36 protein-coding genes, 2 tRNA genes and 1 pseudogene are annotated in these 41707 nt (G+C 65.7%); 16 read left to right on the top strand and 23 right to left on the bottom strand.

Going from position 1 to position 41707, the window contains the following annotated elements; all coding sequences use genetic code 11:
- Positions 1 to 246, top strand: a pseudogene (locus BKH20_RS14735) (integrase core domain-containing protein); the annotation flags it as partial.
- Between the two features lie 440 nt (positions 247 to 686).
- Here BKH20_RS14735 and BKH20_RS10130 read toward each other — a convergent pair.
- Together BKH20_RS10130 and BKH20_RS10125 are read right to left on the bottom strand one after the other, a co-directional pair.
- The gene (locus BKH20_RS10130; RefSeq protein WP_075390959.1) at positions 687 to 1541 is read right to left on the bottom strand and encodes a rhomboid family intramembrane serine protease; all 855 of its coding nucleotides are present in this window, start codon (positions 1539 to 1541) and stop codon (positions 687 to 689) included.
- Between the two features lie 185 nt (positions 1542 to 1726).
- Entirely contained in the window at positions 1727 to 2248 is a 522-nt protein-coding gene (locus BKH20_RS10125) for a peptidylprolyl isomerase (RefSeq protein ID WP_070658920.1), read from the bottom strand.
- Positions 2249 to 2425: 177 nt separating this feature from the next.
- Here BKH20_RS10125 and BKH20_RS10120 point away from each other — a divergent pair, with 177 nt between their 5' ends.
- Positions 2426 to 2971: a hypothetical protein gene (locus tag BKH20_RS10120; protein WP_070658909.1), complete on the top strand. Its 546-nt coding sequence runs from the start codon at positions 2426 to 2428 to the stop codon at positions 2969 to 2971.
- A gap of 135 nt (positions 2972 to 3106) precedes the next feature.
- On the opposite strand, the gene BKH20_RS10115 is transcribed toward BKH20_RS10120, so the two are convergent.
- A complete protein-coding gene (locus BKH20_RS10115) occupies positions 3107 to 3868 on the bottom strand; it encodes a Rossmann-like domain-containing protein (protein WP_075390958.1) in 762 nt (253 codons plus the stop codon).
- A gap of 550 nt (positions 3869 to 4418) precedes the next feature.
- On the opposite strand from BKH20_RS10115, the gene BKH20_RS10110 reads away from it, so the two are divergent.
- The 5 genes from BKH20_RS10110 (at position 4419) to BKH20_RS10090 (ending at position 9707) form a co-directional block, all read left to right on the top strand.
- Positions 4419 to 7055, top strand: a complete 2637-nt coding sequence (locus BKH20_RS10110; protein WP_075390957.1) for a CshA/CshB family fibrillar adhesin-related protein — start codon at positions 4419 to 4421, stop codon at positions 7053 to 7055.
- Between the two features lie 136 nt (positions 7056 to 7191).
- Complete coding sequence (locus BKH20_RS10105; protein WP_075390956.1) at positions 7192 to 7734, top strand: helix-turn-helix domain-containing protein; 543 nt, start codon at positions 7192 to 7194, stop codon at positions 7732 to 7734.
- Positions 7735 to 7783: 49 nt separating this feature from the next.
- Complete coding sequence (locus tag BKH20_RS10100; protein WP_075390955.1) at positions 7784 to 8005, top strand: PLD nuclease N-terminal domain-containing protein; 222 nt, start codon at positions 7784 to 7786, stop codon at positions 8003 to 8005.
- Complete coding sequence (locus tag BKH20_RS10095; protein ID WP_075390954.1) at positions 8005 to 8919, top strand: ATP-binding cassette domain-containing protein; 915 nt, start codon at positions 8005 to 8007, stop codon at positions 8917 to 8919. Before BKH20_RS10100 ends, BKH20_RS10095 begins: the two co-directional genes overlap by 1 nt.
- Positions 8919 to 9707, top strand: coding sequence for an ABC transporter (locus BKH20_RS10090; protein ID WP_075390953.1), 789 nt, complete (start codon positions 8919 to 8921; stop codon positions 9705 to 9707). Before BKH20_RS10095 ends, BKH20_RS10090 begins: the two co-directional genes overlap by 1 nt.
- A 51-nt stretch (positions 9708 to 9758) precedes the next feature.
- Here the strand turns inward: BKH20_RS10090 and BKH20_RS10085 are convergent, their stop codons facing one another.
- The 7 genes from BKH20_RS10085 to BKH20_RS10055 form a co-directional block, all read right to left on the bottom strand.
- The gene (locus BKH20_RS10085) at positions 9759 to 10607 is read right to left on the bottom strand and encodes an AraC family transcriptional regulator (RefSeq protein ID WP_075390952.1); all 849 of its coding nucleotides are present in this window, start codon (positions 10605 to 10607) and stop codon (positions 9759 to 9761) included.
- Positions 10604 to 11053: a GyrI-like domain-containing protein gene (locus BKH20_RS10080; RefSeq protein ID WP_075390962.1), complete on the bottom strand. Its 450-nt coding sequence runs from the start codon at positions 11051 to 11053 to the stop codon at positions 10604 to 10606. The genes BKH20_RS10085 and BKH20_RS10080 overlap by 4 nt, the downstream gene beginning before the upstream one ends.
- A gap of 65 nt (positions 11054 to 11118) precedes the next feature.
- A complete protein-coding gene (locus BKH20_RS10075) occupies positions 11119 to 12090 on the bottom strand; it encodes a quinone oxidoreductase family protein (protein ID WP_075390951.1) in 972 nt (323 codons plus the stop codon).
- 395 nt (positions 12091 to 12485) lie between these two features.
- The gene (locus tag BKH20_RS10070) at positions 12486 to 12986 is read right to left on the bottom strand and encodes a MarR family winged helix-turn-helix transcriptional regulator (protein ID WP_075390950.1); all 501 of its coding nucleotides are present in this window, start codon (positions 12984 to 12986) and stop codon (positions 12486 to 12488) included.
- Position 12987: 1 nt separating this feature from the next.
- The gene (locus tag BKH20_RS10065; protein WP_075390961.1) at positions 12988 to 13191 is read right to left on the bottom strand and encodes a helix-turn-helix transcriptional regulator; all 204 of its coding nucleotides are present in this window, start codon (positions 13189 to 13191) and stop codon (positions 12988 to 12990) included.
- Entirely contained in the window at positions 13188 to 13577 is a 390-nt protein-coding gene (locus BKH20_RS10060) for a hypothetical protein (RefSeq protein WP_075390949.1), read from the bottom strand. Before BKH20_RS10060 ends, BKH20_RS10065 begins: the two co-directional genes overlap by 4 nt.
- Positions 13578 to 13698: 121 nt before the next feature.
- Complete coding sequence (locus tag BKH20_RS10055; protein ID WP_075390948.1) at positions 13699 to 14205, bottom strand: HXXEE domain-containing protein; 507 nt, start codon at positions 14203 to 14205, stop codon at positions 13699 to 13701.
- A gap of 94 nt (positions 14206 to 14299) precedes the next feature.
- Between BKH20_RS10055 and BKH20_RS10050 the strand changes: the two genes are divergently transcribed.
- Positions 14300 to 14929 (top strand): TetR/AcrR family transcriptional regulator, encoded by a 630-nt coding sequence (locus tag BKH20_RS10050; protein WP_075390947.1) that lies wholly within the window; start codon positions 14300 to 14302, stop codon positions 14927 to 14929.
- A 67-nt stretch (positions 14930 to 14996) separates the two neighbouring features.
- Here the strand turns inward: BKH20_RS10050 and BKH20_RS10045 are convergent.
- From BKH20_RS10045 to dnaA, 10 genes are all read right to left on the bottom strand, one after another.
- Positions 14997 to 15072 (bottom strand) — tRNA-Ala (locus BKH20_RS10045).
- A gap of 32 nt (positions 15073 to 15104) precedes the next feature.
- On the bottom strand, positions 15105 to 15239 hold the full coding sequence (locus tag BKH20_RS14370) for a DLW-39 family protein (protein WP_218638161.1): 135 nt from the start codon (positions 15237 to 15239) through the stop codon (positions 15105 to 15107).
- Between the two features lie 30 nt (positions 15240 to 15269).
- A tRNA-Ile gene (locus tag BKH20_RS10040) sits at positions 15270 to 15343 on the bottom strand.
- 49 nt (positions 15344 to 15392) lie between these two features.
- Entirely contained in the window at positions 15393 to 15890 is a 498-nt protein-coding gene (locus tag BKH20_RS10035) for a DUF3566 domain-containing protein (RefSeq protein WP_075390946.1), read from the bottom strand.
- The gene (gyrA, locus tag BKH20_RS10030; RefSeq protein ID WP_070658901.1) at positions 15887 to 18568 is read right to left on the bottom strand and encodes a DNA gyrase subunit A; all 2682 of its coding nucleotides are present in this window, start codon (positions 18566 to 18568) and stop codon (positions 15887 to 15889) included. The genes BKH20_RS10035 and gyrA overlap by 4 nt, the downstream gene beginning before the upstream one ends.
- Positions 18569 to 18636: 68 nt before the next feature.
- Positions 18637 to 20664, bottom strand: coding sequence for a DNA topoisomerase (ATP-hydrolyzing) subunit B (gene gyrB, locus BKH20_RS10025; RefSeq protein ID WP_075390945.1), 2028 nt, complete (start codon positions 20662 to 20664; stop codon positions 18637 to 18639).
- 326 nt (positions 20665 to 20990) lie between these two features.
- Complete coding sequence (locus BKH20_RS10020) at positions 20991 to 21668, bottom strand: DciA family protein (RefSeq protein WP_178388586.1); 678 nt, start codon at positions 21666 to 21668, stop codon at positions 20991 to 20993.
- Complete coding sequence (gene recF, locus BKH20_RS10015; protein WP_075390944.1) at positions 21661 to 22878, bottom strand: DNA replication/repair protein RecF; 1218 nt, start codon at positions 22876 to 22878, stop codon at positions 21661 to 21663. Before recF ends, BKH20_RS10020 begins: the two co-directional genes overlap by 8 nt.
- Positions 22879 to 22891: 13 nt before the next feature.
- Positions 22892 to 24022 (bottom strand): DNA polymerase III subunit beta, encoded by a 1131-nt coding sequence (gene dnaN, locus BKH20_RS10010; RefSeq protein ID WP_075390943.1) that lies wholly within the window; start codon positions 24020 to 24022, stop codon positions 22892 to 22894.
- Between the two features lie 655 nt (positions 24023 to 24677).
- On the bottom strand, positions 24678 to 26366 hold the full coding sequence (dnaA, locus tag BKH20_RS10005; protein WP_075390942.1) for a chromosomal replication initiator protein DnaA: 1689 nt from the start codon (positions 26364 to 26366) through the stop codon (positions 24678 to 24680).
- Positions 26367 to 26964: 598 nt separating this feature from the next.
- On the opposite strand from dnaA, the gene rpmH reads away from it, so the two are divergent.
- From rpmH to BKH20_RS09965, 8 genes are all read left to right on the top strand, one after another.
- Positions 26965 to 27102 carry a 50S ribosomal protein L34 gene (gene rpmH / locus BKH20_RS10000; protein WP_026426261.1) on the top strand — a complete coding sequence of 46 codons (138 nt, stop codon included), beginning with the start codon at positions 26965 to 26967 and terminating at the stop codon, positions 27100 to 27102.
- 1 nt (position 27103) lies between these two features.
- The gene (gene rnpA, locus BKH20_RS09995; protein ID WP_075371194.1) at positions 27104 to 27472 is read left to right on the top strand and encodes a ribonuclease P protein component; all 369 of its coding nucleotides are present in this window, start codon (positions 27104 to 27106) and stop codon (positions 27470 to 27472) included.
- A gap of 22 nt (positions 27473 to 27494) precedes the next feature.
- Positions 27495 to 27779: a membrane protein insertion efficiency factor YidD gene (gene yidD / locus BKH20_RS09990; protein WP_075373034.1), complete on the top strand. Its 285-nt coding sequence runs from the start codon at positions 27495 to 27497 to the stop codon at positions 27777 to 27779.
- Between the two features lie 93 nt (positions 27780 to 27872).
- Complete coding sequence (gene yidC / locus BKH20_RS09985; protein WP_075390941.1) at positions 27873 to 29057, top strand: membrane protein insertase YidC; 1185 nt, start codon at positions 27873 to 27875, stop codon at positions 29055 to 29057.
- 50 nt (positions 29058 to 29107) lie between these two features.
- A complete protein-coding gene (locus tag BKH20_RS09980; protein WP_075390940.1) occupies positions 29108 to 29719 on the top strand; it encodes a protein jag in 612 nt (203 codons plus the stop codon).
- Between the two features lie 2 nt (positions 29720 to 29721).
- The gene (gene rsmG, locus BKH20_RS09975; protein WP_070658894.1) at positions 29722 to 30366 is read left to right on the top strand and encodes a 16S rRNA (guanine(527)-N(7))-methyltransferase RsmG; all 645 of its coding nucleotides are present in this window, start codon (positions 29722 to 29724) and stop codon (positions 30364 to 30366) included.
- Between the two features lie 107 nt (positions 30367 to 30473).
- Positions 30474 to 31376 carry a ParA family protein gene (locus BKH20_RS09970; RefSeq protein ID WP_070658893.1) on the top strand — a complete coding sequence of 301 codons (903 nt, stop codon included), beginning with the start codon at positions 30474 to 30476 and terminating at the stop codon, positions 31374 to 31376.
- Positions 31376 to 32968 carry a ParB/RepB/Spo0J family partition protein gene (locus BKH20_RS09965; protein ID WP_075390939.1) on the top strand — a complete coding sequence of 531 codons (1593 nt, stop codon included), beginning with the start codon at positions 31376 to 31378 and terminating at the stop codon, positions 32966 to 32968. Before BKH20_RS09970 ends, BKH20_RS09965 begins: the two co-directional genes overlap by 1 nt.
- A gap of 4619 nt (positions 32969 to 37587) precedes the next feature.
- On the opposite strand, the gene BKH20_RS09955 is transcribed toward BKH20_RS09965, so the two are convergent.
- From BKH20_RS09955 to thrC, 3 genes are all read right to left on the bottom strand, one after another.
- On the bottom strand, positions 37588 to 38535 hold the full coding sequence (locus BKH20_RS09955) for a D-alanine--D-alanine ligase family protein (protein WP_075390937.1): 948 nt from the start codon (positions 38533 to 38535) through the stop codon (positions 37588 to 37590).
- Between the two features lie 8 nt (positions 38536 to 38543).
- Positions 38544 to 39857 carry a PLP-dependent aminotransferase family protein gene (locus BKH20_RS09950; protein WP_075390936.1) on the bottom strand — a complete coding sequence of 438 codons (1314 nt, stop codon included), beginning with the start codon at positions 39855 to 39857 and terminating at the stop codon, positions 38544 to 38546.
- A gap of 228 nt (positions 39858 to 40085) precedes the next feature.
- Positions 40086 to 41522 carry a threonine synthase gene (gene thrC / locus BKH20_RS09945; RefSeq protein ID WP_075390935.1) on the bottom strand — a complete coding sequence of 479 codons (1437 nt, stop codon included), beginning with the start codon at positions 41520 to 41522 and terminating at the stop codon, positions 40086 to 40088.
- Positions 41523 to 41707 lie beyond the last annotated feature (185 nt).

Raw genomic sequence — 41707 nt, 5'->3', positions numbered from 1 at the left:
GACCTGACGGGCCTGGTGCACCACTCCGACCGTGGGGTGCAGTACCGGTCCATTCGCTATGGGCAGGCCCTGTCCGACTGCGAGGCAGTCGCCTCTGTAGGCTCTAAGGGGGATTCCTACGACAATGCTCTGGCCGAGGCGCTCAACTCGCTGTACAAGGCCGAGCTGATCCGCAACCAGGGCCCTTGGGAGGACATCGACGCCGTCGAGGTCGCCACCGCCGAGTGGGTCCACTGGTACGGGCACCACCCGGCCACACTCCGCCATCGGGATGCGAACCACCGCCGAGCACGAAGCCACCTGGGCACCCGACACCCACCGCCAGGAACAATCACAACCGGCAACCACCGGCACCAGATAAACCAGCCTCCACAAAACCCGGGGCTTGACACCGAGCCGGCCCAAGTCGGCCTACTCCACGAGGGTCGGGATCTACTGGCCAATGGTTGTGCGTACTGCACGAAGGCCCCACCTACCCGAAGTACCCCCAACCCTCCTCCAGTAGCACCCCACCCTCGTGCAGTACATCCAGACTACACCGGCAGCCACCACAGTCACCGGGCCGGCCCTCTCCGACAAGGCGAGCAACAACTCTCACGCCTCGGAAACCCGCCCCACCGGCGTCTTGAGAAGTCATGACATCCGAAAATCCCAGAAGACATGAGACAACACGGGGGCGGTGCGTCTCAGGCGAGAAAGGCCCGAAGCAGATCGAGCCCCACCAGGGCCACCGCGACCGCGATGGTCCCGGCGATCCCCACAGCCTGCCGCTTCCCCCGAGGAGCCCAGGCGTAGATCGCCGAGAGGATCCCTCCGACGAGAAGCCCACCGAGGTGCCCCTGCCAGGAGATGTTGGCCCCCAGGAAGGAGATAACGGCGTTGATCGCCACCAGCGCCACGATCCCCGAGGTGTCTCGCCCGAAGCGCCGCTGCACGATGAACATGGCGGAGAACAGGCCGAAGACCGCTCCCGAGGCACCCACTGTCAGCGTGAGCCAGGAGTCCGAGCCCGGCCAGGAGAGCCAGTAGATCATCGTCGAGCCGCCCAGGGCGCTGAGCAGGTACACGCTGGTGAAGCGCCATCGCCCGAGCACCGGCTCAAGAACGCCGCCCAGCACCCACAGGGCCCACATGTTGAAGCCGAGGTGCATGTAGTTCGCATGGAGGAAGGCGGTGGTCAGGAACCGCCAGGGCTCGTAGACGGCCAGTGCCGGCACGAAGCCCAGGCGGAGCTCCATCGACTGCGCGTTCACCTCGGGGACGAAGACCTGAAGCGCGTAGACGACGACGCACAGGCCGACGAGGATCTTGGTGACCAGGGCACCGGAGACCACGTTCCCGCCCAGCGGCGTGCGCGCCTGACGTCGACCGGCCTGAGCCTGACGAGCACAGTCCACACAGTGCACCCCCACGGAGCTGGGTACCTGGCAGGCGGGACAGGTGGGTCGGTCGCAGCGCTGGCAGCGCACGTAGGTCACCGTGTCCGGGTGGCGCGGGCACACCGGCGGTGCCTGTTGCGCGAATGAGTTCATCGAGGTCATCGGATACTCCTGTGCGGATGATCGGGGCTGGCGTGTTGGGACAGGTGGACCGGATACGATGACGCCGCCGGGACGCAGGTCCCAGCGGCGTCACAGAGGCGAATCACACCAGATTCCAGTGGTTCGGTAGCGGTGCGGTGGCAGGCTCCTCGTTGCCGAGCAGCCGCCTCGTCCCCTCCTGGGAACTACTCGGTGATGTCCACCGAGGTGATGATGACGTCCTGCACCGGGCGGTCGCGCGGGTCGGTCTCCACAGCGGAGATCGCGTCGACGACGGCGCGGGAGGCCTCGTCGGTGACAGCACCGAAGATCGTGTGCTTGCCCTGGAGCCACTCCGTGGGGGCGGTGGTGATGAAGAACTGCGAGCCGTTGGTGCCCTTGCCCAGGCGGCGGCCGGCGTTGGCCATGGCCAGGACGTAGGGGGCGGCGAAGGTCAGGGAGGCGTCGATCTCGTCGTCGAAGACGTAGCCGGGTCCTCCGGTGCCGTCACCGAGCGGGTCACCGCCCTGGATCATGAAACCCGGGATGACGCGGTGGAAGATGACGTTGTCATACAGCGGGGAGTGGGACTCCGTGCCGGTGCGTGGATCCGTCCACGCCTTCTGGCCGGTGGCCAGCCCCACGAAGTTGGAGACGGTCTCAGGAGCCTGCTCGGGGTAGAGCTCCAGGCGGATATCACCGAGGTTGGTGTGAAGAGTCGCTTCCATGAGTGCCATGGTGGCACGGTCCCGACTCCATCGGCATGAACCCCTAAGCGGCGTGCGGTGCTGTTCACCCCAGGCAAAACGTCTGGACATCGTGTGGGCCAGGCCGCGCAGGGGTGCGACCATTGGTGCACGTTGCACAACGACCGTCTGTATCCGTTTCCAACCTGGGAGGCAACCATGCCCTGCCTGATGAAGACATGCTGCGACAAGAAACTCGACACCGCTCATCTGCGCAAGGAGGCAGCATCCCTTGCCGGATCCGTCGTTGATCAGGCTGAGAAGGCTGCCCTGTGGGCTGCTCCGCACGTCAGCAAGGCCGCCGAGGGCGTGGCCCGCGCCGCCAAGGACGCACAGGAGCGTCTGGAGCCGGTGGTCCACGAGGCCCGTCACCGGGTTGTCGAGGACTACATCCCGCGTGCGCAGCGCGCCGCCGTGGCTGCCCAGGCTGCCGCGGGTACTGACGGTACTCTGACAGAGCGCGCCCAGCGCGTGGCTGTTGCCGCAAAGTCCGCCGCATTGGAGGTTCCCGTGAAGAAGCAGAAGAAGCACCGCGTGCTCAAGACCCTGGGTTGGCTCGCCGTCGCCGGCGCGGCCGCTGCCGGCGCCTACGTCGTGTGGCGTCGTAGCCAGCCGGTTGAGGACCCGTGGGCCGAGGAGTACTGGGCCGACTCCACCGAGGATGAGGCCGGCTACGGCATCAGCCCCGAGGACGCTCAGGCCTGACGGCCCCCTCTGAATTCACGACGGCGCCGCACTGGATATGACCCAGTGCGGCGTCGTCGTCATTCCAGTTGTCATTCCCTGCCGCTGGGCGCGACCGGCCTCCACCGGCCGGCCCCGGTGGCGGCGGCAACCGGTTCAGGCCCGATGACGGTGCACCCGGAAGCCGGGGCCGATGTCGCCGGCCGGGACCATCTCGGCCAGGGAGACGGGGTCGCTCAGTGACCTCGCCGCGACGAAACCGGTGATGGTGTCCACGCCGTAGTCGAGGAGTACCGGGTTGAGCGGCGTCGACGGCCCCACCAGGACGGTGTGCGCCTGGCGGGAGAGCTCGATGAGGCGCGGCGCGGTCTTGTTGACGAAGCTCGATGAGGAGATGAAGACGACGTCGCACTCGGGCAGGATGTACTCGCAGGCGCTGTCCGGCCAGTCACCGGGCTGAAGGTTGCGCTCAAGACAGATGTACTCACCGGCGCCGGCCAGGGCGGCCTCGGCGAAGGGGAAGTGCCCGATGACCGCGACCCTCTTGCCGGCGATCATCTCCTGGTAGGGGTCGAAGACCTGGCGCCAGGTCAGTCCCTCCCCGGTGGGCTCGAATCCGTTGGCTGCAGCCGTCTGCTCGCGCGAGTACCAGGAGTTGATGGCGGCCTGGCCGATGCTGGCCTCAGCCAGGTTCCAGGACTTGGCCAGGGCGCCGACGTCGCGCAGTGGCCGTCCGTCGAGCGGCCCGTCCCCGCTGAGGGCCGGGCGGCTGCGCACATCCATGGTCCAGGCCGTACCGACGCCGCCGGCGGAGTTGAGGACGCGGCTCCAGCGGGGTCCCTGGCCCGCCGTGCGCACGACGACGTCGTCAGGCAGTCCGTCAAGAAGCGCGTCGTAGATCTCCCATGGCTGTGACATGACTTCATCCTTCCGCGACCGAGTGGTAACTGAGCCTGGCCTATCCTAAGCAGTCCCGTCCGACGGCGCAGCCCTTCACCCCAGCGCCTCAACGACTCCTCACGGCATCACGTCAGTGCAGACAGAACCGAGCACCGCTGCCCACACGATGAACCTGCACCCATGATCGCCCCAGAAGAATACCGATACGTCACTTTCCAACCGAGGACATCATTCATTGATGACACTCAATCGTGATATTGATTGCTGTTGAGTTACAGGAATCTTACTGTGTCTCTCTGTGGAATTCCGTAATGCTACCGTGTCAAGGCCCATTCCCCTAAGACTGAGGTAGCGTTTCATGCTTCGCCGATTCTTCGTCCGCTCACGCCGGCGGGAACTGACGTCATCATGTCAACCCTCATGCCAGCCTTACCAGAGACTGAGGAGCGGCGCCGCGATCTCGGTGTTCGCGCTGATCGCTGCCACACTGGGCCCTGCAACGCTCCTGGTTCCCCCGGCCGAGGCCATTCACGGAAATCCTGCCGGAGGATCGGGAAAATATACTCAGGTGATCGACTGGATCGACTGGACCGAGATGACCAATACCTTGCCTGGAAAAGGCACGATGGTCCTTCCCGATGGAAGCACCGGCGTGGTCTGGTCGACTCCCTCACGGATCTCCGGTGATATGTGGCGCACCAGCCGCTGCACCATCTCCAATGTGCGTACCACTGCCGTAGGAAAGGATGAGCCGGGCCTGCCCACGGATCGGGGCCTGAGTGTCGGATACAAACCGGGTAACTGGCGGGGCGACGGCCTGTCTCACCTGTACAACGACGGCACCAACTACACCGCCGGGGTCGCCAAGAAGCCCCAGATGACCTCGTCGAACCTGCCTGTGGGTATCGCCAACCTGAGGGACTCCTCCACGCAGCAGTTCCAGGTCGAGTGCAGCGCCTACCTCGTCACCTCCGCCTCCCAGCCCGCGAAGAGCCAGCTGGAACGTCTCCCCAATAAGGTGGAAGTGCCCATGGAGGGCATGGTCTTCGCCGATGCTGAGGCCTCGAGCTGGCACATACCGAACGGCCAGAAGGAGTACATCTCCGTTTCCCCGATCCCCTACGTCGCCTCTGAAAGCGTCACCTACCGCCTGTTGGAGAGTGCTCGGACACAGGGGTGCATCACGAACTCCGTCGTGGGCAAGGTCTCCGTGTCCACACCTGTTGGCGATAGGCCCGGCCTGAAGTTCCGCCCGGACGACGCCGAGTGCAGTGCCAAAGTCCCCAACGGCTACGGTCCCTCCTCGGTCATGCTGCTGAGCAACATGCGCAGTGGCTATGTCGAGATCCACGGAGGCGGTCGGGGCGCCGTCGCCCTCGGCGTCGTCTCCTACATGGACTACGGCGACGCCCCGGAGAGCTACGGCGTCGCCGGCAGCGTGTTCCAGCCGGCCTGGAGCGGCGGGGAGCTGTCTGACAACGGAGAGCGCAACATCGCCCGCGGCAAGACACCGTATGAGGGCGACGCCGGAGACTGGTACAACCTCAGTGAGGCGGCGGACCGGAGGAACGTGGCCACCACGAACTCCGCCGTCGTGCGCCTGGGTGCCCTGACGGACAACGATGACAGCGTCGCTCACAGCGCTGACGCCTCGAGGGACGACACCACGGATATTGACGATGAGGACGCCCTGCCCGCCGGCTGGGACCGCGTCATCTGGACCGACATCGGCAAGAAGTGGAGCCAGGAGATCACCTGCTCGGGCAGTAACACCAAGATCGCCGGCTGGGTGGACTGGAACCGGGACGGCGTCTTCTCAGCCGGTGAGCGCTCCGCGGTGACCTCCTGCTCCAGCGCCGGTAAGGCCACCGTGACCTGGACCGTCCCCCAGGACGCCAAGCGGAGCACCATCAATGGCAACGGTGCCGCCACCTTCATGCGTCTGCGCATCACCGGCCGCCCGCCCAACGGTCAAGCAGCCGAGGACCCTCAGCCCACCGGCATCACGGTCAACGGTGAGGTCGAGGACCACCAGGTGCAGGTCCAGCTGCCCAACCTGACCATGGTCAAGCAGGTGGACAACACCGCGGCCGGTTCCCTGGGCCTGTCCGCCAAGGACTGGACGCTCACCGCCACTCCCAAGAGCGGTAAGACCGCCTCAGGCGCCGGCGGCTTCGACGCCGCTTACCTGCCCCAGGGCCAGACGGTGCTGTCGGAGTCCTCGTCGTCTCCCAAGTCCGCCGGGTACAAGGCCACCGTCTCCTGCGTGCCGCACCCGAACTCGGATATCAGGACTCCGTCATCGACGGTCAACTCCGCCTCCAAGACCCTGGATCTGGCCACCGGTGAGTGGATACAGTGCACGATGGTCAACACGGCTGTGCCCGGTCAGGTCATCTGGAGCAAGGTCGACGACGCCGGCAACCCCCTGGCGGGGACCGTCTTCACTCTGTCCTCGCCGGCGCTCAACGGCGGTCAGAAAGAGGTGACCGACTGCGTCGCCGCCGGCGGCAAGGCCACGTGCCCCAACGGCTCGGTGGACCAAGATCCTCGGGCCGGGTTCTTCAAGGTCTCCGGGCTCACCTGGGGCGAGTACTCCATCACCGAGACCCAGGCGCCGGCCGGCTACCACCTGTCCAGCACCACCGTGACCAAGACCCTGGACGGATCAGCGCCCGCCGCCAGCAGGGGCGACAACACCCCCACCCTCGACCTGGGGCAGGTCACCAACACCCGGATCAAGGGATCGGCCACCTGGACCAAGACCGATGAGCGCGGCAACCCCATCAAGGGCGCCCAGTGGTCGCTGATCCCCGTGGACTCCAACGGTCGGCCCCAGCCGGATCAGGCCCGCACCATCACCGACTGCGTGGGCACCTGCGCCCAGGGCGGCCTGGACACCGATGCGAACCCCGGCGCCTTCACGCTGGCGGAGCTGGGCTACGGCTCCTACCGGCTCGTCGAGACCAAGCCGCCGGTCGGCTACGTCCTGGACGCCACCCCCCGCACCATCACCATCTCCACCCAGGGGCAGGTCGTGGCGCTGGGTAACATCTCCAACCGCAAGTCGGCGGTTCCCGCCATCCCCTTCACCGGAGGGAGCGCAGCCGACACCTTCCTCATCGCCGGAGGGGCGGTGCTGGGGATCACGGTACCGACCATGATGATCCAGGCCTACCGACGCCGGCGGGCCGGTATGGACTGACGAAAGCCCCGCTAGGGAGCGATCCTCCCAACGGATGAGCACGGCTGATGGGCTGCAGATGCTTCGGCATCGGCAGCCCATCAGCCGTTTCCGCTCCCACCTTTGCTTTCAGTATCGATACTGATACTGTTCGGGCATGGCCTCTTCCGCACTGCTGCACCCGGTTCGTCTGCGCATCATCCAGACACTGCTCGCCGACGGCGACCTCACCCCTCATCAGCTACATGCGCACCTTGTCGACGTCCCCATCGCGACGCTCTACCGGCACGTCAACCACCTCGCCTCGCACGGGCTCATCGAGGTGGCTCAGGAGCGGCAGGTCCGGGGGACCAGTGAGAAGACCTATCGAGTCACCCCCGGAATGGCCAACCCGACCCCACAGGACCTCAGCTCCTTGAGCCGCGAGGAACTCATGACGGTGTTCACGGTCTTCACCACCGGACTCATCGGCGACTTCTCCGCGTACATCCGCGACGGCGATCGTCCTGATCTCACCGAGGACCGGGTGAACTTCACCCAGGCCAGCTTCTGGGCGACCCAGGCCGAGGTCGACACCTTCCTGGACACCGTGTCCCAGGCCCTGCAGAACCTGCTGGGGAATCAGCCCGGAAGCGACCGGCGTCGTCGGACGCTGACCACGGTCCTCATCCCACGGCCCGACGGCGAGCAGAGCAACTGACCACCACCCCCTTCCCATTCATCCCTCACCGAGAAAGCGAGCCGTCACCGTGAACACTCCTGGCCATCCGGCCATCTGGATCCCCGTCATCGTCCTGGTCACCATCGTGGTCGTGGCATGTCTGATCGATATCGTCAGACGCTCCCGCGTCAAGCACCTGCCCAAGGCGGTCTGGGCTCTCATCGTGGTACTCGTCGTCCCTCTCGGAGCGGTCGCCTACCTGGCCCTGGGACGGGACAGCAGAACAACGCTGAGCGACGGAGATCTGTGATGCCTCCCGGCACCGCTGTGCACGTCAGTCACCTGAGTCGGGTCTTCGCCAATGGAGCCGGGATCCATGACATCTGCCTGGAGGCCCTCGACCAGTCAGTCACGGCAGTCATCGGGCCCAATGGCGCCGGTAAGACCGTTCTGTTCAGCGTGATCGCCGGCCTGTGCCCAGCCGATGAGGGCGACGTCGAGGTCACCGACGGCCGGACGGTGGCCTACTGCCCGGATGTTCCTCAGTTCGAGTCATGGCTGACGGCCACCGAGATCGTGGAGACCTCCTTGGCCCTCTCAGGCACCTGCGGCGACATCAGTGTCCCCGAGGCACTGGATCAGTGCGGGCTGGCCCGGGTGGCCGAGCGGCGGGTCGCCGACTTCTCCCGAGGGATGCTGCAGCGCCTGGGGATCGCGGCAGCACTCGTTCTGGACCCGGGTCTGCTGATCCTGGACGAGCCCAACAGTGCCCTGGATCCCGTCGGCCGCGCCGACGTGCGCCGTCTCATCCAGGAGCAGAAGCAGCATCGGAGCATTCTCCTGTCCAGCCATCTGCTCAGCGAGGTCGAGCAGCTGGCCGATCATGTCGTCGTCATCAATGAGGGGCGCGTCATCTCCCAGGGCACGACGGCGGATCTCCTCACCTCGAATCGTCAACCCTCCTGGACCCTCAGGTTCCTGCACCCCTGTGATCCCAGCGAGCAGGCACGTCTGACGGCGAGGCTGAACGAGGTGTTCCCCAGCGGTTCCTTCACCACACCGACCACAACCACCTGTACGGTCCGGTTCCCGAGCCTCGAGATGGGCACAGCCCTGCTTCCCCAGGTCATGGAGCAGGTGGACCTCCCCATGCTCGAGGTGACTCTGACGGGCCGCGACCTCGACGCCTCCTTCGCCAGCCTCGTCACCAGACAGGAGTCCTGATGCCCACTTCACCTCGGTTGTCCTCGGCCCACTCCGCCAGAGCCCCCATCACGAGCTCTCTCGTCGTCGAGCTGCGCCGGCTCACACGCTCCGGGCTTGGTCTCGGGGTACTCGTGGCCTTCGCCTTCTTCGGGCTGTCCAGTCCGGCTCTGGCGATCTACATGCCTGAGATTCTCGGCGCCGCCGCGAGCAGCGACCAGCTCACGATCTCGGCCTCGCAGGCCACACCGGCCGATGCCGTGTCCCTGTTCAACCAGTCCGCCATGCAGCTGGGCCTCATTGTGACGGTCGCGGTGGCGATCACCTCGATCGGTTGGGACACGCGCCCGGGCTCCTCGATCTTCTACCGGACCCGGGTACGCCGGTTGAGCACCGTGCTGCTCCCGCGTCTGGCCGTCGACTGGCTCGTCGCATGGGCGACGTACTCGTGCGGCCTGCTCCTCACCGTCGTCGCGACTATCGGTGCGATCGGACGTCCACCTGCCGGAATGGTGGTCAGGACCTGGGTGGCCAGTGGCCTCTATATCGTCATGGCGATGAGCATCGGCCACCTGCTTGCGGCCGGCCTGCGTCGGACGACGACGGCCATTGCCCTGACCACACTCCTGGTCCTCGTGCTGCCGGTGATGAACCAGGTACCGGGAATGTCCCGCCGGCTTCCCACCGCGCTGCTCCTGCCGACGGGGCTGCATGTGATGCCAGTGATCGCGGCCCTGGTCGTCATCGCACTGTGCGCCGTCGGAAGCGTCCTCATCGCCAACCGGCAGACGCTCCGGCGAGACGCCTAGCGGCACTCGTGAGTCAGGACGATCTTGATAGGCCGCATCAGGCCGGATGCCTCACAGGAGCGGCAGGAGGATGTCGGTGACAGCGTCGACAGGCGGAGTGGTCGCCGGGTCGGTGAGGTACTCCTCGACGATCGGATGGTCTCGCGGCTCCTCGCCCGAGCTCGGCAGCCACTGGCCGTAGAGCCACAGGTAGGCGGCATGCATCGAGGAGTACGGGCCGACGTAATGCATGATCGCGTACCGTCCGTCCGGCACCATCCTCTCAGCAAGGTCGTGGGGAATCTTCGTACCGGGGCCGACGACGGTTCCAGCCGCCGAGCGCAGATCAGCCGGGGGAACGGCATCGGGATCGTCCTCATAGATGGCAACCATCAGACTCCCGGAGCCCACACGGTCTCTGACTCGGCTGAACGCCCGGCCGATATCCATATACGCCCCACGATGCTCGGATACGGCAAGTCGATAGCCGCGGCGAGTCTCCACACGAACCGCCCACCCCGGGTCCTGACTCACCGACGACATCGATCCCGAACCGCAACTCGTCGCCAGTGAGTCGATCGATGCCGGGCGTCCACCGATGCGGAATCGGCTGGGAGTCGTCCTATATGCGCGGAGAAAGGCTCGACTGAACACTTCGGTGCCGGTGAACCCGGCTTTCCAGGCGATCCGTTCCACCGGCCACGAGGTCTCGGTGAGCATGGCTGCCGCCCGCTCCAGACGGAGACGGCGCACGGTCTGAGCGGCCGTCTCCCCGCGCACCGCCCGGTAGATGCGGTGCCAGTGATAGCGGGAGAACCCGGAGACGTGCGCGAGGATCTCCAGGCTGAGGTCGTCGTCAAGATGCGTGTAGATGTAGTCGGTGACAACGTCGAGCTGGCGTTGGTACTGCTCAGCCCTCATGCGTCCGAAAGGACCCCAATGGAGAGGTGGATCGAGCCGTCCGGAGCGTAGTACTCGTAGTCGGCACGATAATCACGGGTCAGGTCCTTGCGGGCCCAGACATCCACCCACGCGTCATAGACACTCTCCGACCGAGCATCGGCCAGCGTGACGATGTCGCGAGTGGAGTTCGGGATCGTCACAGTCACCTGCCCGGGGGGAACCGGACCTCCAGCCTCGATGCGCCTACCGATGACGAGGGTGTAGACACCGTCGACATCGTCACCGGGAGTCTCGTAGTCGGTGTAGACCGCATAGATGCCGGGGCCGACGCTGGGCTTCTCGGGTGCGAGGAGCCCAGCGTCGGCAGCGGCCCGCCAGTGAGGAGGAATGGTTCGGGCTGCCTCTCGGTTCGAAGTCCGAAGAGGCAGGCCAACGACGTCGAAGGAGCCGATCGTTTCTCTCATGCGCTCCATGATGCCCATATGGCGCCCAGAGTTCACTGACGAATCTTGCGGACCTGGACGGGTCGTCAGTCCTGCGAGTGGGTCAAGACAATCTTGCCGGTGGTGGTTCCCGCGCGCACCGCGGAGACGGCCTGCGCGGCCTCCTGGATCGGGAGGCGGTCGGTGACGTGGACACCGAGCTCTCCGGAGGCCACGAGCTCCACCGCGCGCCTCAGGTGGCCTCCGACGAGCGCCGGATTCGCCTGGCTGAAGGCCCCGAGGTTGAAGCCGATGACGCCGATGCCCCGCAGCCACAGTGACGTGGTGCTCACCTGCTGGTCCTCCGCCTGGGAGGCGTCCCCCAGTGCCAGGAGCCGTCCGCCCGTGCGCAGCAGGTCGAGGCTGCGCAGCCTGGCCGGGCCGGCCACCGGGTCGGCCACGACGTCGAACTGGGCGGGGTCGGCCTCCGCGAGATCCTCGGTCAGCCAGGCCTCGTCATAGCCCAGGTCCAGGATCTCCTGGCGCTTGGCCTCACTGCGGGTGACGCCAACGACGCGGCCCGCACCGAGCAGCCGGGCCACCTGGCCCACCTGTGAGCCGAGACCGCCGGCGGCAGCATGGACCAGCACGCTCTCGCCGCGGCGCAGGTGGGCGATCTCCTCCAGGGCGACGAGAGCCGTCGTCGAGTTGGCCGGAACCGCCGCGGCCAGGACCGGATCGAGTCCCGCCGGGAGCGGTGCGACGAGCTCCGCGGGAGCCACAGCGACCTGCCCGTAGCCGCCACCTCCGGTGATGGTCAGGGCAACGACGGCATCCCCGACCCGATAGCCATCCACCCCGTCGCCGAGGGCGCGGACGCGGCCGCTCACCTCCAGCCCGGGAGTCCAGGGCAGGTCGATGGGCACGAGCCCCTCGGTGAACAGCGCCTCGACGTAGCCGACACCGGCATGGTCCACATCCACCGCAATCTGACCCGGTCCGGGCTCAGGAGTGGGGGCCTCCTGGTAGCGCAGCCCGGACGCCGGGCCATCGAAGCCGACGATCTGCATGGCCTTCATGGGCAACACCTTCCTGTATCAGTTATCAACACTGTATCAGATACCTGATACTCGATGCGGGATAGCCCGCTGGTCGACAGCAGCCACGTGAGCGCCATCAGGAGCCACAACAGGACCAAGAATGTCCAAATCTGTGACAAAGGCTTGGATCGTCGCCTGCAAGACGGAGTGAAACCGCATGATTCCAAGGTTCTCGTTCATACGGTTTGGAGATCTTCGGTCCTTTGTCACAGATTTGGACACCAACGAGCCGATTCCCCCAGAACCCGGTGCAGCCCACCCCGCCCGTAGCTCCGACATTGCGACATACCCAGAGGTTGAGAAGATGCGGCACCCCGTCTCACTCGCATGATCGTTACGGATCCGGGGCCGGGAATCCTCCTACCTGTCGGCCTCTACTCGGCTTTGAGGCCGTCCCGCAGGAGGGTGGTGACCCGCCCAAGCATCTCGGTGAGCTGCTGACGCTCCTTGGCGGTGAAGGCCCCAGCCATACGCTGCTCGATGCGGCGGGCGACCTCGTCGGCGCGCAGTACCAGGGCCTCGCCCTCGGGCGTGAGTGAGGCGATAAGGACCTTGGCGTGGTCGCAGGAGGGGCGGCGGGTGACGAGCTGCTTCTGCTCCAGCTTGGCAATGACCGTGGCCATCGTCTGCGGAGTGACCGCGGCAGCCCTGGCCAGCTGGGCCGAGGACTGCTCGGGCACGTAGTACAGGGAGAGCATGGCGGCGTACTGGGCCACTGTGAGGCCGAAGCTCCTCAGGGCCTCGGTCTTGGCGGCCATCATGGCCTGTTCGGCGGACTTGATGTGCAGGCCGAGCCGTACCCCGGTGTCCTCGATGAGCTCGCGACATCCTCGCCTCGGGGGCGGAATGTCCACGGTGCGGCTCACGGCACTCATCCTAGGAGGCGTCGTCATCGGGGAAGAAGATCTCCTCGATGGTCAGACCGAAGACGCGCGCAATGGCGAAGGCCAGGGGCAGGGAGGGGTCATAGCGACCGGCCTCCAGGGCATTGACCGTCTGGCGGGAGACACCCAGCTCCTCGGCGAGGCGGGCCTGAGTCCAGCTGCGCTGAGCGCGCAGCACCTTGAGATCATTTCTCACCGGTACCGCCAGGTGGACCACAGCATCCCGATACCGAAGAAGAAGGCCCATATGGCGCTGACCCATATGAGACTGACGCGAGGAGCCCCCACCTCCTCCAAGAAGCTGTAGGCGATCGACGTGATCACCGTCCCCGCTGCAGAGATGACGAGCGCTTCCATCACCTTCCGCGCCTGCATCTCATCCGCTTCCCGGGCTAATCGCATCATCGCCCACGCACAGATGACAACACCAACCATGGGAAGCAGTGCGACGGCGAATCGCCACGGATCGTCTTCCAGGGATCGCGCCCATCTCAGGCCGACCAGAACTCCGACGGAGTACAGAACCGCGCCGACAGTGAATCGAATGGAGTAGGCGATACCCGCCTTACGCTCGATAGTCATGGCTGCCTTCCGTCCATGGAGACAATGAAACGGATCAGTTGCCCGTGATCGACCAGGTCAACTCTGACCACAACCAAAATGATAAAGCAACCTTGTCATTCAGTCAAGGTCGCTTTCCTTTTCAGTGGCGTCTCCTTGACCGCCCTGTTGTCATCAGGTACGCACTGCCCAGGGCCGTGCCGACGATGACCGGGAAGGCGGGGATCACCCACCGGTGGGGGCGCACCTCGACTCCGTGGGCTCGCAGCGTCCGCTTCGCAAGGATCCAGAAGGGCAGGACGACCGGCAGCACCGTCGCCACCCCCGGGGTATAGCGCCGAGCGAGGACCGCTGTGCCCAGGTGGCTGAAGGTGTGCATGCCATAGCCGTAGAGCGCGGCCTGGTAGACGGGCGAGCGTCCACGGGTGCGGTAGCCGTCAATGGAGGCGGCAGCCATGAGGACGCCCATGAGACCGATCCCCAGATAGACGTGCTCACGCGAACAGCCATGACGCCGGATGTCCTCGGGCAGGAAAGGGATCTTATCGAAGAGCGGGTGCGTCCAGCCGGGCATCGTGGCCACCTCCTCGAGGTCGTGAGCCAGCCATGAGAAGAACAGCCCCCCGGTTACCAGTGACACGGAGTCCATGTCGTCACCTCCAGTTTCGATACCGATAGTTGCGCAACCAATAGTAGCGCTTCCTCGTCGGCTCTGCCAGACTTCCCGTCAAGGAGAAGTGCAGATGAGTAGATCTTCAGGAGACAACCGCGCAGGCGGCCGTGGTGGACGTCCTCGAGACACCACTGTCGATCAGCGGATCCTTCAGGCCACCACGTCCTTGCTCACTCAGAAGGGGTTTCGAGGCCTGCGGGTTGATGACGTCGCCCGCAGCGCCGGAGTCCCGAAGTCAACGATCTACCGGCGATGGCCCTCACTGACGGATCTCGCCGTCGCCTCCGTCGACGATGCGTTGGGAGACAGGCAAGCCGTCATCAGCGACGACCCACTCGTCGACCTGGCCCAGATCGTCGTCCATACCCACGCACTGTTCATCAGCTCACCCCTGGCCAGTGCCCTGCCGCAGCTGGCCCTCGAGCTCGTCAACCGGCCCGAGGCCGCTCGTCTCTACCGTGAACGAGTGATCAGCCCCCTGCGCGACGCTGCGATTGACGCCGTCCAGCGCGCTATCGAGCAGGCCTCCTGGAATGGGCCAGACGCGGAGACAAGCGTGGACATGATGATCGGTACAGGTCTGTACCGGCACAACTACCTGGGACACATGCCAACGCTGGAAGAGGCCTTCACGATAGCCGACGCTGTTGCGGGACGTCGTCTTCCTCGCCCCGATTCTTCTCCGGAACGACGGCACTGAACATGTTCTCCCGGGCCGACCATTATCAATGGGGAGCTCCGGGGAAGAGAGAACACGAAGAAGTAGGTGGTGGAGCCAACGGGACTCGAACCCGTAACCCCCTGCTTGCAAAGCAGGTGCGCTACCAATTGCGCCATGGCCCCTCGGGGAGGATCCTCACCGGTTCCGTCAGCTGCTAGTCAACGGGGTCGGTGACCTCGGCCCACGCGGCCCGCTCCATGCGGGCCGCCTCGAACCTGAGCCACGCGACATACCCCGCAGCGGCCAGGAACGAAAAGACCGCGGCTGATACGACTGCACGGTTCCTCATGAAACCTCCTCATCGTCTCACCGCGGACGGTGGGCCTAGCTGGACTCGAACCAGCGACCTCATCCTTATCAGGGATGCGCTCTAACCAACTGAGCTATAGGCCCTTGCGACCGGAGAAGATTAACCTGTCCGGCCATGACAGACCAAATCCGATCACTCGTCCGCAAGCGTGAGATGGATCCCACCAACGAGGGTGGCGGTGATGTTGTAGAGAAAGGCGCCCAGCGTGGTCAGCGCGGTCACCAGCACGATATCCACCACGGCCACAATCGTGGAGACGGCCAGGGCCCGCGGCAGCTCGAGGTAGGCCACGATCGCGGAGAAGGTGTTGGAGCGCTCACCGGCGACCGTCTTGACGAGATCCTCGATGGTGGAGAAGACGTGCATGGCGTCGAGCATGAACCACACGACCGCCGTGGCGACGATGAGCATGATGCCCACCGCGAAGCTGAGCAGGAAGCTCGCCTTCATCACTGACCAGGGGTCGACCCGGGTCAGGGCCAGACGCACGCGGCGCGGCCCGGCGATGGTCTTCTTGCTCTTCTTGCTCTTGCCGCCCGACGCACTGCCGGAGGCATCCGCGCCACCCACAATGGATGCGGCGCCTGCGGACTGCCCACCGTCAGGGGACATGGAAACCGGCTGGCTCATGCTTCGACCTCACTCTCGTTGTTTTCCAACGCTACCGTGTCCGCTGCTGAGTCCGCAGGAGAGTCGCCAGTGTCACCTTCCGGGGCCTGGTGAGCCTGGGCCAGATCGGTGGAGTCCGCCGACTCAGCACTCGGGGCGCTATCGGCGGCATCGACCGCCTCCTCCATGTCCCGTTCGGTGTTGCGGGCCACCGCGATGATGCGGTCTCCGGCGTCGGGCTTGGCGAAAGTCACGCCCTGCGTGGTCCGGCCGGTGCGTGAGACCTCGACGACGGCGGAGCGGACCACCTTGCCCGAGGCCATGATGCACAGGACCTCGTCGCCGGAGTCGGTCACCAGGGCGCCCACGAGGTTACCTCGGGCCTCGACGAGGTTGGCGACCTTGACGCCCAGGCCGCCGCGGCCCTTGACGGGGTAGTCGACGACGTTGGTGCGCTTGGCGTAGCCGCCCTCGGTGACGACGAACAGGTCGGCGTCCTGCCAGGTGGGGTCGACGACGTCCATGGCCAGCAGGTAGTCGCCGGGGCGGAAGCGCATGCCGGTCACCCCGCTGGTGGCCCGGCCCGTGGGGCGCAGGGTGTCGTCGTCGGCGTGGAAGCGCAGTGACTGGCCGGCGCGGGAGACCAGCAGGAGGTCCTGCCCGGTGCTCAGGAGGCGGGCGGAGACGAGCTCGTCGTAATTGCCCTCCTCGTCCTGGCGCAGGTTGATGGCGATGACGCCGCCGGAGCGGTTGGAGTTGTACTCGCTCAGGCGGGTCTTCTTCACCAGGCCGCGGCGGGTGGCCAGGACCAGGTAGTCGGCCTGGTCGTAGTCCTGAAGCTCCATGATCTGGGCGATCTCCTCGCCGGGCTGGAAGGCCAGGAGGTTGGCCACGTGCTGGCCCTTGGAGTCGCGCCCGCCCTCGGGCAGCTCGTAGGCCTTGGCGCGGTAGACGCGGCCGTAGTTGGTGAAGAACAGCAGCCAGCGGTGCGTCGTGGTGACGAAGAAGTGGTCGACGACGTCGTCCTCGCGCAGCGTGGCCCCGCGGATGCCCTTGCCGCCGCGGTGCTGGGAGCGGTAGGAGTCGGTGCGGGTGCGCTTGGCGTAACCGGAGCGGGTGATGGTGACGACCACGTCCTCCTCGGGGATGAGGTCCTCCATGCTCATCTCGCCGTCGAAGGGCACGATCCGGGTGCGGCGCTCGTCGCCGTACTTCTCGACGATCTCGGCCAGCTCGTCGGAGACGATGCCCCGCTGGCGCTCCGGGGAGGCGATGATCTCGCGCAGGTCCTTGACGCGGGCGCGCAGCTCCTCGGACTCCTGCTGGATCTTGAGGCGCTCCAGGGCGGCCAGACGGCGCAGCTGGAGGGAGAGGATGGCCTCGGCCTGGGCCTCGTCGACGTCCAGCAGACCCATGAGGCCGGTGCGGGCCTCCTCGGTGGTGGGTGAGCGCCGGATGAGGGCGATGACGGCGTCGAGGGCGTCGATCGCCTTGAGCAGGCCCTCGAGAATGTGGAGGCGCTCCTCGGCCTTGCGCAGGCGGAAGCGGGAGCGGCGCACGATGACGTCGATCTGGTGGGCGACCCAGTGGCGCACGAACCCGTCCAGGCTCAGGGTGCGTGGCACCCCGTCGACCAGGGCGAGCATGTTGGCCGGGAAGTTGTCCTGCAGCTGGGTGCGCTTGTAGAGGTTGTTGAGAACCACCTTGGCCACGGCGTCGCGCTTGAGGACGATGACCAGCCGTTGACCGGTGCGCCCGGAGGTCTCGTCACGGATGTCGGCGATGCCGGTGACCTGGCCGTCGCGCACGAGCTGGGCGATCTTGTCGGCCAGGTTGTCGGGGTTGACCTGGTAGGGCAGCTCGGTGACCACGAGGCACTGGCGGCCGTGGATCTCCTCGACGTTGACCACGGCCCGCTGAGTGATGGAACCACGGCCGGTGCGGTAGGCGTCCTCGATGCCCCGCCGGCCCAGGATGGTGGCGCCGGTGGGGAAGTCGGGTCCGGGGATCCGCTCGATGAGGGCGTCGAGCAGCTCCTCGCGCGAGGCGTCGGGGTGCTCGAGGTACCACTGGGCGCCGCGGGCGACCTCGCGCAGGTTGTGCGGCGGGATACGGGTGGCCATGCCGACGGCGATGCCCTCGGAGCCGTTGACCAGGAGGTTGGGGAACCTCGACGGCAGGATGACCGGCTCCTGGTTGCGTCCGTCGTAGTTGTCCTGGAAGTCGACGCTGTCCTCGTCGATGTCCCGGAGCATCTCCATGGCTAGGGGCGCCATCTTGCACTCGGTGTACCGGGGGGCGGCGGGCCCCAGGTTGCCGGGGGTGCCGAAGTTCCCCTGGCCGGCCACCAGCGGGTAGCGCAGCGACCACCACTGGACCAGGCGGGCCAGGGCGTCGTAGATGGCGCTGTCGCCGTGGGGGTGGTAGGTCCCCATGACGTCGCCGACGACGCGGGAGGACTTGGAGAAGGAGGCGGTGGGGCGGTAGCCGCCGTCGTACATGGCGTACAGGACGCGGCGGTGGACCGGCTTGAGCCCGTCGCGCACGTCGGGCAGGGCCCGGCCCACAATGACGCTCATCGCGTAGTCGAGGTAGGAGCGCTGCATCTCCATCTGGAGGTCGACCGGCTGGATGCGCTCGGGGGCGGCTGCGTTCGTCGCTCCCTCGTCGCCGATGATCTCTTCAACTTCGTCGCTCACAGGATTCCTTCGTGTTCAGAGGAGGTCGCCGGCAGCGGACCGGCGCTTCACGTGTGGCTCGGTGCCGCTCAGATGTCCAGGAAGCGGACGTCGGAGGCGTTGCGCTGGATGAAGGAGCGCCGCTGCTCGACGTCGTCGCCCATGAGGATCGCGAAGGTCTCGTCGGCGTCGGCGGCCTCGTCGAGCGTGACCTGCTTGAGGATGCGGGTCGTGGGGTCCATGGTCGTCTCCCACAGCTCGTGGTCGTTCATCTCGCCCAGGCCCTTGTAGCGCTGGATTCCGCCGTCCTTGGGCAGGCGGCGGCCCTTCTCCTGTCCGGCGGCCAGGAGCTTGTCTCGCTCGGCGTCGGAGTAGGCGAACTCGTGCTCGGCGTTGGACCACTTGAGCCGGTAGAGCGGCGGCATGGCGATGTAGGTGTGACCGTGCTCGATGAGGGGCCGCATGTAGCGGAACAGGAGGGTCAGCAGGAGGGTGGCGATGTGCTGGCCGTCGACGTCGGCATCGGCCATGATGACGATCTTGCCGTAGCGCAGCTTGGCGATGTCGAAGTCCTCGCCGATACCGGTGCCGAAGGCGGTGATGAGGCTGCGGATCGTGTCGGAGGACAGGGCCCGGTCCAGGCGCGCCTTCTCCACGTTGAGGATCTTGCCGCGGATCGGCATGATCGCCTGGTGCTCGGGGTCGCGGCCGCCAACGGCGGAACCACCGGCGGAGTCTCCCTCAACGATGAAGATCTCGGAGTCCGCGGCGTTCTTCGAGGAGCAGTCGCGCAGCTTGCCCGGCATGGAGGCGGACTCCAGGACGCCCTTGCGGCGGGTGGCCTCGCGGGCCTTGCGGGCGGCCAGGCGCGCGGCGGCGGCCTGGGAGGCCTTGGTGATGATGGCGCGGGCGTCGCCGGGGTGGGAGTCCAGCCAGTCGCCGAGCTGGGCGTAGACCGTCTGCTGGACGAAGGTGCGCGCCTCGGTGTTGCCGAGCTTGGTCTTGGTCTGGCCCTCGAACTGCGGCTCGGAGAGCTTGACGGAGATGACGGCCGTCAGCCCCTCACGGATGTCGTCACCGGTGAGGTTGTCGTCGCGCTCCTTGAGCAGACCCTTGTCCCGGGCGTACTTGTTGACCAGGGTGGTCAGCGCCGTGCGGAAGCCCTCCTCGTGGGTGCCGCCCTCGGTGGTGTTGATCGTGTTGGCGTAGGTGTGGACCGACTCCGAGTAGGCGCTGGTCCACTGCATGGCGATCTCCAGGCTGATGGAGTGGGTCTCGCCCAGGGACTGCTCGGCCTCGAAGTCGATGATCTCGGGGTGGACGAGCTCGGCCTTCTTGGACTTGTTGAGGAAGGCGACGTAGTCGCGCAGGCCGTGCTCGTAGCAGTAGGAGTCGGTGCGGAAGCCGACCTCGGGGGCGTCGGGGACGGAGTCGTCCCCGGCGATCTCGTCGCCGGCGTCCTGAACGCCGAGGCGCTCGTCGGTCAGGGTGATGCGCAGGCCCTTGTTGAGGAAGGCCATCTGCTGGAAGCGACGGCGCAGCGTCTCGTAGTCGAAGTCGACCGTCTCGAAGATGGTCGGGTCCGGGTAGAAGGTCTGAGTGGTGCCGGTGGACTCGGTGGCCTCGCCCTTGACGAGCTCGGTGATGGGGCGGCCGCCGTCGGCGAAGGACATGCGCCACACGAAACCCTGCCGGCGGACCTCGGTGTCCACCCGGGTGGACAGGGCGTTGACCACGGAGATGCCCACGCCGTGCAGACCGCCGGAGACGGCGTAGCCGCCGCCTCCGAACTTGCCGCCGGCGTGCAGGATCGTCATGACGACCTCGACGGTGGGCTTGTGCTCGGTGGGGTGCTCGTCAACCGGGATGCCACGACCGTTGTCGCTGACGCGCACGCCGCCGTCGGCCAGGATGGTGACCTCGATGTGGTCGCAGTAGCCGGCCAGGGCCTCGTCGACGGAGTTGTCGACGACCTCGTAGACGAGGTGGTGCAGGCCCCGCTCACCGGTGGAACCGATGTACATGCCGGGGCGCTTCCGGACCGCTTCGAGCCCTTCGAGGACGGTGATGTCCGAGGCTCCGTAATCGTGATTCACAGTGGCGTCCTGGTCAGACACGTGTCAGTTGCTCCTCAATCTGTGCGCATCGGGACCTCAGTGGTCCGATGTCTCCGTCCGGCCCCTTCACACGACGATCCTGAGGAGAATCGTGCGCACACGTAGGTGGGTACATCAGGACGGTCCTGGGCGCACCTTGGGCGGTTTCACCGCATTCTAGCGTAGACGGGCCCGTGAACCGCTGTGCCGTGAGCAGCTGGGAGCGTGCCCGTGGTCACCTCTGTCTCGCGTGGGTCACCGCGCCGCCCGACGCCGGGCGCCCGCTCCGTGTCTTTCCGACGACGACGGCTCCGACCGGGGCGTTGACAATGATACCCGCGCTGCCGCTATCCGTAGGTATCGCGCGGACCGCGGGCGCCGCGCAGGCCGACTCCGCGGCGCTTCCAGGTCGGGCCGGTAGGTCCCAGGATCCGCAGCTCCACCCCGTCGCCGGTGCTGATCCCTCCGGCCTGGCGGCCGCCGGGCCCCGAGCGCAGGGCCTCAACGATCCTGGCCTCGATGGTGGGTTGGAGGAGCCGGAGCTGCTGGGCCCAGCTCGACGACGAGGCGCGCAGGGTGATACGCCCGGCATCGAAGGACTCGATGGTGCAGTGCTCGGCGACCTGCTCGCCCACGATGGCCTGCCACCGGGCGACGACGCCGGCCACCGCGAGCTTTCCGGCCCAGCCGTTGTCGGCCACCATACGGCGCAGCTCGCGCTGCCCGGTGCGGGGGTCGAAGGGGGTGGGGCCGGGCCGGTCGCGCCCCCGCGCCAGCCCGGGGCCCCGGTCGGCCGGGTCATCCGGGTTCTGGCCCAGCGCACGGGCCAGCTCGCGGCGCTGGTCCCAGGGCGCCGCCTGCTGCGCGCCCTCGCTCCCAGAACCGCCGGCCGGCTCACGCAGCCTGCGGACCGGGACGCGACTGTCGCCCTTCTCCCAGGCCTGGGCGCGCTGACGGGTCAGGGCCCGCTGGGCCAGGACATCGGGCAGCGGGCCGTCACCGGCGGGTACGGAGGGCTCAGCCACGGGTGACCTCACCGTCGGCCACGCGGTACCGGGCGCCGGCGAGCTCGGCGGGGACGTCGTCGTCGACGGCGGCGGTCAGCAGGACCTGCTGGGCTCCGGCGACCATCTGGGCCAGGGCGCGGCGGCGCTGCTCGTCGAGGGAGGCGAAGACGTCGTCGAGGATGAGGACCGGCTCGCCGTCCCCGCCGTAGGCGTCGATGTCTGTGCGCAGCAGGTCGTAGGAGGCCAGGCGCAGCGCCAGGGCCAGGGACCATTGCTCGCCGTGGGAGGCGAATCCGCGGGCGGGCAGACCGGCCAGGAACAGGCTCAGGTCGTCGCGGTGCGCGCCGACGAGATTCGCACCGCGGTCGATCTCCCGGGCGTGGAGCTCACCCATGGCGTTCTCCAGGCGCGTGGCCACGGTGGTCTCATCAAGGAGCGTCTCCTCCCCGGCGAGCCAGGCCGACTCGTCGTGGGGGTCGGGCTCCGGGACTCCCTCGTGGGTCAGCAGGCTCGAGCGATAGGCGATCTGGGCGCGGGAGCGCTGCCCGGAGGTCCCCGAGACGGTCTCGTAGGCGGAGGCTACCCAGGGGCGCAGGCGCCGCACGACGTCGACCCGGGCGGCGATGAGCCGGGCGGCCGCCGCGGCGAGTTGGGCGTCCCAGACCTCCAGGGTGGAGAGCATCGAGGCGGTCGAGGAACGGGCCGCGCGCGCCGACTTCAGGAGGCTGGCGCGCTGGGCGAGGATCTTGTCGTGCTCGGCGCGCACCCCGGCCAGGCCCGGGCGCAGCGTGACCGTCAGGTCGTCGAGGAAGCCCCGGCGGACCCCGGGTTCGGCGCGCACCAGGGAGAGGTCCTCGGGGGCGAAGACGACCGCGCGCAGCACCCCGAGCAGGTCGCGGGGCCGGCAGCCGCCCCGGTTGAGGCGGGCCCGGTTCGCCTTGCCCGCGATGATCTCGATCTCCAGGACGCTGGGTCTTTCCCCGTGGACGGCCCGGGCGCGCACGACGGCGCCGGCCGGCTGGGCCTGCCCCGGCGCCGCCCGTCGCACGAGGGCGGTGTCCGCGCCGATCCGGTGGGAGGAGAGGGTCGCCAGGTAGACGATGGCCTCGACGAGGTTGGTCTTGCCCTGCCCGTTGGAGCCGACGAAGGCGCTGGGGCCGGGCTCCAGGGACAGCACCAGGCTGCGGTAGGAGCGGAAGTCGTCCAGGGAGAGGTCAGAGACGTACATGCACCGTCGGGTCTCAGGCTCCGAAGCGGATCGGCATGAGCAGGTAGCGGAAGGAGGAGTCCTCGGTGCCTCCGATGGAGTCCATGCCGGTGAGCACCGCGGGCTTCGAGGCGTGGGTAAAGTCGAGGCGGACGTAGGGCTGGTTGAGGGCGCCCAGGCCGTCCAGGAGGTAGCCGGGGTTGAAGGCGGTGGAGATGTCGTCGCCCTCGAGGTGGGCGACGAGCTGCTCGGTGGCCTGGGCGTCGTCGCCCTGTCCGGCGTCGAGCTCCAGGTTGCCCTGGGTGAAGGACATGTGGATGGGGGTGGAGCGGTCGGCGACGAGGCTGACGCGGCGCACCGCGGCCATGAGCTCGTCGGTGCCCACGGTGGCGTGGATCGAGGTGGACTCCGGGAAGAGGCGGCGCACCGGCGGGTAGTCGCCGTCGGTGAGCAGGGAGGTGGTGCGCCTGCCGCCGGCCTCGAAGCCAATGAGGCTGGAGGCCGCCGACTCGCTGCTGAGGGCCACGGTCACGTCTCCGGAAGAGGTCAGGGACTTGGCGACGTCGGAGAGGGTGCGGGCCTTGAGCAGGGCGGTGGTGGACAGCTCGGTGTTGGACGGCGACCAGGTCAGCTCCCGCATGGCCAGGCGGTAGCGGTCGGTGGCCATGAGGACCAGCGAGCTGCCCTCGACCTCGATCTGGACGCTGGTGAGCAGGGGCAGGGTGTCGTCGCGGGAGGCGGCGATGGAGACCTGGCCGACGGCGCGGGCCAGGTCGTGGGCGTCGATCGTTCCGGCGACGGCGGGCATGACCGGCAGCGCCGGGTAGTCGTCAGCGGCCATGGCCGCCAGGGAGAAACGGGCCGATCCGCAGGAGACGGCGACCTTGTTGCCCTCGACCTCCAGGTCAACGGGCTTGTTCGGCAGTGACTTGGCGATATCGGCCAGGAGCCGTCCGGAGACCAGGACGACGCCGTCCTCCTCGACGTCGGCGGCCACCTCGCAGCGGGCCGAGACCTCGTAGTCGAAGGAGGCCAGGACCAGGCTGGAGCCCGTGGCCTCCAGCCTGACTCCGGCGAGCACGGGTACCGGCGGACGGGCGGGCACGGATCGCGCAGTCCAGGTGACGGCTTCAGCGAGGATGTCTCGGTCAACCCTGAGCTTCACGGTAGGTGCCTCCGTCAATCGTGGTCGGTCGGCCGGTAGGCGTCGTGGCACTACTGAGCCGAGAAAAAACGTGGTGCCGACAGGTCGCCGGCGAACAGTCGTCATCGGAACGGCGTCGCTGGGTACGCAGTCCTGGGTCGAGAGTGTAGACGGTAGTCCGCAGGAGTCACCCTGTCACCAGTGATCACCCATGTTCCTCCCATACGCCTCCCTGAATGACAAGCGCCCGCCGGTCCGGGTTCGGCCTCGTTGGCCGATCGTGCTTCGCGATTCATGTCATTTGGGTTTGTAGGTGTAGTAGCACGTGTGGATGCTGGGGATAACCGGATCTTTCGCTGTTATGACGCCAGTGGCGCTGGGGAATGACACGTGGGTGGTTCTGGTGAGCAGGCGAGGGTCCCGGTGGAGAGAGTAAATGACATTCATGTCATTCCACAGTGGGGGTGCGCTACCTCCACAGCGACACGCTCGCTCCTCCACGTGCCGTCCTCAGCACCGTCCACAGCTGCGGTTGACGTGGTCCGGTGAAGGCACTCTTGGCAACCATCCGCGCCGCTCGTTCCTCGCGGCGCTCCCGCCAGTCCCGTCCACGCCTTCGAGCACCTTCACCGGACCACATCTGTCAATCGCGTGAATGATGCGTCCCGTCGTCGGGTCAGGCGGGAGACTGGGCGGCCTGCTTGATGCGGCTGGTCAGCTCGGTGACCTGGTTGAAGGTGGAGCGCCGCTCGGCCATGAGGGTGCGGATCTTCTTGTCGGCGCTCATGACGGTGGTGTGGTCGCGCCCGCCGAACTCCCGCCCGATCTTGGGTAGGGAGAGGTCGGTGAGCTCACGGCACAGGTACATGGCGATGTGACGGGCCGAGACCATGGTGCGTGAGCGGTTGGCCGAGCACAGGTCGTCGATGGTGATGCCGAAGTAGTCGGCGGTCTGCGCCATGATGAGGGAGGTCGTGATCTCCTGGCCCTCGGGGTCGGAGATGATGTCCTTGAGGACCATCTCGGCCAGGGTCTGGTCGACGGGCTGCTTGTTGAGGGAGGCGAAGGCCGTCACCCGGATGAGTGCGCCCTCGAGCTCGCGGATGTTGGTGGTGATGCGTGAGGCGATGTACTCCAGGACGTCGAAGGGCAGGTCGAGGCCCTCGGCGGTGCCCTTGCGGGAGAGGATCGCGATGCGGGTCTCCAGGTCCGGGGGCTGGACGTCGGCCAGCAGGCCCCACTCGAAGCGGGAGCGTAGGCGCTCGTCGAGCCCACCGAGGGCCTTGGGGGGTTGGTCGGAGGTGAGGACTACCTGCTTGCCGGAGGAGTGCAGGGAGTTGAAGGTGTGGAAGAACTCCTCGAGGGTCGACTCCTTGCCCTGGAGGAACTGGATGTCATCGACCAGGAGGATGTCGACCTCGCGGTAGCGGCGCTTGAAGCCCTCCATGCGGCCGTCGTCCTGGTTGCCGTCGCGCACGCAGGCGATGAAGTCGGAGACGAAGACCTCGGAGTTGACGTACTTGACGCGGATTCCCGGGTTGAGGGTCTGGGCGTAGTGGCCGATCGCGTGCAGGAGGTGCGTCTTGCCCAGGCCGGAGCCGCCGTAGATGAACAGGGGGTTGTAGGCGCGGGCCGGGGCCTCGGCCACGGCCAGCGCGGTGGCGTGGGCGAAGCGGTTGGAGGAGCCGGTGACGTAGGTGTCGAAGGTGTATCTCGGATTGAGCTGGGAGACGTCATGGGCCGCCGTGGGGGTCAGCAGCCCGGTGGGGTTCTGGGGGCTGGTGCTCCCGGGGCTGTAGGTGCCGGGAAGTCTCGACCTGGCGGGGAGGGAACCGGGCATCGTTGATGGTGCCGAGGATGCGGAGGCCTGGGAGTGAGGCATCGGTGAGGGGGCACTCGCCGAGTAGGGCGAGGGCTTGGCAAGCTGCTCCCCGTAGGCGGGCACCGTTGGAGCGGTGGGCGCAGCCGACATGTCCGACACAGCCGATACGGTGGAGGGCCTCGACGGCTGGGGCGGGACCGAGGGGGATGGGGAGGATGCCGGTGCGGGGGCGACGGTCGCCAGGTTGACGGGCTCGGGGGCCACTGGGGGCATGGGCGCGCGCGAGGCCTCCGAAGAGGTGTCGACCGTGACCTCCATGGGCATGGGGCGGCCCCAGACCTGGTTGATGGCGGCGCTGATGGGGGCACGTGCCTGCTCGACGATGTCCTTGGCGAAGGCCGATCCGACGACGAGGACGAGTGTGCCGTCGACGTCGATGAGGTGGGTCATGCGGATCATGGACATCTTGCCCTGGCCCAGCTCTCCGGAGCTGGAGAGCACCTCAAGGGCTGAGAGCCATTTGGTATTGGCGGCGTCGGGCACGACGGACTCCTGATCGGCATGGTTGATGAACCCGGTGACTTTGCAACCCGACCGACGCCGGCCGGGGCCCTGTGTCGATGATGACAGGGTTGTGTGGAGCTGGCGAACCGGAAGGTCTTGACCAGGCGTCCCATCATGCTGGTTCTCCACAGCCTTGTCCACACCTGGGGACACACAGAGCGATGACTCACAGATAACGTTCAGAATAAACTCTGAAAACAGTAGGTATGGATGGCTCCGATCATGTGCTGCGAGCCCGCGGAATGACAGATGTGTCGTCATTGACGGGGCTTTCGAGGAGGTACGCACAGGTCAAGGAGTTATCCACATATCCGCAAGGGTGTGGACGCAGCGCTTCCCACAGCCGTGGACACGGACGACCCCGGTTGTGGACGGAGTGTGGAGAGGATGTGGATGACGCCACCGGTCACGGTGGTCACAGTCGGCCACATTCGTTTGACCGGCAAGAGGGCCAAACGTAGGCTGTTGCAGACGTTCGCGCGGAGTCAGGTCCCGAACCATGGGGCAGCCGCACGAGCGACAGTGCCGCGAACCTCGCGATGCACTGTTCCGATCACCTCAAGCAGGAGTTAAGCCCGTGAGCAAGCGGACCTACCAGCCGAACAACCGTCGTCGTGCCAAGGTGCACGGCTTCCGTAAGCGCATGTCCACCCGCGCAGGCCGCGCCGTCCTCGCTTCGCGGCGCCGCAAGGGTCGCGCTCGCCTCGCCGCCTGAGGTGCTCGGCGCGGCGCACCGATTAGCGCGGGGTGAGGACTTCACTACCGCGATTCGTCGGGGTACGCGCTGCGGGAACCGCAGGCTGGTCGTGCACTACCACGCCGGCGGGAGAGGGGATGACTCCCCGGCTCTCGTCGGCGTCGTCGTGCCCAAGAAGCAGGTCCCGTTGGCGACTCGCCGCAACCGCATCAAGCGTCGGGTGCGAGCCCTCATGGCGCAGCGGCTCGGTTCCCTGGAACCGGGGGCCCGCGTGGTCGTGCGCGGACTGGCGGGTGCCGACGGCGCCGACAGCAGCACCTTGGGACGGGACCTGGATCGGCTTCTGAGCCGGTGCCGGGAGCATCGGGCCGAAGGGCGCCGGCGGTGAGCCGGCAGGTCGCGGGTGAGCGATGAGCGGATGGCTGACAAGAGTCCTCGTGGCTCCGGTGCGTTTCTACCAGCGTTTCATCTCTCCGGCCCTGCCGGCCTCCTGTCGCTACTACCCCACGTGCTCGGCCTACGCCGTCACTGCGCTGGAGGTGCATGGTCCGATCAAGGGCATGCTGCTGGCCCTGTGGCGTCTGCTGCGATGCAACCCGTTGACGCCCGGTGGAGTCGATCATGTCCCGGACAAGGGGCAGTGGCGATACCACCATCCCCGTGACGTTCCGAGGTTCATGGTCGAGGACTCCTGACCGAGCCTGCTGAACCAGTGGACACGACGCCGGCTCAGACCCTGAGCCCGCACTGATACCTCTCGCACGAGAACCCTCATACAAGGAGTACGGATGGACACGTTGCTGTGGCCCCTCAAGGTGGCCGTGGCCTGGGTCATGGTCACGATCCACAAGGCCCTGGTCCTCATCGGGTTCCCCGACGGGCCGGGTATTGCCTGGGTGCTGTCCATCATCGGTCTGACGATCGTGGTGCGGCTGCTCATCATGCCGCTGTTCGTCAAGCAGATCCGCGCCTCGCGCGGGATGCAGCTCCTCCAGCCCGAGCTGCAGGCCCTTCAGGCCAAGTACAAGGGCAAGAAGGACCCCGAGTCGCGCCAGCGCATGAACGAAGAGATGATGGCGCTCTATCGCAAGCACGGGACCAACCCCTTGGCCTCCTGCCTGCCGATCCTGGTGCAGATGCCCGTCTTCTTCGCCCTGTTCCGCGTGCTGGCCTCCCTGGGGGCCGTCGCCGGTGGCACCTATGGGCGTCCCTCGATCGGTCCGCTCACGCAGCAGCTGGCCGAGCAGGTCCAGGCCTCCAGCGTCCTGGGAGCCAGCCTGTCCTCCTCCTTCATGAGCAGCTCCGACACGCAGGTCAAGATCGTCACGGTCGCCATGATCATCATCATGTCGGTGACGCAGTGGTACACCATGGCGCAGCTGTCGATGAAGAACATGTCGACGGAGTCCCTCAACTCCGACAACCCCATGATCCGTTCCCAGCGGATGATGCTGTACGTGATGCCGGTGATCTTCGCCGTCTCCGGCGTCAACTTCCAGATCGGTGTGCTCGTCTACTGGGTCGTCTCCAACCTGTGGACCATGGGCCAGCAGTTCTTCACCATCCGCAACATGCCCGCTCCCGGAAGCGAGGCCGAGAAGAAGTACCGTGCCCGCATCAATGCCAAGCGGGCCCGCAAGGGACTGCCCTCCCTGGAGGAGGAGGAACGAGCTGAGGCGATCGCTAAGGCCGAGGCTGAGGGGCGCACCGGAGGCCAGCGGGTGCAGCCGGTGCGCAAGAACCGACAGAAGAAGTCAGGCGGTCAGAGCGAGTCCCGCAGCGAGGCCGTCGCCCAGGACTCCGATGTCGAGCAGCTCAAGGACGCCGATGAGGACAAGGGCTCGACATCGTCCAAGAGTGGTGGCCTCAGCGATGAGGAGATCGCTCGACGTCGTTATGAGCGCCGAGCCCGTCAGCGTCGCGAGGCGGCGGCCCGACGCAAGGCCCAGGCCAAGAAGAAGCACAACCGTTGACACGTGTTCAGCGGCTGGACAACCCGGTTCCCATGACAGATACGGATGACATGATGAGTGAGCAGCACAGTTCCCACCAGACGGCTGAGGACGCCGTGAGTAGCCCCGTGAGCAACACTGTCTCGCGTCTCGAGGAGGAGGGTGAGATCGGCGCCGACTACCTCGAGGAGCTTCTCGACATCGCCGACCTGGGCGGTGACATCGACATCGACATCGACCACGGACGCGCCTCCATCGCCGTGGTCGCCTCCGAGGAGGGTGACGAGCGCGAGCTCGCCGACCTCGTTGGGCGCGACGGGGAGGTTCTCGAGGCCGTTCAGGAGCTGACCCGCCTCGCGGTCCAGGCACGCACCGGCAACCGCTCCCGGCTCATGCTCGACATCAACGGCTACCGCGCCGATCGACGTACCGAGCTGACCAAGGTCGCCCAGGAGGCGGTCACCAAGGTCCTCACCTCGGGAGAGGCCGTCAGTCTTGAGCCGATGAACCCCTTTGAGCGCAAGGTGTGCCACGACGTCGTCGCCGCCGCCGGGCTGGTCTCCGAGTCCGAGGGCGCTGAGCCGCACCGGTACGTCGTGGTCCTGCCCGCCGATGAGGAGGGCGTTGACGAGGACGAGGGCGCCGAGGACGCGGCTGACGACTCCGTTTCGGAGCAGGCCTGAGCATGAGTGAGGAGCAGCGGGCCCAGGTGGAGGAGCCGACGGCGGAGATGCGGGAGATCTTCGGGGTCTCCTTCTCCGCAGCGGAGCACTTCGCGCAGATGCTCGCTGAGGAGGGTGAGCTGCGTGGTCTCGTGGGGCCGCGTGAGCTTCCCCGCCTGTGGACCCGGCACATCGTCAACTCGGCTGCCGTGGTCCCCTTCCTGCCGGCCCGGGGAAGCGTGGCCGACGTGGGTTCCGGGGCCGGTTTTCCCGGCATCGTCGTCGCGTTGCTGCGCCCCGACCTCGACGTGACGCTCATTGAGACGATGGAGCGGCGCACCCAGTGGCTCTCCGACGTCGTCGAGGAGCTGGACCTGGACAATGTGACCATCCGGCGGGCCCGGGCCGAGGAGGTCAAGGACCGCTATGACGTGGTGACGGCTCGCGCGGTGGCGAACCTGTCCAAGCTCGTGCGGTTGACGGCGCCGTTGCTCCGACCAGGGGGCGCCCTCCTGGCCCTTAAGGGCATGCGGGCACAAGATGAGGTCGACGACGCCAAGTATGTCATTAAAAAGGCAAAGTTATCAGTCGCTGTTGTTCATGAGGTTGTCACTGCCGGCGAGGAAACGACGGCTGTGGTTGAGATTCGCCGCCCGAAGAACCGTTGAGATACGGCGCGCGTTCGGTGTAACGCGTAAGGATCGACCTGCTCGCGTAGACTCGTAACTGCCCGACTGGCTCGGGCTGTTGGGTCACCGTCCGAGGAGAAGCAGGTTTGTCCGGATCGTCTATCTTCGATCAGCTCCAGGCCGAGCACCTCGCGTTAGACGAGGTAGCGGGTGGAGAGTTCCCACATCCTGAGCGGACTCGTGTCATCGCAGTCGCCAATCAGAAAGGCGGCGTCGGAAAGACGTCGACCGCGGTGAATCTTGCAGCGGCTTTAGCTGAAGGCGGGTTACACGTCCTGCTCATCGATGCCGACTCTCAAGGTAATGCCTCCACTGCACTGGGGGTGGAGCATGATGAGGACAGTGCCTCGATCTACGACGTCCTCGTTGACTCCATGCCGATCAAGGATGTCGTCGCTAAGACGCGATTCTGCGAGTCCCTGTGGTGCGTACCCGCGACTATTGACGTGGCTGCGGTTGAGATTGAGCTCATCTCCACCGCTGAGCGTGAGTCACGTCTGCGGCGTGCGCTGGTGGACTACCTGGTTTCACGTGAAACCGACGGTCTGGAGCCCCTTGACTACGTCATCATCGATTGCCCGCCGAGCCTCGGCATTATGACGATCAACGCCTTCGTCGCTGCTGACGAGGTTCTCATCCCGATGCAGGCCGAGTACTACGCTCTTGAAGGCCTCGCCCTGCTAACGCGCTCCATTGACCGGATCGCGCGCATTCACAATCCGGGGCTGGGAGTCTCCATGATTGTGCTCACCATGTTTGACGGACGCACCACCCTTGCCCGTGAGGTGGAGTCCGAAGTTCGTTCCTATTTCCCTGATGCGACGCTGGACACTAAGGTGCCGCGTTCCATCCGTGTTGCCGAGGCCCCCTCCTTCGGTGCTCCTGTGGTGTTCTGGGATCCCCGGTCCACCGGCGCAATTGCGTACAAGAAAATGGCTCGTGAGGTCGCTCTGCGGGGCGCTCCCCGAATTGAAGGCGAGGAAGCCTGATGGCTCAGAAACGGCGCGGACTCGGACGGGGTCTGCAGGCGCTGATTCCGGAGGCGCAGAAAGAGAAAGTACCTGCTGCGTCTCGTCCTTCCGATGTGTTCTTCCCCGATTCGCGCAAGGACGAGTCACGTGATGATGATGCGGCCTCCCATGCCAAGCATGTCGCGGAGGAGCCTGAGTCGGCTTCCGAGGCGCGCAGTACTCGCGATCTGACCGCCACTCTCCTGGCTCCGTCTCAGCGGAAGCGTGGCTCCAAGAGCCGCTCGACTCGTTCGACGACTGCCTCCAAGACCGCCGCGCAGGGTAAGCGGACGAAGTCGGTTTCACGTGAAACCACGCCTGATTCGGCGACTGCTGCTGGGGTGACGGAGAAGAAGTCCACAAAGAAGTCGTCCACTGCTGCTTCCACGAAGCGGGCGTCGTCGGCCGCACCGAAGCGAGCGACCGCGAAGGCGACGAAGACAGTGTCCGCTGCGGTGGAGAAGTCTTCGCATGAGGCTTCCCCAGTGGAGGATGTCCAGGACGAGACTGCTTCGACGTCGGTTCCTCAGCCGGAAGAATCAACGCCGGTGGTTCCCGATGTTTCACGTGAAACAGAGGAGGAGCAGGCTGTGGCTGCTGATCACGGCGACTCCGGATCTGAGAAAGAGCAGACTGAGGAGAACCTGTCGGCGACGTCATCTGACGCTCGAACTGAGGCGCCCAACGTGACCGACGCCGAGGAAAAGACAGCGGATACGGACGCTGCTGACCTCGTTCCCGTCCCGGGCGCCCGTTTCGCTGAGATTCCGGTGGAGCTGATCCACCCGAATCCCCGTCAGCCTCGGCAGGTCTTCGACGAGGACGATATCGCCGAACTGGCGGCCTCGATTGCAGAAGTGGGTCTGCTACAGCCGATCGTGGTGCGCCAGGTGCCGACCGCTCCGGGAGAGGAGCTTCGGTATGAGCTCATTATGGGTGAGCGTCGTCTTCGCGCTTCCAAGGAAGCCGGAATGGAGACCATTCCGGCGGTCGTCCGGGATACCGAAGATGTGGATCTGCTGCGTGACGCCCTGCTGGAGAACCTGCACCGCGTCCAGCTCAACCCCTTGGAAGAGGCCGCGGCCTACCAGCAGCTGCTGGAGGACTTTCAGTGCACCCACGCGGAGCTCTCCGAGCGAATTGCCCGGTCGCGTTCCCAGATCTCCAACACGTTGCGCCTCATGAAGCTCCCACCGCTGGTGCAGCGCCGGCTCGCTGCAAACGTCATTTCGGCAGGACATGCCCGCGCGCTTTTGGGTCTCCCCAACGCAGCGGAGATGGAACGACTCGCTCAGCGCGTGGTGGCTGAGGGCCTCTCGGTGCGTGCCACAGAGGAACTCGTGGCGCTTCATGAGGAACCTGAGCCGGGATCAGATCAGCCGAAGGTTTTGCGCGCTCGCAGTACCCCTCTCCCGGCGCTCTCAACACGCCTTTCCGATGCCTTTGACACTCGCGTGAAGGTGACACGTGGAGCGAAGAAGGGGCGTATCACCATTGAGTTCGCGGGCGATGAGGACCTTGCTCGCCTGGTTGACGCGCTGGCGCCGGGGACGTCTCTTGATGAGGAGTAACCTGCTCTGATCGTGCGATTCACGGTGGGGCCGAGACACTCAGTGTCTCGGCCCCACCGGTGTCTCTGCCGACATGGGGTGGGTACTCGGCCGAGCGCTACGGGTGTCCACACCGTGTTTCACGTGAAACACGGCCGCGCTCTTTGGTTGTCCCATGATGCGTGATGAACTGAAAGGTGTCGCGGGTGGCACTTGAATGGGACAGCCCAGGTTTCACGTGAAACACGTGGACACTGGGTTGTACGTCATTGTTGAGGCATGTGGACGACGGAGAACGGTCTGCGGCGCTGAGGAGGGAATGTTGTGCTGCGTCATGACTTCTGGGTACTTCGAGTGCCGTGACAGCTGAGACGGTGGTTGGGGCGTTGCCTGGGACTGTCATGAAGTACGTACGAGTCCTGACCAGTGCGTCCCTCACTTCGGGGAGCGGGTTGGCCCCAGGGAGGCGGTTCGGTGACGGCGTGGACCCTTGACTTCGGGCCGGTGCTTGGGTGCTGGAGAGGCCAAGCAGAGGAAAGCGGCCGGACCCAGGTTGAGAACGCCTGGCCTCGCCTCCGTGACCCCACAGGGTCGATCAGGTACATGGCTCGGTGTCTGCAGCGCTGACCGTCACGGTTCCGCCGTCAAAGTGAGAAGGGAGCATCGTTGGAATGCGACCTTCGGTTTCACGTGAAACCTCCGGCCGCCTTTGGTTCGCGGCGTGGAAGTGGGGGTGATGTTGGCTCCATGAACGCCGATGCTTCGTCAGATGCTTTTGTTGGCTCACCTCGAGATAGTGAACAACCATCCCACGCTCCTACCCGAGCAGAGTCTCAGAAGTGAGGAGATCAGAAACAGACAGGCGCTGGGACTCCCGAGGTTTCACGTGAAACACGGGAAGTGGTTGTTGGGCTGCCGCGGAAACTGTGTCGTGTGACCGTAGTGAGGCGTAGCTGATGTTGGTCGACGTGCTTCCGAGGCGGTAATGGAGGAGCGCATACTGGAAGGAACAGAGCCCCAACGGTCCCGTGAGGCGTTGTACGGTGGCGGTCGGATGAGGCTGTACGAATGAGTGCTCGTCAGAGTTGTTGCCAGGCCGTTCAGAACCGACGTGGGATGTTGCATCCCTAGCCAGATACGGTCTCCGTACACCTCGGCAGCGCCTGAAGAGCGGGGGCGTTGGGTCCTGAAATGCTGAGCACGCCGTCACGAGCGTACGCATCGTTGACAGCCGTGGCCCGTCGAGCCCGGCATCGACGGGAAGGATTGGAGATCCCCATAGTTTCACGTGAAACGGAGGGTGGAGATCCTTCCCCTCCTTCTGGGGTAGGGGTGACGTCGTGTGTGGGTATCGCTGACACTGTCGTGGGTAGACAGGTTGGTAGTCGGAGAACGCCTGCTTCTCGGCATGACCCACGATTGAGGAGGAGAACACAGCGCCGATGATTCCGGCTGCTACGAGCAGCGGATCAAAGAGCGCGAGGCGCCTCATGACAATAACCCGATGACTGCTGGTTTCACGTGAAACCAGAAGAGTGTCGATGGAGAGTGGATTTCGTTGAGGGTCTTCTAGCGAACGTGGTGCGTGCGAACGTCGCCGATGAGTGGTCGGTGATGCCGTCTCAGACCCTTCCCCGGGGGAGGCACTGGTTCTCACTTCAGCAGTGAGATGTGTTCGGGTCGCTCATGTTGTCTGTACTGCATTGGTTGGCGCCCAGAGCACGCCGTAATACCGGCGTTCAGTATAGTGGCGCAGTGCTGCGATATGCGTGAGGTTACTGGGTACTCACAGTTGTATCGGGCATGCCGGGCACAGACAAGGGGTGCACCGTGCCGACCTTTCCTGGCAGCGAAGGCTGCAGGGTGATGGTGGCGTTGCCGTGATGCCAACATCATGCTCGTGAGCAGGTTTCACGTGAAACCAAAGGTGAAGCGTCTGTCGGATAGGTTCCATAAGACTCTGCAGACGTAACCGAGAACTGATGCCGTGGCTCTAAGTTGCTGGATGAGACGCGATGGCCTCTCCCTCCTCGGAGACAGGTAGGGCGTATGCCGTAGCCCGTGAGGAGCAACTTGATGCCGCCTCCCAGTGCCCGGTAGCGGTCTCCCGTTGAATACATCGTGCCCGACGGGATGCGACCTACTGCTGCCGCGGAAGAACGTGGCAGATACATCTGCTTTGGGCGGGGCAGATCGCGTGCCGTCTGTTGGAGAAGCTCGGCAAATCCGATCGTGTCAACGTGCGCCGCCTGACTGGAGTGGGCGGCATGGCAGTCGTTTCTCGGGGCCGGGGCTGGTTTCACGTGAAACCAATGGCGAAGGTTCCGCCGGGAGTGCTCCACAAGTCTCTGCAGACAGAACTGAGCACTGAGCCCGTGTCTTCAGGTTGCCGGATGAACGTTGATGGACTCTCCTTTCCGGAGGTAGACCCGTCATGTGCTGTAGCACGTGAGGACGAGCTGGACGCCACTGCCATGTGGATACTGGAGGTCGGCCGTCGAGTACGTCGTGTCCGATGGGATGGATGGCGTGCTGCCGAGGCCGATGTACGTGGTACATGCGCCTGCTTTGGCGAAGGCGGATCGAGTGCCGTGCATTGGAGAAGCACAGCGAATCCGATAGTCGCGACGTGCACCGCCGGACTGAAGGGGCAGGCATGGTGTGCACTTCCTGGGGGCTGTGGGCCGGTTTCACGTGAAACCAGCAGCGAGTCGCCGAAGGACCGTTCTCGTACTGATTCGGTCGGTGGAAGTCACGTCAATGCGTCTGGGGTTCATAGTGGCTTGCGGGACGGGATGCTCTGGCCCCTTCCCTGGGGAGCTACCGGTCCTCTGTCGAGCGATGAATACGATGTGGGATCTCATGCACGCTCTGACGCGAAGAACAGAAGTCCGTAGTGCACCTGATCTCATGCGTTGAGTGTCGTCACTCGGCACGGAGCCGTGCAGTAGGTTGCTGGATTCCCGCATTCGGTTTGGGAATACGGCGCCTGCGCAGCGGCGCTTGAGGTTGACCGCGCGGACGGGACAGCGGGATCTCGTCTGTGCTGTCGCCATACCAACGCGATGACTCGGAGTATGTTTCACGTGAAACCGCGAGATGAACAGCGTAGGTGGTAGCCGGAGCGTTCCGGTGTGAGACGCCTGCGGTGAATGGCGCAGAGGGAAATAGGGGGGCCGCGGGCATGCCGATCGACCGTACGCGTGGGAGAGGTGGAGTGGACACCGCAGATGCTAGTTGCCATCGTTGTTGAGCCATACGCCGGGCTTCATGAGCAGGTACAGGAAGCGGCGGGCCCTTCGAAGCCCTTCCCCAACTGCTCAGGAAGGGAATCATCTTTGGTTCGACTGCCCGCTATCAGGGCAGGAGGGACAGAGGACGGCAACAGTCATCAACCGCTAGCAACGCGCCACTCGGACTCGGTACGGCGGGTAGCGCTCGGGGGCAGAGCCGGGGCTGGAATGGGCGTGAGCATGTTCCATCCGAAGCCGATCCGAGGTGACGGCGCCCGCAGACTCGGAGTTCCCCCCGCTCTGGGGAGGAGTGCTCCCATATGAGAACCGGTGGGTGTCAGGCTGACCCGGTTCATACACGGATAGGCGCCGCTCTCCCGGTTGGCACCGGGTCCCCTCTCCCGTCATGAGGCCCATGTCTGTACGGGCAGGAATCGAGTGAAGCTGTAGTCGACGGCAGGTTTCACGTGAAACAAGAGATGCACTATCGGTCTTTGGTGAGTGGCAGCGCGTATCCCATTATCCGTGCGTCGACCTCGCCGGTGGCATTACCCAGTGCTGATAGTGAGGTCCGATTCGTGTCCGGCTCTCCTGAGCCCGCCCTCTCCTGTGTCCTCGCAGCAACCGCATGGACCTCGTCATCGGAATGCTGGCCACGTCAGAGGCGTCACCATGCTTCCGGACCTCCCCGGGTCGCTCAACTGGACACGACGAGATGGTGAATGGAAGAAGGGTGCGTGCCCAGTGAACGTTGCTGAGACACGCTGAATCGGCCAGTGGGTGCGGTCGACGCCTGGTTTCACGTGAAACATGAACGTGCTGCATTGAGTGTGTATGCTCCATCTCCCGATTGGCTGGCGCCCGTATATGCCCAATGAGTCCATACCTGTGACGCGGTGGGCATCATTGTTTCCCATGCGTCGAGCTCGAAGCAGATGAACAAGGGTGGCGGCGCCATGTGTTCGAAGCACGCCGCTCACCGAACGAAGGAACCGTAGAGTCCCTTCCATCGGCATGGGGCACGGAAAGCTCAGACGTAGGTTTCACGTGAAACACTGAGAATCCAGTGTGCCTCGATGCTCCGTCTTCCGAGCGCGATGCCAACACAGATCGTTCTGGTGGGGTATCGAGGCAAGTCCGAGTGACCCCAACCCCTGCCCTGTTCCGAAAGCGGCATGCCTCGACGACCCTGCGGCACACGTTCCCCACCAGGGCGATGACGCACCCACACCGCATCTGGTTTCACGTGAAACCGCACGCCCTCCGGTTACTCGTGATGGAGCGTTGTTGAGAAGAAGGTGCTGATGGTGATGTCAGTTCAACGGCCCTGCGGAACGCCGACCGAAAACAACGGTGACTCCACTCGACATGAGTGGAGCCACCGTTTCACGTGAAACCGAGCCGACGTTACGGATGAACCAGCGGGTTTCGCACCAACGCGTCATACAGCTCTTCCAAGGAGCCCTCCGCATTGGCGGCAATGGGCAGCAGGGACGTCTCCGTCATTCCGGGAATGACGTTGACGTCGATGAACCACGGCGTTCCTTCGTCATCGAGAATGAGGTCGGTGCGCGAAAGATTGCCCAGCCCGAGAGTGGTGTGAACCGTGACAGCCGTGGTCTTCACCTTCTCTATCACCGCGTCATCCAGTCGAGCCGGAACGAAGTACTCTGAGCGGCCCGGGTTGTATCGCGCATCAAAGTCGTACCGCCCATCGGTGACGACCTCAACGGGGGGAAGCGCACGTGGCCCCTCTCCTGTATCGACGACGGAGACCGCCAGCTCTGTCCCGGCGACGTAACGCTCGATGAGGGCGCGCTCGTCGTAGGCGAAGCACGCCACCATCGCGGAGCGCAGCTCGTCCGCCGTCGATGCGTAGGAGACGCCAAGCCCGGAGCCTCCCTGATGAGGCTTCACCACCACCGGCAGTCCCAGATGACCTGCGACGACGGTGAGAACCTCCTGAGCCCCCAACTGACTGAAATAGGACTGTGGAAGCGTTAACGAGTCAGGAGTAATCACTCCTCCGGTGCGCACGCTCGCCTTGGCTGTCGGTTTGAAGGAGGCCCTCTGGCAGCCGTCCGAGTGCGTGCCGACATACGGCAGTCCCAGCGAGATGAGGACATTCTGAAGCCCCCCGTCCTCCCCGGGGCCGCCGTGAACCAAGGGCCATACGACATCGGGCCCGAAGGTCTTGAGCGATCCAATGGTGCGTGCGTCGATGTCCAGGACGAGGACGGTGTGCCCGAGGTGCTTGAGTACCTGGGCGACGCGATGCCCCGAGCGCAGGGAGATGTCGCGCTCATGGCTCAATCCGCCGGCGAGAACAGCGATACGGAGTGGAGACTGGTTCATCGTCAACCTCAGATTTGGTCGGGTGCGGGCGCGTGGAAGCCCTCGGACGGATGGGGACTGTGGGTGGGCCCGAACAGGCTCAGCAGCTCGAGATCGCGGGTCACGACGCCGGAGAGCCGGCGCACCCCTTCACGGATCTCGGCGGGCTCGGGATAGCAGAAGGACAGTCGCAGGTGGTCCTGCCCCGCCCTGCCGCCGGCGTAGAAAGCCGTCCCGGAGACGTAGGCGACCAGGCTCGTGACCGCGCGCGGCAGCATGTCCTTGGCGTCGAGTCCCTCAGGAAGCCCGACCCACACGTAGAAGCCGCCGTCGGGCACGTTCCAGTGGCACATGGGCAGGAACTCCTCCAGTGCCGAGACCATGGCGTCGCGCCTTTTCTGGTACATGGCCCGGAAGTCCACAATCTGCTGCTTCCAGTCGAACTGCTCCAGGTACATGGAGATCGAGAACTGACCCACCGACGACGGGCACAGGATCGCCGCCTCGGAGGCCAGTTTCATCTTCTCCCGTACGGCCGGCGGGGCCACCGCCCAGCCCACGCGGTATCCCGGAGCGAAGATCTTGGAGAAGGAGCCCAGGTAGACGACGTCGTCGGGTGCGAGGGTCTTGAGCGCGGTGTAGGTCTGCCCCTCGAAGCCCAGAAGACCGTAGGGATTGTCCTCCACGATGAGGATGTGGTGGCGTCGGCAGATTTCAACGACCTGCCGACGGCGCTCCTCGGTCAGCGTCACTCCGGCCGGGTTGTGGAAGTTGGGGAGGCAGTAGAAGAACTTGATACGGCGCCCCTCGCGCGTGAGGCGGACGATCGTCTCCTCCAGGGCCTGTGGGATGACGCCCCCGGCATCAATGGGGACCTGCTGCACGTCGGCCTGGTATGTCGCGAAGATCGACAGCGAGCCGACGTAGGTGGGCGCCTCGGTCAGGACGACGTCACCGGGGTCGACGAAGAGCTCGGTGACGATGTCGACGGCCTGCTGAGAGCCGGTGGTGACGATGACGTCCTCCGGGTCGGCTCTGATGTCCTCCAGAGCCATGACCTCGGTGATCTGCTCGCGCAGCCGCGGCAGTCCCTGACCGTTTCCGTACTGCAGCGCCTGGCCGCCGTCCTTGCGGATCATCCGCGCGGTGGCCTCGGCCAGGCGCTCCAGCGGGAGGTCCTTGAGGTTGGGCATTCCACCGGCCAGGGAGACGACCTCGGGACGGGAGGCGACGGCGAACAGGGACCGCGTCTCCGAGGCACGCAGACCGTGGGCTCGTGCCGCGTAGCTGTCCAGCCACGGGTCAAGTCGGTTGCCCTTCACCTGGTTACTGCTCTCACTCACCTGCGGTCCTTCCTTGGTCGCCACTGATGTGTCCGTGGACCTAAGTCTGCCACGGACACAGCGGTGCTCAGCAGCCGGAGCGAGCAGGAGTAAACCGCGGTGTTTCACGTGAAACACGCTCGTCGGCTCGTCGTCGGGACGGCGTGTGGGCCTGACAAGGACGCGCCGCGCATCGTGGGTGCGATGCGCGGCGCGGTAAGGGTCAGAACCCTCGCGGGTCGTTGGTCATCAGCTCAGGGCACGCTCCTCGATCAGGGCGCGCAAGGGGGCCTCCTCATTGTCGATCGTCTCAACCATCTGGGGCCGGGCGAGCAGATCAGCGACGACGTCGGGAGTCTCCGGCTCGCTCCCGAGTGCCTCGGCCACTGTCTGCGGGAACTTCGCGGCCTTGGCGGTCTCCATGACGAGCGTGGGGAAACCGGGCTCCATGATGCGCAGAGCAACCGTGATGCCGTCGGCCGTGTGCGGGTCGATGAGCCGGCCGGAGCGCTCCTTGACGGTGCGGATGGCCTCCAGCCGGTCGGCGTGCGAGGACGTGCCTGCCACGAAGCCGAACTCCTCGCGCATGCGCGGGAGCTGATCGCGCAGGTCAAGCGCGCCGGTGGTCTCCAGCTCCGCCCAGCGCTGCACGAAGACCTCGGGGCCCAGCAGCGCCCAGATAAAGCGCTCCAGGTTGGAGGCCTTCGAGATGTCCATCGACGGGCTGGAGGTGGCCAGAGTGTCCTGTGCCGAACGGGGTCGGTAGATGCCGGTGGTGAAGAACTCCTCGAGCACGTTGTTCTCATTGGTGGCCAGCATGAGACGACGGATCGGCACCCCCATGGACCGGGCCAGGAAGCCGGCGTAGATATTGCCGAAGTTGCCCGAGGGCACGCACACATCGACCCGGTAGCCGGCGCGGCGCCCCTCCTCCACCGCGTCGGTGACCCGCAGCCAGGACCACACGTAGTAAACGGCCTGCGCGGCGATGCGGCCGATGTTGATGGAGTTGACGGCGCCCAGGTGATGGGCGGCCTTGAATCCCGCGTCGTTGCTCAGCGCCTTGACCAGCGCCTGGCAGTCGTCGAAGACACCGCGCACCGCGATGTTGTGGATGTTGGCGTCCTGCAGCGTGTACATCTGGGCACGCTGCACCGGGCTCATGCGGCCGGCCGGCGAGAGCATAAAGACGCTGACGCCCTCCTGCCCCCTGAAGGCGTGCTCGGCCGCCGAACCGGTGTCTCCGGAGGTGGCGCCCAGGACATTGAGAACCTGGCCGTGCCTGGCCAGGACATAGGGAATCGCCTGCCCCAGGAACTGCATGGCCAGGTCCTTGAAGGCCATCGTCGGTCCCTCAGACAGGCCCACGAGGGTCAGGCCGTCGGCGACGTCGTCGAGCCCGGTGACAGGGACGACCGGCTGCGGGAACCTCTCCGCTCCGTAGGCGGCCCGGGTCAGCTCGGCGAGATCCTCCCGGGGAATGTCGGTGGCGAACAGGCCGATGACTTCCGTGGCCAGGTCGGCGTAGCCCAAGGGCCTCCAGGCCTCGATCTGCTCGGGGCTCAGGGCTGGCAGACGGCTCGGTACCGCCAGGCCACCGTCGGGCGCCAGGCCCGCCACAAGAACGTCCGTGAACCCCGCTGCCGCCATCTGGCCACGGGTGGAGATGTACTGGGTGTGCTGCATGTGCCGCCTTCTTGCCGTGTCGCATGACCTGGTGCCGCGTGCGAATCCGGTGCGATTCTACGGGGCCGCGACCGCGGGTGACAGATGCTGTGTCAGATGCGGCGTCAACTGAGGTGACAGCCCGCCCGACGACGGAACCAGACATCAGACAACCGGCGGGATAGCGTATTGGCCTCACCGAGCCG

Origin of the sequence: Actinomyces oris (assembly GCF_001937445.1) — a bacterium.
In the GTDB taxonomy this organism is placed as follows: Bacteria; Actinomycetota; Actinomycetes; order Actinomycetales; family Actinomycetaceae; genus Actinomyces; species Actinomyces acetigenes.
The sequence above is the reverse complement of the archived record's forward strand: the minus strand, read 5'-3'. Positions and strand labels throughout refer to the sequence as shown.

Excerpts from the sequence above, each read along its gene's own strand:
- BKH20_RS10130 (WP_075390959.1), bottom strand. The coding sequence starts at position 1,541 with ATGACCTCGATGAACTCATTCGCGCAACAGGCACCGCCGGTGTGCCCG.
- BKH20_RS10125 (WP_070658920.1), bottom strand. The coding sequence starts at position 2,248 with ATGGAAGCGACTCTTCACACCAACCTCGGTGATATCCGCCTGGAGCTC.
- BKH20_RS10120 (WP_070658909.1), top strand. The coding sequence starts at position 2,426 with ATGCCCTGCCTGATGAAGACATGCTGCGACAAGAAACTCGACACCGCT.
- BKH20_RS10115 (WP_075390958.1), bottom strand. The coding sequence starts at position 3,868 with ATGTCACAGCCATGGGAGATCTACGACGCGCTTCTTGACGGACTGCCT.
- BKH20_RS10105 (WP_075390956.1), top strand. The coding sequence starts at position 7,192 with ATGGCCTCTTCCGCACTGCTGCACCCGGTTCGTCTGCGCATCATCCAG.
- BKH20_RS10095 (WP_075390954.1), top strand. The coding sequence starts at position 8,005 with ATGCCTCCCGGCACCGCTGTGCACGTCAGTCACCTGAGTCGGGTCTTC.
- BKH20_RS10090 (WP_075390953.1), top strand. The coding sequence starts at position 8,919 with ATGCCCACTTCACCTCGGTTGTCCTCGGCCCACTCCGCCAGAGCCCCC.
- BKH20_RS10085 (WP_075390952.1), bottom strand. The coding sequence starts at position 10,607 with ATGAGGGCTGAGCAGTACCAACGCCAGCTCGACGTTGTCACCGACTAC.
- BKH20_RS10080 (WP_075390962.1), bottom strand. The coding sequence starts at position 11,053 with ATGAGAGAAACGATCGGCTCCTTCGACGTCGTTGGCCTGCCTCTTCGG.
- BKH20_RS10075 (WP_075390951.1), bottom strand. The coding sequence starts at position 12,090 with ATGAAGGCCATGCAGATCGTCGGCTTCGATGGCCCGGCGTCCGGGCTG.
- BKH20_RS10070 (WP_075390950.1), bottom strand. The coding sequence starts at position 12,986 with ATGAGTGCCGTGAGCCGCACCGTGGACATTCCGCCCCCGAGGCGAGGA.
- BKH20_RS10060 (WP_075390949.1), bottom strand. The coding sequence starts at position 13,577 with ATGACTATCGAGCGTAAGGCGGGTATCGCCTACTCCATTCGATTCACT.
- BKH20_RS10055 (WP_075390948.1), bottom strand. The coding sequence starts at position 14,205 with ATGGACTCCGTGTCACTGGTAACCGGGGGGCTGTTCTTCTCATGGCTG.
- BKH20_RS10050 (WP_075390947.1), top strand. The coding sequence starts at position 14,300 with ATGAGTAGATCTTCAGGAGACAACCGCGCAGGCGGCCGTGGTGGACGT.
- BKH20_RS14370 (WP_218638161.1), bottom strand. The coding sequence starts at position 15,239 with ATGAGGAACCGTGCAGTCGTATCAGCCGCGGTCTTTTCGTTCCTGGCC.
- BKH20_RS10035 (WP_075390946.1), bottom strand. The coding sequence starts at position 15,890 with ATGAGCCAGCCGGTTTCCATGTCCCCTGACGGTGGGCAGTCCGCAGGC.
- recF (WP_075390944.1), bottom strand. The coding sequence starts at position 22,878 with ATGTACGTCTCTGACCTCTCCCTGGACGACTTCCGCTCCTACCGCAGC.
- yidD (WP_075373034.1), top strand. The coding sequence starts at position 27,495 with ATGAGCGGATGGCTGACAAGAGTCCTCGTGGCTCCGGTGCGTTTCTAC.
- yidC (WP_075390941.1), top strand. The coding sequence starts at position 27,873 with ATGGACACGTTGCTGTGGCCCCTCAAGGTGGCCGTGGCCTGGGTCATG.
- BKH20_RS09980 (WP_075390940.1), top strand. The coding sequence starts at position 29,108 with ATGATGAGTGAGCAGCACAGTTCCCACCAGACGGCTGAGGACGCCGTG.
- rsmG (WP_070658894.1), top strand. The coding sequence starts at position 29,722 with ATGAGTGAGGAGCAGCGGGCCCAGGTGGAGGAGCCGACGGCGGAGATG.
- BKH20_RS09965 (WP_075390939.1), top strand. The coding sequence starts at position 31,376 with ATGGCTCAGAAACGGCGCGGACTCGGACGGGGTCTGCAGGCGCTGATT.
- BKH20_RS09955 (WP_075390937.1), bottom strand. The coding sequence starts at position 38,535 with ATGAACCAGTCTCCACTCCGTATCGCTGTTCTCGCCGGCGGATTGAGC.
- thrC (WP_075390935.1), bottom strand. The coding sequence starts at position 41,522 with ATGCAGCACACCCAGTACATCTCCACCCGTGGCCAGATGGCGGCAGCG.